This is a genomic window from Chryseobacterium metallicongregator, from assembly GCF_031324065.1.
GTDB lineage: Bacteria > Bacteroidota > Bacteroidia > Flavobacteriales > Weeksellaceae > Chryseobacterium > Chryseobacterium metallicongregator.
Window position 1 is genome coordinate 173,014 of record NZ_JAVIXS010000016.1, and the last position, 46,596, is coordinate 219,609.

The following is a 46,596-nucleotide window of genomic DNA, read 5'->3' on the forward strand; positions in this document are numbered from 1 at the left end:
ACTACAAAAGTACAGTTCTGAATTCTATTGAAGGAGTCATTAACTTTGTGGAAGCAGGGTTGGGAGTCAGCATATTGCCGGAAGAAGTGGTCACTAAATATTATGCCGGAAGAGGAATTAAAACCTATGGACTGAATAAGCAGCTGGGAACAATGAATACCATTCTTGTTTTTAGAAAAGACGGACCACAGTCGAAAGCTTTACAGTGTTTTATTGATATGCATTTAGAAGTATAAATTATAAAGGCTATGGCAAAAGCTACTGAGACACTTGATGAGTTTTACAGGAATAAATACGGAGCATTATCAGGAGATTTTCCCCAAAATGACGGACAGTTTAATGTCTTTAGAATTGAAGACAGAATAAGCACCCATACTTCCTAAGAATGTCATTTTTTACCAAATGGTAAATACACCCAAAAGACAATTGCTAACTTTGTTATCATGAAAGAGTTTATAGAATATATTCTGCAGTTTGGTCATTTGAACCAACAGCAAATAGATCTTATCACGAGCAAAGCAAAAGAGATTGAGCTGAGCAAGGAGGAATATTTTGCAGAAGCAGGAAAAGTCCTCAGGCAGGTAGGTTTTATTCTTGACGGGATCATTCGTATCTGCTATTATAACAACAAAGGGGAAGAAATTACCAAGATCTTTATTGAAGAAAAACATTTGCTCTTCAATCTGAAAAATGTACCTTCCACAGAATATATTCAGGCCGCAACAGACTGTACATTGCTGGTATTTTCTAATCAGGATTGGAAAGAAATTTCAGATACCATTATCGACTGGGAAAATATTATTCAAAAAGTGACGAATAAAGCCCTTGCCCAAAAGCTGGAAAGGATAAGTCCGTTAGTATCACAGGATGCTACCACGCGCTATCTGGAATTTATGGAAAAATATCCCACATTGGTCAATCGTATCCCTTTATCTTATATTGCCTCTTATCTGGGAATTACTCAGCAGTCATTAAGCAGAATCAGGAAAAATATCCGGTAATATGCTTTTTACCAAATGGTAAACAGGTTCTTTTTTTATCGGTGCACCTTTGCTGTGTCAATATAAAAGAATAAAAAATGAACCCAACAATTTTCATTACAGGCGCTTCATCAGGATTAGGAAAAGCCGCCGCTAAACTGTTTGCATCAAAAGGCTGGATTGTAATTGCCACCATGAGGCATCCCGAAAAAGAAACTGAACTTACAGAATGGTCTAACATTCGTCTCCTGAAATTAGATATCAACGATCCGAAACAGATTTCCGGAATTGCTTCAGAAGCAGAAAAAATAAGTCCGGTGGATGTAGTCCTGAATAATGCTGCTTACGGACTTATGGGACCTTTTGAAGGAATTTCAGATGAACAGCTTGCCCGTCAGATCAATACCAATTTTTTAGGAACTCTATTGGTGACAAAGGCATTTCTTCCTTATTTAAGAGCTAGAAAAAACGGAACAATTATTACGGTAACTTCATCTACTGCCAATATTCCTTACCCGTTTGTTTCCGTATATGCTGCCACAAAATCTGCATTGGAGAAATGGACAGAAGGAATGCGCTACGAACTGAAAGATTGGGATATTAAGATTAAAACAGTAGTTCCTGCTTACATGCAGACTGATTTTGGAAGCAATGCACAAATGGTTTCCCATCCCGATTATCAGCATATTTTTAATCAATATATAGCAGCCATGAGAGCGGATTCATCTGCAAAACGGGATGCTCCTGAAACCATTGCTGATATTGTTTACGAAGCCGCTACAGACAATAGAGAGCAGCTTCATTATATTGCTGGTGAACTGGCAACCTCTGAATATGAATGGCTGAGAAAAGAAGGAATAGAAACGATAATTAATCAGATGAATGAACGCTTTTTTGGTTAATATGCATTCGCAATTATTGTAGTGTAAATTTTTAGGTGGTATCTATCATTTTTGCTGTTTCAAAGTTGAATGGATAATGGGCAGTTAAAAATGGATGTTTTTTATATTACTTCCTTACAGAGAATAGTTTATGGCCACCTGATTATGAGTCAGGTACTCTGAAAAATGGAAATATTTTGTGAAGGAGATCTGGTGATCTGCTAAGGGTTTGAATCCCTTCTTCCAGGAAAGTTCAGAAGAAGGGGCGATTCCCTCCAACTCCCCGAAAAGAGAAGTCTGGAGTTTGATTTTTAATTACAGTCATGGACAGTTAATCCTCAGCAGTAAGATTATAATGGTGTACTATACTTTAGATATTGCCTGGTAGAATCCTGAGGCATTAACGAATATTCCGCCTTGAGGTTTCCAGCCACGGAGAATGTAATCATTAACTTCCTGTTCTAAATTTTCTAAAATAAAATTGGAGAGTACTTTGTAATTCATGATGATAGATTTTAGTTTTATCGAAGATACAAATAATTCATTCATAGCCTATGCAGACGAATATCGTTTTTTCTTAATCATCAAGTCTGTAAATAAACTCCTCAATCTCCGTTTGTCTGGCATTGGCAAACCCTTTATCGGTGCCGATTTTTACAAAGGCGCATTTTTCCAGAACCTTTTGTGAACCCAGATTATCAAAGGCAACCCGTCCAAAAATGGGCCTTGTGGTCTCAATTGTGAGAAAATCTTTCAAAGCATTTGTAGCAATACCTTTTCCCCAGAAATTCTTATCAATCCAATAGGTGATTTCTGCGTCTCCTTCCATGATAAATTTGGCAATACTTCCAACGATCACTGTACCGGCAATGATCGTTTGGTTATTGATGGTAGGATCAGCCAGTAGTTTTGTGAACTTGGCGATATAGGCTTCTTTATTCGCAGAATCTTTTGATGTAAATGCTGCCAGATGATTGGCTTCATCATCAAGCTGAAACTGAAAAAGAGTTTCTAAATCTTCCACTACAGTCGGCCTGAGTTTGATGTCATATTGAGTATCTTTCATGGTGTGAGACAGGTGTTGGTTGATTTTCAAATATAGAATTTATTTAAGCTATTTAGATAACGGTTAACCTTTAAAAATAAAATTGATCAGGATTTATTTAAAAACACTTTAGACACTTAAGCAGATTTAAAAATAGCAGCCATAAAAATAGCACTTAAGATAAAAATCAAAGATTTTTTAAACTTATGTGGACTTATTATGCAAAATAAAATACTCTAAAGTTTACTTAAGTGTTTAAAAATTTGTGGTTTATATTTTCCCACGGATGACACAGATTTTCACAGATGCTTATGATTAAAATAATGCGTTGTTTTTTATACGTAAAAATGCCTATCGTCTACAGTACAAATACTTGGCTTCAAAATCGGAAATTTATACCCTAAAATCTGCCTTTTTTTCGCCGTTACTTTGGTATGTTCAAAAGAAGCTTCAAAACCCTGAACAACGGCAGCATCCGAAAAGCCAAGAAAAGAGTAGGAACCATACCAATATTATTATCATGAAAAATCCAGAAAATGTTGCTCCCTTTGTAGAAGCATCACAAATTATTACAGAACTGAAAGACAGAGCTAATGATATTCTTTCCAGTGTTTTAAGTACAGACCTGTCTGCGATCACCATCAATGGTAAAGGAAATTTTCCTTATTACTGGCAGGATCCTTCTAATCTGAAGTTTAATAAGAAAACTTATGACTGGATCTCTTCCAACCTTAGAGCTAATACTGAACCAGTACAGCTGGATCAGGTGTTTACCAATTATTTTATTGATGCTTTTTCAAAAGTCAATTATTCTTTATCTGTAGAAGATACCGCTGTACTGAATGATGCGCATACAAGAGCTACAGATCAGCAGATGGCTTTGCTTAATGCCTGGGTAGCGGCTTATAATACGCTTCCTCCAGCTACCGATACCATGCAGCCTATTGATATCATTATGGATAAAATTGCTACTGAATGGGCGAATCCTTCCACTACTTTATACCAGATTCAGAAGAGTGATAACCTTGATGCGTTACTGAATAAGACCCCGGCAAGCGGTAAACCTATTCTCCCTGTCTTAGCCAATTATCTGGACGCACTGGGCGCTACGATATCATTACAGAACAATGTAACGATGAATAACGGTTACCTGTCCAAAGCATTGAAGAATGTACAGAATCCTAAAAAAGAGAATGGCGGACTGCTGCTGAATGATGACAGTATTTTACCGGCTTTTGAAGTGACCACTCCGCTCAACGAAATTTTAAACGGGCTTAAAAATACTTCTCAGACTGCTCAGATCGATATGGAAGTGACCCGTGAATCTGAAAGTCGTTTCAGTGTTTCCGTAGAAGGGAAGACTGGTTTTTCTATTCCTATCTTTGATTTCTTTACCTTAGGAATTGGGGGAAATGCCAATTATTTCAGTGAAGATATTGCAATAAGCAAAAATTCCATCCAAATCTCGATGATGTTTACAGGGGTTACACTTGTGAACTTTGGCCCCAAAGACTTTAATATTGCCAGCAATATGTATTGGGCATGGTTTGACCCAATTCGTAAAGCACAGATCAACAGCAGAGATAAAGAAGAAGAAAAACATATTTCAGGGTATAAGTTTTCTCCGGATCCGGGGATGAAATTCGGACCGGAAGGACCTTTCGGATTACTGAACGGGGTGGCTATTTCCAATTATCCTACGGTAGAGATCACAGTAACGGGTGAAGATTATAAAAGCATTCAGAAAACCTTTGAACAGTCTACTTCTGCCACGCTTTCTTTCTTAGGAATTCCGTTGGCAAGCGTTAAAGAATCTACCTATTCTTCTTCCTACTCTGTAGATCATTCTAAATCTTCCATCAAGATTACACTCAGTCCTCCGCCAAGTTTGGTGGCTGGTAACAACAGAGATTCCATAGCATGGGTTCTGGGTGCAGTTGTGGATTATCCGGCTGAAGTGAGTGATGATGTTGAACTTCTTAACAATGAAGAGTTAGTAGCGAAGGGCGCTTATCCTAACTATCAGCTGTATAAAGATAACTTCGGAACTACTTATTGTTCTGTAAAAAAAGTGAAATCTCACGCCGTAGGTGCTACATGGGTAAGCGAATGTCTTGCCGCCCATCCGGGAACAAGCCCTGCAGGAAAACCATGGACAAGCCCAAAACAATCCGGGGTGATCTGGCCATAATCAACAACAATAAGTATAACAAAATAGACTGTCTCAACAAGGCAGTCTATTTTTATTAGGTTGCTTTCAAAGTATTCTTATTGTGTCAATTTTCAGACTTTTTGCTGGTTCGAAACATGGAAACTATGAAGGATATGAATGTTTAAAAAACTATTTGACCAGAAGGTAAATTCCGACTCCAATGGCTGCATAAGCCGTAACGGTAAGGATATCAGCGATAGGCTGCGAAAACCGTTTTTCTGCAATTCTCTCGCTATTGATCTGGTTCTTATGGAATTTCAGGCTTTTTTTAGCATTACGAACAGGGTGTGCTACCAGACTGTCTCCTTCCCAACGGTCAACAATGACTTTATAACTCTTGTTGTCTACCTCAATTTTAACATTTTTACCGGCAGCCAGTTTCTCCTGAACATTGACCGGTACAGGGGCTGGCTGTGCATTCATGTTTGGAGCGGCAGTGGTTGTCCCCATCATTTGAGAAGAAGTATTATTCGCTATATCGGTATTCTTTTTAGGGCCCTGATTATTGTTGGTTGCCACAGCCGGATCTGCAGGCTTTTTTACCTGATAGGTATAGCAGCTGGTAAGCGTAGATAATATAAGGATGAAATAAAGATTCTTTCGCATAAGCCAAATTTAAGAATTAAACGGAATATTTGGGAGTTTCTTTTGAAAGATGATATTTTTTTATAAAATTCTTACTGTTTTTCATGCAAAAAGTTTCCAGATATTAGTTGGGATAAAGTAAAAAGCAAAATGTTGTTTTTGTTGTGTAAGTTTTATACAAAGGGACTTCAGTTGATTTCCTTGTCAAGGTTTTAAATCTTGATAAGGGGATGTTTGCTATGGATGTAGCAGTACCATAGATTATGCTGATGAAAAAGGACTTTTAGATCATATTGTTGTTTTTAGAATGTTTGATTTATGAGTTTAAGAACCACACGAAAGGATTCGTGCGGTAGCGGAGAGATTCTTCCTTCGTCAGAATGACAGAAGTACAATTATTTGCTTGGGGTTATAGCAAGTGACGGAGAACATTACTTCCTTCTTCCAGCTCCCTGCATCCCAACTCTCACATCCAACAGATAAAAAATCCAGCCAGTATCAATCAAATTTTTATATTTGCATGGGTTGGGCAGGACTCTCAGAAGATCGCCGGAATACCCATCAAAACTTAAAATATAATAACCCAAAACAAAGAAAAATAAGGAATGGATAAGAGTAATTTATTAATTATTATAGCTTCGGTTTCTATATTCATTTCTATACTTCTTGCTGTTTTCCTCGTTACCGTAAAGACGAAACATAAGGTAAGTAATGTTTTATTTGCTGTTTTTCTCATCCTGAATGCTATAGATATTTGTGATCCTTTGTTTTATATGATGGTGGATGGGCCGTCTAACCTCGGAATGTTCAAAAACATGTTTGTTTTCCTGCAAATTCCGGTTTTTTATCTCTATGTATTATCTGTCTGTTATTCGGATTTCAAACTGAAACCTCAGCATTTGCTGCATGCGCTTCCGTTTATTATTACTAATCTTGCTTTAGTGCCTCGTTTCTATGGCGTAGATACTGCCTCCAAAATTTTCTTTATTGAAAACCGCCAGAACATGATGGAACTGAAGTTTAATCATATTCTGTTGCATGTTCAGATGATTATCTATTTTGTTTTGGTTTTCAGGGTGTTAAAGAAATCGAAGACGCTTTATCTTGAAAATTATGCAGGGAAAAATATAAACTCCTATAACTGGTTGTTTCAGTTTACGGTTGTATTGTGCATTGTATATGGCATAGCCCTTTTAAAAAACATCCTTAAGTTTTCGGATTATGCTTATATTTCAGAGGGGATAAAGGCCGGACTTTTATTATTATCCCTTTTCATTATCTGCTGGTATCTTTTCAAAGCACTGAATCATCCTGAACTTTTCAGAAATGTGGATTCAAAATTGAAGCTGGTATCTGAGATGGTTTCGGAAGAGAAAAACAGTGAAGAACCCGTGACAAGTGAGAGTGAGTATAATGAAGAACTTTTGAGATTAAAAAATTATATGGTGGAGAAAAAGCCGTTTCTAAATTCTTCTCTCACCATTCAGGAGGTGTCCAGTGAAATTGAAATTCCAGTGCGCGAATTATCTCTTTTGATCAATCACCAATTAGGGCAACATTTCTATGATTTTGTAAATACTTATCGTATAGAAAATGCAATGGACATCCTAAAAGATGTTACAAAAAATAAGGTAACAGTTCTTGAAATTCTCTATGAAGTGGGATTCAATTCAAAATCTTCTTTTAATACAGCCTTCAAAAAACATACGGGAACTACGCCTACGTTGTATCGTAAAAACCTGTAATATAGTGTTTTGTAATTACTCGTACGCTTTTTTGGGATGATTCGTACGTATTTTTTCTGATCAATGGGGACGATTACTTTTATTCGGTCGCCTACCTTGAGGAGCTTCCACATCTTTGTATCGAAATTAATATTTAACATTAAAAAACGATACAATGAAAACTTCATTACCATTCTTAGCAGGTCTTTTATTTTTAAGCAGCTTTACTTTCGGACAAAAATTTTCTACAAAGATTGATTCTATTATTCAGGATAATTATAAGAAAAATCCATCGGTAGGAATCAGTGTTGGTTTTATCCATAATAACGAAGAACATTATACTTCTTATGGTAATCTGAATGCTGAAAATAAAAATAAGATTGACAAAAACTCTCTGTTCGAAATTGCCTCTATCACCAAAATCTTAACTACCAATTTAATTGCTCAGGCAGTGATAGACCGCAAAATAAAACTGGATGATTATATAGATAATTTCCTTCCCAAAGAATATGTTTTGCATCAAAATCTTAAAAACAAAATCAGAATTTCAGATCTTGCCTCTCACCAATCCGGATTGCCTGATATCGACTTTCCAAAATTAATAGAACTGAATCCTCAGCAGCCTATAAGCAGTGTTACCCAAAATACCTTGACCACTTTAATCAATACCTGTACTGCGCTGAAAGATTATGGTAAATACCGATATTCTACCATTGGTTATACTTTATTGGGACAGATTCTGGAAAAGGCGTATGGTAAGAGCTATGATGCTATTGTTAGAGAAAAATTAACGGATCCCCTGAAAATGACTACTACATTAACGAAAGATTTTAATGTAAAAAACAGAACAACTGGTCACAATCAGGATGGAGGAACTCAGGAATTTTTCAATTGGAATGTTACAGCGCCTGCCGGATTAGTGAAATCTAATTCAGCCGATATGATCAGGTTTTTAAAGGCTGTATTAAATGAAAAAACCAAAGTAGGAAAGGCTTCCATAATAGGAGAGAAAATCTTTTACAAGGATGAAAAAAGAGAAATGGGATTAGGTTTGAATATCTCAACGGATGATCAAAATACACTGTATATAAAATCCGGAGATTCTATGGGACAGTCTTCCATTATATGTTACAACAGAGCTAAAAAGTGGGGGATTATTATCCTTCTTGATCAGAGAAATTCAAAGATGAGACAGGATCTTCTGAATAAAATTTATGATACTGTTCTGCAATAAGTATAGTTAAATAGTGCAGTTTTAATACATAAAGTAATACCATGAAAACTTTTATATACTTACTGGTTCTTGCTATAATAATGACGGGTTGCAAGGCAGGGCATACAACAATGTCTCAAAAAAAAGACTATAGCTTTCTTACAGATAGTTTACATGTTGAAAAACAATTGGACAAGTATAAACTTCCGGGATTTAGTCTTGTAGTTTTTGAAAATTATAAGATTGTCTACTCAAATCAAGCCGGAGTAAAATCAATGAATTCTAAAGAAAAACTGGATGTAAATACTGCTTTTTCTACGGCTTCTATTACAAAACCCATAACAGCGCTTCTTTGTCATATCCTTGAAGAAAAAGGGTTGATTAATTTGAATGATCCGATAGATAAATACTTAAAACGCTGGCATCTGCCAAAAAGTAAGTTTACTGAAAATAACAGCCCAACCTGGAAACAGTTTTTTAACCATACTTCTGGAACAAGCCAAGGTGGATTTTCAGATTATTATGAAGGAGATAAAATTCCCACGATCAAAGAAAGTCTTTTAGGGCAGATCCCGGGATACAGCAAGGAAATTGAATTTCTGTTCACGCCAGGAACTGATTTTGTCTATAGCGGAGGCGGCTATGTGATTGTTCAAATGGCACTAGAAGATACTTTAAATAAATCTATTGCTGAACTTGCTCAGGAATATATCTTTTCACCCCTTAGTATGAAGAATACCACCATGATACAACCTAATGAAAAAGGATTTCCAACGAATGTAGCTTCTGTGCACGATAAAGAGGCAAAAGTTATTAAAACAGGCTTGCCCATTACCCCACAAGTTGGAGCATCAGGAATGTGGTCTACACCTACGGATCTGGCCAAGCTTTCTATTGAGATACAAAATGCTTTGCGCAATAAAAATAACAAAGTAATTTCTCATCAGGTTGCCCAAAAAGTAGCAGAAGTAACGGCTTTGAAAAATGCTGTTGGCGGATGGGGCAATGGATGGCAGAGATCTGTAGCGTATAACAATTATGATTGGCTGATGTGCAGTGGTTCCAATACCGGAGTTGGAGGCAGTATTTTTGCCAGTATGAAAGATGGGAATGGTTTTGTAGTTCTTGCGAATGGTGAAAAGCCCAACCGTATCCCGGTGATCAACCAAACCCGGATCAGGATTCTGAAATTAATGGATTGGAACAATAAACTGGCTGATAAAAGAACTCAGGAGATACCAGTAAGCTTAAAAAAACAACTCATCGGTACCTACAATGACTTTCTTTACGGACAAGGAGCGGATACAAAAATTGTAGAAAGAAACAACCGTCTCTATGTTGAAAATCAATTTTTAGAATATTTTAAAGGAAGTAATGATAATGAATTGGTATATCTGAAAAACGGACTTTTTGCCATTGTAGATTATCCAAATCTATTAAAATTCGATTTCAGTAATGGAAAGCCAGGTGCTGTCATCTTAACAAGAGATGCCCTGGAGACAAAGATTGATATTACCAGCAAAAATAAATAAATACCTATTTCCCATGAAAAAATTAGTGACCGGAATTGTTCTCTTTCATTCTCTGCTGGCTTATGCACAGAAGGATGATAAAACAATGATTCTTTCTGAAATTACCGAAAAAGTGAAGCGCTATTATGTAGATAAAGAAGCTTACAAAAAAGTAGAATCTTCATTTCAAAGTGATCTTAAAAAAGGAACATTTAATACATTGAATAAAAATGATTTTGCATTGCTTATTGGCCAGAAACTGAGATCGGATATTAAAGACTACCATTTTTCTTTCAGATATCTGGAAAATTATAGCCCCGAAAAGGTAGTGGATGAGAAAGAAAAAGAAAAATTGCACGATTTTCACAACAGTCTTGAGAATTTTGGTTTTGAAAGTGTCCGGCGGTTGGAAGGAAATATAGGGTATATTAATTTTAAAGGATTTGCTTCCCCAAAATCCAGTGCCAATACACTAGCTGCTGCCATGAATTTTGTTGCCAATACGAACGCTTTAATTATTGATCTTAGAGAAAATCAAGGGGGAGATAATGGGATGCTTCTGCTATTCTGTAGCTATTTTTTTGATAAGAAAACAGATCTGTATACAACTTATTTCAGGCACAAAGAAAAGACAGTGGTCAACAGTACACAGAAAGATGTGTCAGGAGCAAAATATCTTCATAAGAAAATTTATATCCTGACCAGTACAAGTACTTTTTCAGCAGCAGAAGCGCTTGCTTACTTTCTGCAGCAACATAAACTGGCTGAAGTAATAGGGGAGAAAACTCCGGGTGCGGCCAATCCTGTAGATCATTTTGTTATTCAAAATCAATATTTATTGCTTGTTCCGACAGGAAAAGTAAGTTCATCAATAGATTATAAAAACTGGGAACATATTGGAGTGATCCCTGATCAGGAAGTGAAAGCTAAAGACGCTTTGAAAGCAGCCCATATCACAATTTTAAAACATATTTTAACAACAGAAACAAAAACAGAGCTAACTCGATCCGAAATAAAAAATCTTGTTCATCAACTGGAGCAATAAATGGATAGAAGTTCTTTGCCAAGATCTGCTACAATGGAGCCAGATGTTTTTGAAAGTAAAGTAATAAAAAGGGACAAATCTAAATACAGATTTGTCCCTTTTATTATTTTCAGAACCTTTTTGAAGATTATTTTAAAACCTGCTGGTCATAAAGAATGTTGTCGTCTTCATCAAAGCTTATAATCAGCACTTTAAATTGTTTGGCACTGTCATTATTAAAGAATTTAATTCTTGGAGGAACATAGTCACTGTCAAATAAATTAGGATTCCAGTACAGTGTTTCACGTGTATCATTTTCAATTTTTTCCGGAGCATCATTATCTATCATTTCAATAGGGAATTCTGAAGGTTTATCATATCCTTTGATGATGGATGAATTGTTCTTTTTTACTTCTTTTTCGTTGCTTTTAGCCTGCATATTGCCTTTCATTGTGTAGATGGCTACGGCATCGCCTACCAATCCTGATCCTTTGATGATTTTTACCATTGCAATATTGTTGATGGGAAGAGTGGAAATCATGGTAGGATCGGTAGCTATTTCATCTAAAAAGAGTTTGGCTTGCTGTCCTCGGATATAAGGTACGTTGGCTCCTGAATTATTTCTCTGAAATGTCAGGCCTGCAGCTTTTCCCTGCAGCCAGTCCAAAATATTGGTGTATCCTGACGTATGCTGGTCTTCATTCACGAAATCAAATACAGTAGAATTGACAGAACTGAACATTCCGCTGGAAAGTTGTTTATCAAGATCTGCCTTCGCATCTTTCTTTTTTCCTACCAAAGCAACTTCCTGAATTTGTATATCATTACTCTCTTTCTTTTTTATATTTTTTTGAGTATTGATGGCTCTTGAAATAGTTAAAGGAAGAGCTTTATTTTTATCAGCTTTTACCAATGTGTATTTTGTAGCCGGGAAATTGCCCTTAAATGGGGAAGGTATGACTAACGGTTCTATGGTGACAAACAAATCCTCATTTCCTGATTCCTTATTTTCTGAATTGACAAAGGCTGAAACTTCCAGAGGTTCATCATTGTTGAGGTTCATTAAATAGATATACCCGTTCTGATCTGTTTTGAATTGGCTGAATGCAGGCTGGCTTTGACCAGATTTTGATAATAAATTGATGTTCGTGTTGGGTAGCAGAGCATTATTTTTAATAGGTTTTACTCTGTAAGAAAGGTATTTTTGAGACTGGTTCTTAATGGTAGGTGAAACTCCGCTGAGTACAGCATTCCAATCGAATCTTTTCCATTTTTCAGAAATAAGCAAGGCGTCCAGTGCTTCAGTATTGGCATTTTTAGACAAATATTGTGCAGGACTGTCTATTCTTGTGGTAAAATCTCCCGTTAGCCAAAGACCGCTCAGGATATTTTCTTCTTCCGGTGTCTCAGTACCATTATCTTCGCTTACCACAACCGTATAATTTTTGAAATAAGATTCCGGAGAAAGATCAATACTATTAAAAGCTCTTGGGGTTGGTTTTAAGCTCTGGCCTACTATTTCTGCTTTCTCAACCTTTAAATTACCAGGTTTTATAAAGCAAAGCCTTTGTGCCACCACATTGTCCTGATCATCAAGAATAACCAATTGCAAGATACCGTTAGCACCACTACTGATTTTTGTAGGAATAAGGCTGGATGCTTCATTGGTCAAATGGTTGATGTTGGCTCTGTAAGCAAGATGGTTATTGATGAGCCCAATAATTTTATAACCCTGCAGTTGCTGTTTTAGGTTAACGCCTTTCAACGTGTATTTGATTCCTTCTTTAGAACTGGAAACGTCTATATTGAGACCGCTGTCTGCAGCTTGTGGCAGATCTATAGTTTGGCTCTTTCCTGCATTATCATGAATAATAGCCTGATATTTTTTTCCTGGCGCGGGAGTTATTTTAAAAGACGCAACATTTTTATCAAAAGATTTAAATGTAGTGACAGGAGTGTTGGGATTTTGAGAGTCTATTATTTTTCCGGACCAGTTTTCCGGCAGAGAAGAATGGGAAGATAATCTTACAGCAAATTTTGTAGGCATGCCGTTAATAAAAGTTCCGCCTTCCGGAAATACCTTGGCAGACCAATCGGAACTCTTGGCGATCACCAATGATTCTGTAGAGTTTGGATTGTAAACCGGAATTGTTTTGACAATTTGGAAGTCTTCATTAAAATTGGTCATGTATGGCGTGTAAGCTCTTACAAAATAAACCTGTTCAGGAAGATCTTCTTTCAGTTGAAAATCCCCGCTGCCTTCACCATTCGTAAGAAGTACTGTTTTCCAGTCTATTAATTTTTTATCAGAATTATACAGCTCAACAAATAGAGTAGTGGATAATGCAGAGCGGTTATATCCGTCAAATACAAAACTTTTGAACCAGATTTTATCACCAGCTGCATATTGTGATTTGTCGGTAAGTACATATACTTTTTCCTGCTCGTAATTATCCTCAAGATTGGTAATTGCTTTTTCTAATTTGGTTTGTGCCAGTACAGGCTGTACCATTGAAAGGAGCAATACACAGAACATATTTTTCATAGAAATCTCAGCACATTTTAATTCTTTGCTAATGTAATCATTTAAAGGTTTCTGGAGTTGATATTTAACATGTTATTTCACAAGAGTAAAAAGAATTTAAGGATGTTTTTAAGTCAAAAATCTTGAGATGCAGTGCATGATGAAGTATTGGTGAATGACAATAGGGAATTGTGAATTAAATAGGAACTTGCTGTAAATTAAAATTTTAGAGATGAAAATTTAATCAACATTTAGTGATAAAAAATATTTTGAATGAATATTTTTATTATTTTTATGAAATAAACTAAAACATGAAAATATATGAAATTTATTCACATTCCCAAATTCAACCTGACATAGTACCTTAAAAAAATCCTTTTTAATTTAAATTACAAATAAGCCTCATCTGATGAGAGGCCTGTATTTCTATATATATCAAGATAAAGCATAATTAAAAATCGATACAAACAAAATTAAGCTTAAACAAATCCTTAAATCCAAGTATTCCTATGGAAAAATCACACAATCACATGCATGGCTGCACGCATTGCTCTTGCCACAATCCTGTTTTGGATGTTCTTAAAGAAGAACTTTTCAGTGCAGAAAATATGACAAAACTCAATCCGGGTTCCGGAAAAGCTATCCACGAAAAACCACAAACTCTCATGGTAAGCGGAGGAATCATCCGCCCTATGATTGGAGGATCAACAGCTACCGTTGAATCTGTTGGGATCGCTGATGGAAAAATAGTGGTAACCGGTACAAAAGATCAGGTAGAAGAGTATATGAAACAGCACTATCAAGGGTTTCAAAGAAAAGAATTAACCGGTACCCAAACTTTACTTCCGGGTCTTATAGAACCCCATGTTCATATGGTTCCAACTGCAATGATGCAGGGCTGGCTGGATCTAAGTCCTTTTGAAGGACAGAATTTAAAGGCCATATATGACCTTGCCTCTGTGGGAACCATCATCAACAATCATATTCCTAAAATTCCGGGAGCTGTTATTTTAGGTAGAGGACTGGATCCTTCATTAATGCCTTTTAAGGAAAAAGACGGTAAAAAAGAGTTAATAACCATCGATAATATATTACTTGACAGTATTAATCATACTACACCGATGATGTTGTTAAGTGCTTCCATGCACACCCTTTATCTGAATACCAAGGCGCTGGAATATGTATTTAAACATAACTCTGATATCAGTGACGAATATAAAACCGTTGAAAATTATATTGCTGAGACTAAAGGTCAGCTGCAGGAAGGCTTACAGATGACTCCTGCATTGAAGACGGTAAAGCTGCAGATCATTGCGATGAGCATAGAGATTAACAGATATCTTACCAATCTTTTCAATACAGCCAATTCAAGAGGGGTTACTTTTATGTATGATGCCGGACTGAATAAAGGTTCTGAAACACTTTTAACCAAATATTTTGAGACTCACCCTGAGCTGGTAAGAACAGGAGGTGCTTATCTATGTTCCAGCCAGGAAGATGTGGATAAACTGGAACCTTATAAAGAGCCGGAGCACTATAAACCTGTATATAATGGACATATTAAAGTGGTTTCAGATGGTTCCAACCAAGGTTTGACGGGTTATCAGAGTGCTCCTTATCTGTGTAATCCTGCCAATAATACAGGAGTGTTTAATTTCCCGCAGACAGGTATTCCTGCCCATACGATTCCCCCAAGCTATAATACATTAATCAACAGTGTGGTAGCAGTAAAAGGCTGGCCGCTGATGGTTCATGCTAATGGAGATCAGGCGGTAACATTTGCTATCAATGCTTATCAACGTACACTTGCTCAATATAGAGGCCCGGAGCTTCGTAACCGTATTGAACACTGTTCACTGCTGACGTCAGAGCAAATTACCAATATGCTTCAAATGGGAGTTTCTCCAAGCTTCCTTATCGGCCACGTAGGTTACTGGGGCTATGCTTTTAAAGAAGTCATATTCGGGGAAAAGGCGCAAATGCTTGATCTTTGTGGTTCAACGCTTGCTGCCGGTATGAGAATTACCCTTCATAGCGATAATGAGGTAAGTCCATTGGGTCCTTTAAGAATGATGGAACAATCCATTACCAGAATCATGGAAAAAAATCCTAACGATATTGAAGTTTTAAACAGTGCGGAACGTCTTACCCCTGAACAGGCTTTAATTGCTGTTACTTACGATGCTGCCTGGCAATGTTATGCAGATAAATGGGTGGGATCGTTAGATACAGGCTACTTTGCTGATTTTGTTATTTTGGAACAGGATCCTCTTTCACTAAATACCCCTTCACTGCAGTATATGAAAATGAGAGACATTCCGGTATTGGAGACCTGGGTAGGTGGTATATCTGTGTATCCGAAAAGTAAAAATGTAAAAACAGTAACTGAAGAAGATATTCTTTTTTCAGATAAATCATAAAAGGTTCTGAAAAGGACTTAAATAATTGCTAATCAAATAACCATCAGAGCAGATCATTTCTGCTCTGATTTTGTTTTAAAGATAATTCATCAGAAAAATAAAGGGATACAGGCGGGAATGTTTTAGCCTTAAAAACAAAAAAAGAAAGAGAACGCAATTCTCTTTCTTATTGTATGACTTAGCTAGCTGTAAGGGTTTTCTTTATCTTAAGATTTTGATCCTGATCAGTCAGGCTATAAAGGAGTATAGATGATAGACATAATCGCATTTTCTTCATAAAAAGTGTCGGCACCTCCAGTGATGATGTTGCATTTAACGGTATCTCCCGCATTGAGTTTAAGGGATAAAACCTGATTCACAGAATATTTATTTCCAGCTAATGTAAGACCTCCGGCATTTTGAATATACGCGGTTGTTACAATGGAAAAATTGGCACTTGCGTTACTGAAATCAGATAGCTGGATACTTCCTGAAATCTGATATACTCCAGCTGTATTAACTGTGAAGGTGTTGGTCGCTGCATTCCAGCTGCCTATACTTGCCTGCGGAACGATATCAATCGTATCATAGTTCACTACATTTATTGCATTCCCTCCCGGCAATAGAGTAGTACCGGGTGTTGCAAGTCTCACACTTAAAACCGTAGTTGGGATTTTAAGCTGTGCCGTGACAGCATTGGGCGCAATTTGATAGATGTCACCATTGGCTTGAGAAATTAACAGGTTAGAAGTACCAAGAGTAGATGCTGCCGGGGTTTGTCTGACTCTTGCAGCTCCATTAACATCCAAAGTTTGGGTAGGGGAAGGAGTATTAATTCCTACTTGAGCGAAGAAGATTGATGAAGCCAACACTGTTGTCAGCAAAAGAAGGTTTTTTTTCATTGTAGTCAAGTTTATTTTAAATATTAGGATGCAAAATTATATAATGTAATTGTAAATATTTATAGAATTATTACTATGTCTTTAATTTGGTTAAAGTCTTTATTTTTAGTATATGTTGTGATTATTTAATTATAATGATTGCTTTTAGGAAGTTATTTAAAATTTTTAGCATTATAATTTATTGATTCATTCAATTTGGTTTAAAATGATAATTATGGTAAATTTATTAAAAAGACGGTATGTTTGTGTAATGTATAATATTAAATTGAATTAATATTGAAAAGCAAAATTTGAAATAGATTTATTTTAGAAAACTGTATATTTCAATGTACCTCATCAAAAGAATAAAATAGTATTTGTTGTATAAACAATCTGGGTTATGAGGATAAGAAATAGAATTAACATTTTTGTAAAATATAAGCGGACACATCCAGGTATAGAATGCCATAATTTTTTCTATATTTATAATAAGTAAGTATATGTTTTACTAATGGTTAGAAAAATGGCTTGTGTTTGTATTGTACACTCTAAAGCATGCCTGTAAATAATATAAAAAAAGACAATGCCAATAAACTCGATACCTCCGGACGGAGGCCTTTTATATAAGGAAACAGATATGACTCAGTTTTTCCCTGAGCCTTTAAATGCAATAACTGCCCTATTATTTTTAGCCATCGCCATTTTCTGGACCCTCAAAATGAAAGGTAATTTTAAAAAATATCCTTTTTTAACCTACTGCCTGGTTTTATTATATATTGGTGCCATTGGGGGAACGGTTTACCATTCTTTCAGACAATGGCCGGTATTTATTATGATGGATTGGCTGCCCATTATGCTACTCTGTCTGTCTGCCGGATTTTATTTTGTGGCGCAGAGTACTCGATGGTACTATGCCGTTGCAATGGTTCTGGGATGTCTGGTACTTATGGTGGGTTTGAGAAACTGGATTTTGATTGATAACCCTTCTCTTTTTATTAACGTCAATTATGCAATCATGGCTTCATTGGTAGTTTTCTCGGTACTAAGGTATCTGATCTATACCCAATGGAAAGCTGGCAAATGGGTAGGCTTTGCTGTATTGTCATTTGTGTTTGCACTCACCTTCCGTATCGCTGATAAATGGGAGTGGTTCAGTTTCGGGACACACTTTTTATGGCATACTTTCGGGGCAGTGGCGACGTTTTGTATGTTTAATTATATTTATCTTACACGGGATATCATCAGGAAGGCGTAAGTTTTTATATCTTTCATCAGATCATGACTGGAATTCTTTTTTAATGCAAAGTTCATTGATAATTTCGTTGTATTGTAAGTGAGTTAATTGCTTCGACTTCGTCGCTCATGAAGCGGTGGGTTTATCCATACGCTTCGAGGAATCAACAAAGTTGATTCTACACTTTACTTTCTTAAAAATCATCACTTTCAAAAATAAAAATCTCTGCGTCAAAAATATCATCAGTATATTATCTTTATTCACTAAACTCCTTAAAATTAGGGATTTCCTATCCTTATTTTTATTTGTAAGTTAGTGCCGCAAAATAGTACAGGATAAAAATATACAGAACGATTCTGATGAAGAAGGATTCATATTGTTTTATTCTTCACTGTTTTAAAAAAATGATACACCCAAAAACTAAATTTATTACAATGAAGAAGACACTGATTATTCTATCAATGGGCGCTTTGCTTGCTGCCTGCAACAAAAAGGCCGAACAGAAAACAGAGGCAACTAAGGATACTGTCGCCATAGGAAATACTACAGCCTCAGAAAAATCTCCGGGAGTAACTACTCAATTTGACTTCAACTCTGTGCCGGTTTCCACCGCTGAAGTGGGTGATTTTCCCTTTTTCAGTTTTCCCAAAGGACTGGACTTTCAAAACAAACCGGTACAAAGAAGCTTTGACATGCTGTATTTTCCACTTAACGGCGTAATGACACCCATAGAAGGAAAAGTATGGAAAACATATGTAGTCAATGGGAAAGATAATACAGAAGAATGGTCATTGCCCTATTTTTTGAAAAGTTATGATGAGGCTATTACAAAAGTTGGCGGTGTGAAAATATTTGATGGTAAAGTTTCTCAGCCAGAGCTTGACAGAATAAAAGAAGATGCCAAATACTTTGGCGAGGAAGGTTCTATAGATTATTGGAATGAACCCGTAAAAGTATATGTCATCAGAAGAACAAATGGCGATGATATTTATATTCAGTTCTATGGAAATACAGCTACCGGAGCCATACAGATTCTACAGAAAGCCCCGGTTGAGCAAGGCACAAAATCGTAGAGTAGAGTGATGAAAAAATAAGGTAAAGATATTAGATATCTTTTGCTTAAAAATCCCAACGAAAGCTGGGATTATTTATTTTCAGCTATGAAAATACTCCTGATTTTAAGCTGATGAAATAAGGTTTTTTCTTTGAACTTGCTCCGAAGTCAGGAGACTTCGGAGAGCGGGGTAAGGGCTTTGCAATATATTATATAAGATGAATATTTTGTTCTTTAAAATCCTTTATATCAATTTTTAGAGTTCTATGAAATTCTAAAAGTTTTTTATATGATCCTTTCTCTTTAATTTCTGTGTAGTAGTTATTTTTTCTCAAAATATTTTTAATTATAAAATCAAAAAATATTATAGGGGATATAATTTTATCAATTGGTATTCTGATATCATTAATTGCACCAATTTGAATTTCACATTTGTTATGTGTATCTACTTTACTATCATAATCTATTCTTAAATGCGAGGTGTTTGTATGCTCATACTTATGATCAAATTTAGCTAAAAGCAAATTTTCAATTGATTCATTATTTCCAAGACTTTGTGATTTTTCAAATATTTTTCTCAATTCAGTATCATTGATATTCAATTCAAATTCGTGGTTGAATATTTCCCAAATATCATAATAATAATCTAAAAGAGTCTCATCATATACTTCGTCTAAATAGCTTTCAATATCATCCCCTGTCTCTTTTAATTTAATTGGATAGGGGTAGTAGGCCATTTTTATTTTGGAAATTTCTTGATCTTTAAATTCGTAATAAAACTGAATACAGCCAAGGTTATCTTTTAATAAGTAGCTATATTGCCTATTTTTAATGATATTTTCGTATTCTTTACTGTATAAATTTTTGTAAATTCCAGATTTATAATTTTTCCAGCTAATAATATCTTCAGATATTCTTTCAAAGTTGTTTGTAATAATTATATCTTTATGTAAGTCTTTGATAACATCCAATAATTTAAGAATTTCATCAATTTTCATTACTAGTTTTGTTTCTTAATTTCGCTATTAGTTTAGGGTCATTCAATAGCTTTTCAATCAATAAAGCATTTAAATCATCATTTTTTAGAATTTCATCTATTTGACTATCGTACTTTTCTAAGTTTTTATTACTGGTTAAAATAGAATACCTCCTTTCAATAGATTCTATTGAAGGAAATTTGAAATCAAATTTAGGATAATCTTCTAGTATATCATTAATCTCTTTTTTTACTTTCTGATCTTCATCATTTGTTGAGTATATATAACACCATCCTCTGGTTCTTGTTATTGAGACAAACATAGAATTCCTAAGTCTAAATGTACTATCATTTAGTATTTTTTGTGAATTAATAATAAATACAACATTTGTTTCATTACCTTTTGCACGAAAAGGAGTGGTTAGAGTAACAAATCCTTTTTCTTTAAATGAATCATTACGTTCAATGTATCCAGGAGTAATACACTTTATATCTTTATAATCTAAAGCTTGTCGAATATATTGAAAATTAGCTTTTGAGTTTTTTGTATCTATATCAATAATTAAAATCTCTTCTGGTTCAACCGATTGATTTTTAACTATCCACTCAACTCTATGAATGACATTATCTAATTGTTCTTGTGAATTATTACTAGAAATAATTTGAATGAGTTTTTCTTCATTATCCCTATCCTGTAATAATTTTTCTAAATTATTTTTGCTATTAGATTCTGGTCGCTCTAGAATCACATCATCTCCCTCACTAAATGCTACTTTATCTGGTGATAATAGGTTGTAGCCCCTCGCTTCCCAATCAACTTTATATAACATAGGTACTTTGTTATCAGTATATAGTCCCAAGGCTAAGCCATGTGCTACCATTAAAGATATTCTAGGATTTCTATATGAATTTGGTAAGACAAAATCTTTTTTTATATTACCTTTATAAGTTCCATTTAAAATTTCATTCGGCATATTGGGTGAGCTCATATGATTAAGACCAAACAATTCTTCTGGTTCTTTTATTTTAATATCAGTAAGAGATTGAAATTCATCGTATGCCCATACAATTCTTTTTTGGTTAGAGTCTTCCGCATATTTTGTTAAATAGAAAATTGTTTCAAAGAAAGATGGTGAAAAATCTTGGGCCTCATCCACTAATACCATGTCGTATACTGGTTTTATATTTGCCTTATAATTCTTAATTATATCAGTAAATATTGCACCTAAAGGATCACTAGATGTTCGGACATTCATAAAATTTAAAGGTTGAATCCCTATAGATTTTGCTGTATTGTAATAAAGACCAGGTTTATTACTCCCCCCCCAAGCATGTAAAATATGAAGTTTACTGAAATCTGGCATCTTTCCAGTTTCATTAAAGTAATATTTACTAATCAATTCTTCGACTTGATTATACATACTTTGAGTATTAAATACAAATAGAATATTAAATTCTGGGAAAAATTTATGAGCGAGAGCAGCTTTCATGCATAGAATGATAGTCTTTCCTGTACCAGCTAAACCTCTAATTCTTTGTGGGCCATTTGGGATCTGTAAGGCAATTTGCCTTTGTGTTGAATCAAGTTTAAAAGTTAGATCTAATGATTTTTTTATAAAATCATTCATATTCTTTAATTCAGGTTCAAATTTCTTTTTATTTTTTTTACTAAAAATATCTGAGCCATCAAATATTGAATCAATAATATCAATAAATTTATTTTCTATTTCTACATTTTTAGAGAATAGTAAATCTTTATATTCATACCAACTATCACTACAAAGAAAATCATTAACGAGAGGCATTTCATGACTAGAGTTAAGCTTGTCAATTTCTGCTTGTGTATTTTGAGAAAATATGATAAGTTTATTAATTGTAAGATCAAAATTGAATATATCCTTCCTTATATTATAAAGAATTTTATTATTTTTTAATTTATTTTTTAATTCTTTTTCAAATAAATCAATAATTATATCTTTTGAAGAAATGTAATCCCCATTTATATTTTTCCAGTATTCATTTTCTTCATCAAATTCAACGATGTTAGTATTGACAAAGTCTAACAAAACTATACCATATTCCTTACTTCTTATTATTATTGAAGGTGTTTCATCAAGCTCTTTTCCAAATGAAGGAGTTTTATAACCCATTATTAAATCTAAATCTTCAAAGTTTGTTGATATGTCATTCCAAATATCAAGTAAAATTTGATCTTTTTCATTTTCAATATTTCCAGCGATGAATTCCATAATTTTAAAATATACAAATGTATTAATGTGTCTTACATTCCAAATATAATCAATTATTTTAGTAACTATAAAAAAATCCCAACTCTCGTCAGGATTATTCATTTATAAGTTTAAAGAAATCAGATAAACTAATTTTTCTTGCTTCACATATTTTAAAAAGTGTTTCAACGGGTATTCTGTAAGTTTCTTCACTTTTAATTTTTCTAATGGTGCTTTCTTCTACACCATGATTTTTGGCAAAAGAATTTTGTGACTTGCCTTCTTGGAGCCAAGGTATCAACCATTTCTTTGTAATGTATGAACAAATCTTTTCGTTTATATCTGTCATAGAACAAATGAAATAATTAAATAATAAAAAATTACGGTCGATCGACCGTAATTAAATTTCTTTTCCTACATTTATAAAAAAATACAAACATGAAAAAAAGCAGAACAAACTTCGATTCCCGGTTTCGGGCAGATAAGAAACACTCCGGACTACAGCTGATGGAAAATTTCTTTCAATTCAACGAGCTGGATGTTTCCAAAGAAAGGCTCAGCAACATTATGAATTATGCGGTAAAGAGAAATAGTTGGATCAATGAAGATCCTGCGGTGATTTTTGAGTTTCATCAGTCGGTGAGGTCGTTAATCAGGGCAGGCTATCTCATGATGCTGAAGGAAAGGAAATGGACGGTCGATACGCAGCCGGAAAAGATTTCCCCTTGGGTTCTTGGTCTGCTTTCGGAGAAGGAATACCGGAATCCTCTGTTGGTTTTCAAAAAAGCCTTCAGCGCCTACACCCTCAAAGAATTTGATTATTTTATGTCCGGAATCGTCTATTTTTCAATGGGCGTCTATGAAAATCTGCCGGAAAGGAATATCGTGATGCCGTACATCCATACGGTGAAAATGCTGGATGCTGCACACCTTATTCTTCGGAGAAAGAGAGAAAAGAAAATGGCTGACACCCATTCAGGATAAGTGGGTTGTATATAAATTATTGATTCAGATAGATAATGTTTTGGTGAGGTGTTTTTTTAAACGCAAAGATTATATTTTTGAAACTCTTGATTGTAAGAGAGCAAAGGAAGGAATCAACGAAGTTGATTCATTGAAGCGTATGGATAAGCATGCTGCTTCATCAGCGACAAAGTCGCATTGCTTGCCCACTTACATAAAATGGAATTATTCATAAACTTTGCGCTGATCTTTTTTCAAAAAATAACTTCAAATATTGTGTCTGCTGTGCAAAGCCCAACTTTAAGCTTATTCCAAAGTCAGGAGACATCGGAGAGCAGAGAAAAGAAAATGCTTGATACCTATTAAAAATAAAAATGCCCCTTTTTCAGGGGCATTATATTATTGAGCTTTTACCTGCTCCAGCTTGATGAATATTTTAGAAAGGTTGGGCTGGGCACTGCCGTTAGTGGGCGCTCCTGCCATAATGGTTGCGGTATAAGCGGTTTTCGAAGAAGAATTACTGTCTATCCACGTATATCTTCTATGCTCAGGTCCGCCGCCGGCTCCATCTATAATTCCTACATTCCCCCAGTAAGCATTTCCAACTGCCCCTGTGCCTTGAGGAAACCAGGTGGCAGATGAGTCTGCCATACCACCCCATACTCCTGAAGTAATATTGTTGGTGGTTACCGCAGAGCCAATATAACCGCCATATTCGGTATTATAATTCCAGTATAGATTAACGGTAGCACCTGTATTATTAAATAATTGCACATTAGGAACTGCAGCGGTTGTACCACTTGTCGTATCAAATATTACCCTGATCGAATATTTACCATCCGGGGTAGCAAGAGGGAAAGTATAGGCTTGTTTCCCGTTGGGATCGGTTGTCAGGGTAGGATATCCCATCACAGCTACCGATGCAATATCTGCACGGCTGGTATTTCCCACGGTAGCAGTACAGTTTTGTGCTGCTGTTAAGAAAGGGACGGCAGCACTGGTCATAGGAAGAGTCATATCATTAGCCGTGGTAGGAGTTCCGCTTACCGAGAATACCAGTTCGCCATCCCCAAACTCCAAAGTTCCGGGTCTAAGCTGGAAGGTTAATCCGTTCGCTATAAAAGGAGTTCCTGAATTATATGAACCTCCGTTTCCTCCACTGTAAGTCATTCTCAGGTTTCCGCTGTACGGAGTACCGGCAGTATAAGTAGAAGGATTTAAGTACGCTGTAGTACATTGTAATGCAGAAATAGCCGGAGCCACAGCATTGGTTGCCTGCGTAAGTCTTTGCCAGACAGACCCGTCAAAATAATAATAGCCCATTGCAGTAACATTCACACGTTGTCCTGCCGTATCTCCACCGGTAACGTCTGTAATATAAATTAATGCTCCGCTCTGGTTGCTGCCATACGTGGCCGTATTGGCTGTAAGCTCTGCTCTTGTAAGCCTCGGAGCCTGTAATCCGTATGTTTGGGTATTATCCGTAATCAGCCCTGAAGTATCTCTTTTAGCAGATACATCCACCGTTGTTTTGGGTGAAGTGGTATTGAACCCTACTTGGGCAAATGAGAATCCGGAAATGAAGAGAGCATAGACTTGTGTAAATTTTGTTTTCATATTAAAGTGATTTATGTTGCATGTCAAATATAACTCTTTTTTATGAAAAATAAAATAAAATACCTTTGTGATTGTGAAAAATTAACTAATTTGTAATATTCTATTTGATTTAAATGGTAAATACGGGGTTGGAACTATTGATGTCAAATTCTGTTTTTTGGCTGTATCACATTATTTGATTGAAAAAGATGCGATGTTGATTATGATTTTTATGATGTAAACTTTTCATTTTTGAACCCGTTATTTAGAGTAGAAGCCAGCTTGCATTAAAGTGGAATTATTAATGAGCTTTGTATTGGTTGTTTTTATATTTATTCTGTTATTTTGAGAAAAATTTAATACATTGTTTGAAATTTTTAGGTTGTTTTTCTTTTAATGTTGAAAGAAAGATGATTTACTTATATTTGCCCCGCAAAGCAAATTCATATGTTCAAAAAAGTAATTACTGTATGTGTCCTTAGCTTTTATACGGTTTTTTGTTCGGCTCAACAGGTTCGGCCTTCAAAATCATCTGAAATTTACCGTGAACTCAAAACCCTTAAACACCTGCCTAAAGTTTTATACCTTGCGGCCCATCCCGATGATGAAAATACAGGATTACTTTCCTGGCTGATCAACGATCAAAATGTAGAAACGGGCTATCTGTCTTTAACCAGAGGAGATGGCGGGCAGAACTTATTAGGCACAGAGCAGGGTGCTGCATTGGGTTTAATCAGGACACATGAGCTTTTAGAGGCAAGAAAGTTAGACGGCGCTCAACAGTTTTTTACCCGTGCAATTGATTTCGGGTTTTCTAAAAATACTACCGACACTTTTAAACAATGGGATGAAAATAGCATCATAGCGGATGTAGTCTGGGTAATCCGTAAATTTCGTCCGGACGTTATCATTTGTCGTTTTCCTCCTACTGCTGCGGCAGGACACGGACAACATGCGGCTTCGGCTGTGGTGGCGGAAAAAGCTTTTAAGCTGGCAGGCAATAAAACGGCTTTTCCGGATCAATTGAAATATGTCAATGCGTGGCAGCCAAAACGTGTATTGTGGAATACTTTCCGCTTTGGTGGGGTGAATACAACCGCTGAAAATCAACTGAAAGTGACCGTTGGGCAATATGATGCACAACTGGGAATGGGCTATGGTGAATTGGCCGGATTAAGCAGAAGTTTGCATAAAAGCCAGGGTGCAGGAACGCAGTCTGTAGCCGGGATCAGAACAGAATATTTTTCCCATGTGATCGGTGAGCCCGCAAAAACAACACTTTTCGATGGTGTAGTTAAAACCTGGACTTCACAAGGAAACGCTGATATTGACCAATCATTAGATCAGATTATTTCTGCTTTCAATTTCAATAATCCAGACCTCAGCTTACCTGCTTTGCTTGCTTTACGAAAAAAGGTCATGGCACTCAAAGATGGAGATCTGAAAAACGATAAAATTAAATCTCTTGACCATATCATTTTAAGCTGTGCCGGGTTTATGGGTGAGGTTGTTACCAATCAGGCTGAAGCGGTTGCCGGAGATCATTACAATTTCAGGTTAAATCTGATATCAAGAGCTGCAAATCCTGTTATTTTAGAAGATGTACAATGGTTAACTCAATCAGAAAATTTCAATAGAAAACTCTCAAAAGATTCTTTAATTACCATTCAGCATGATATTCAGATTCCTGCAGATGCAGCACTCACAGAACCTTACTGGTTGGCAAAACCTCCCGTGAATGCAGCCACTTTTTCCGTTCCCAATGATACTTTAATCGGTTTACCGGAGGCAGAATCACCGCTGAATGTTTTACTGGGTTTAAAAATCGGTTCGGAAAAGTTTCAGGTTAAACTTCCTTTATCTTTCAAGAAATTAGATCCGGTGCGTGGTGATGTAGTTGAAGCCTTGCGCATTGTTCCTGCATTGGAACTGAAATTTACACAGTCGCTTTACTGGGTTAAAGAAAATGAAGATTTACATTTGAGTTTAAATTTTAAAGTGAATTCCAACAAACCGTTCAATAAAGGTGTTTTGAATCTTATGTATAGCGGAGAACGATTAGGGAGCGCTGATGTAAATTCGCTCAATGGGAAAGATTTTATCGTCGATTACCTTATTCCTAAAACGAAGCTTGCCTCAATACATTCATCTCGTTTGCCATTGGATGCCAGTTTTGTTGCAGATGGAGTAGTTTACAATAAAAAGCAAGTATTAATTCAGTATCCGCATTTACCTTCTTTACAATATTTTGCGCCTGCAACTGCAATCGTAATGAAAGCTGATATTCAGACGAAGATTAAAAAAATTGGTTACATAGAAGGAGCTGGTGATTTCATTCCTGAGTTTCTGCGCATTGCCGGTATTCAGGTAGATGTTCTGAAAGACGAAGATTTTTATGGAAACATAGATGAATCCGATGGAAGCAGTAATCAAAACAAACTATCACAATATGATGCCATCGTATTGGGTGTTCGTGCTAATAACACTGAGAAAAAGCTGGGTCGCTGGATGCCTTTTTTATGGTCCTATACCAAAGCCGGAGGTAATCTGGTGATGCAGTATAATACCAACCAGGATACCACTGTTGACAAATTGGGAATGTACAATTTCAATATTGCCAATAAGCGTGTTACAGAAGAAAATGCTGCAGTTACGTTTTTAAATCCCAATCATAAATTACTGAACTTTCCAAATAAAATTACTGCGGATGATTTTAAAGGCTGGGTACAGGAAAGGGGTGCCTATTTTCCTGCTCAATGGGATGCAGCGTATGAACCGCTTTTTGAAATGCATGATACGGATGAAGAGCCTCTTCAGGGATCAACTTTATATGCTAAATACGGGAAAGGTAATTTTATTTATACACCGTTGGCATTTTTCAGACAGTTGCCTGCAGGAAATGTGGGAGCTGCACGTTTATTTTTAAACTTTTTATCTGCACAGAAAAACTGATGAACAAACAACTTAAAAACTGGAATATCTGGTACATATTATTAGCAGTTGCATTAGTAGTACAGATTGTATTTTATTATGGGTTTACTAAATTCTGGGCATGAGTAATATAGATTGGACCGTTCTTATTGTTACACTTGTGGCGGTGGTCGTTTACGGCGTATTCATCGGCCGTGGCCAAAAAAGCAACGAATCATACCTGAAAGCAGATAACAAAATGCCCTGGTATATTGTCCTTTTAGGGATTATGGCCACGCAGGCAAGTGCCATTACATTTCTTTCAGCACCAGGCCAGGCGTATACGGATGGTATGCGTTTCGTTCAGTATTATTTTGGTTTGCCTTTGGCGATGATTGTGATCTGTATCACCTTCATCCCGATTTTTCAGCGCTTAAATGTTTATACTGCTTATGAATATTTAGAGAACCGTTTTGATAAAAAAACAAGGGTACTCACTTCACTACTTTTTCTTTTTTCCAGAGGTTTATCAACGGGAATTAGTATTTACGCCCCGAGTATCATCTTATCAAGCGTTTTAAACTGGAATATTTATTTAACGAATGTTTTAACAGGCGGTATTCTGTTGATTTACACTTATATTGGAGGAGCAAAAGCGATCGCTCACACCCAGAAATTACAGTTTCTTATTATTCTTGGAACAATGGCTTTTGCAGGGTATTTACTTATTCAAAATATGCCAAATGGAATTGGCTTTAATGATGCCCTCTATCTGGCAGGGAAATCAGGGAAGCTTAATGTGATCACAACAGAATTCGACTGGAAAGATAAATACAATATCTGGAGTGGAATAATTGGTGGTTTTTTTCTGGCGCTTTCTTACTTCGGTACAGACCAAAGCCAGGTCGGGAGGTATATTACCGCCAAAGATAATACCAATGCAAAAATGGGTCTGCTATTGAACGGATTGGTCAAAATTCCGATGCAGTTTGCTATTCTTTTGATTGGTGCTTTGCTTTTCGCTTTCTTTTCTCTAAAACCTGCTCCGATTTATTTTAATGAACGTTCTTATCAACATCTAAAGGAGGCAAAACCTGAACAGGCTGCCATTTTTGAAAAAGAGCATCAGGATTTACAAATAAAATTTAATGCAGAATCGAAAGAAATTTTAAAGCTGAAAGAAACTCATTCTCCACAACTTCAAAAAACAATTCAGGATTTTAAAAATACTCAAACCCAAGTAAAAGAACTTCACGGCAGGGTAGAGGAAGCTATCAATCATTCAAACTATACTACAGAGAAAACGGATACGAATTACATTTTCCTTTATTTCGTAAAAAATACTTTGCCTGTAGGAATGATCGGTTTACTGTTTGCTGTCATTTTTCTGGCCAGCTGGGGTTCCATTTCGGCCGCACTGAATTCCCTTGCTGCCTGCTCATTAAAAGATGTTCATTTACTATTTAAAAAAGAACTTCCTGATGAAAAAACCGAATTGAAGTACAGCCGCCTGCACACTTTAGCCTGGGGTATTTTCTCCATCGGTGTAGCTATGTTTGCTACGCAGATGGGTTCACTTATTGAAGCGGTTAATGTATTGGGCTCTCTTTTCTACGGTCCGATATTGGGAATTTTCCTGGTTGCATTTTATTACAAAAAGATCAATGGCCCGAATGTATTTATTGCTGCCATTTTATCGGAAATTGCTGTGATTACCGTTTATCAGTTTGATATTGTTTCTTTTCTTTGGCTTAATGTAATCGGGGCAGCAGCGGTGATTGTATTTTCAGCAATCGGATTGCTGTTTTATAAGCAGAAAACAGTAAATTCGTAAGCAAATAATAACAAAAACAAACAAATAAAATATTATGAAAACAATGATTAAATCTGCTACTGTACTTTTTGCAGCAGTGACGCTTTCAGTAAACGCCTTTGCACAGGAAACTAAAAAACCTGCAAGCCCTCCGGCAACTGCTACAGGAAAAGTGAAAGATGCAAATATTACAATTGCCTATAGCAGTCCTTCTGTAAAAGGACGTACAATCTGGGGTGGTTTGGAAGCTTATGATAAAGTTTGGCGTGCAGGTGCTAATGAAGCCACTACTTTCGAAACGGATAAAGATATTACCGTTCAGGGTAAAAAACTGCCTGCAGGTAAATACAGCTTTTTCTTAATCCCTAAACAAAGCGGAATCTGGACAGCGATTTTTAACAAAGAGCCGAAACAATGGGGTGCTTATAAATATGAACAAGCTAAAGATGCTTTACGTGTGGATGTAAAAACAAAGGCTTTACCAGCAACACAGGAAGCTTTAGTTTATAAAGTAAATAATAATGGATTTACAATGGATTGGGATAAAATCTCAGTTCCTGTAGAGATCAAATAAATGTAAATATAAGAAATGAAAATCCCGGTTAATCCGGGATTTTTTGTTTGTCATTTTGATATTGTATCAAAGATTACTGTCATTACATCGTAAAAAGTGTAATTCATTTTTGGATAGTCAAAAGTTGGTTGATTTTCAAAATCATTTCCTTTGCATTCTGATTGGTAGGATCAAGTTCCAATGATTTCTGATAATCGCTTTTTGATAAGGTATATTCTTTTTTGTTAAAATAAGCTTCACCACGGCTGTCATACACATTTCCTGACGTTGGAAACTCATTGACATTTAAGTTAAAAATCTTAAGAGCTGCCTCTGATTGGTTGTCTCTTAGAAATTCATAGCCAAGCTCGTTGAGTTCGTTTTCATTGGAGAAGTTGTAGGCATTGGGATTTTTCTTTTTTAGTTCGTGGTACAACGCAATTCCTTTGTCAATATTTTTTAAACATTCCTTTCTGATGGTTAAGGCAATGGATTCTTTTTGAGGCTCTATGGGATAATTTTTCCATTGGTTCAAACTGGCAATACTTAAAAGAATTTCATCGATGAGTTTAAAATTATTACCGTTGGTCATTACAACCAGACCGTTTCCGTCTTCAACACTTCCAATATAATAACACACAAAACCTTCATTCCCACCACTGTGTCCGAAATATTTTGTGCCTTTGAAATCATTCAGAAACACACCGTAATTATTTTCAATTCTCTTTACAGACATTTGCTTTGATAAAACTTTATTCGATTTGCCTGCTAATGACAATTGTGTTTCGATGATATATTTTGCCAGATCATTGGGGTTTGTCCATAAACCGGCTGCTGCTTTTTCAGGATAAATATGATATTTACCTTTTACCTCATTTCCGTTATTATAAGCTGTTGCAAGTAATTTTTCTTTATCTGAAGAAGGCGGTTGATTGTAAGAACTTTCGTTCATCCCTAACGGAGTCAAAACATTTTTCAACATATAATCTTCATATTTTTCTCCTGTAGTATTTTCAAGAATTAATTGTGAAATGGTTGTTCCCCCTCCTGAATATTGAAATTTAAGGTCGGGCTCAAACGCAGACCGCACCGCAGGAGAATTGGCTGGTTTTTGTCCATCGAGAATTTGTAGTAGAGAAGGTAATTCTTTCCCTTTTTGATACCCTCCGAAACCATGAACAGATAAACCCGCTTTATGGCTCAACAGATTGGCAAGAGAAATTTTTTTACCTTTTGAAACCGAATCGTATGGAAATTTCCAGGTTTTTAAGTAATTATTGATGTCATTGTCCAAGCCTAATTTTCCTTGTTCAACCAATTTTAAAAGACCGAGACTGTTGATAGACTTGCTGATAGATGCGGCCTGAAACAGTGTTTGCTGGGTTGTTTTTCGGTTTTCAGCAACGTCTGCATAGCCATAAGCTTTTGTCCATTCTATCTTATAATCTTTTATGACCGCAATGCTTACTGCATTCATATTGTAGAAAGCCATTCTTTCTTTGAGCGTCCATTTTTTTGTTTTCGATGTATCCCAGCTGAGCAGATTGTCTTCGAATGATTTTATTTTATCCTTCACACTTTGCGCGAAAACATTCAACGATAAAGAAAGCAGTAGGATGAGGTGTATTTTTTTCATTTAGAAATATTTAATTGATTGTGTATGTAATAAGACAATTCAAAAGAGGATGTTATTACATTTTGTACCTGTTTTACTTCCCGTTTCCTTCTCCATTTTTTCTATCATTTTTTAGTTCCACCAAGACTTATTGCTTTTTTATAATTATATAATGCTAAATCATATTCTGATTGGTATAGTAAAGTTCTCCCAGACTATCCAATAGATTATTTTGTCTCGTATAAAAAAGGGGAATCGAAAATGATTCCCCTTTTTTATATTATATATTAAGCCTCAATAAATTCCAAAAGATCTTTATTAATGGTTTCATGCTCTGTAGTAGGCATTCCGTGAGGGAAACCCGGATACGTAATCAGTTTTCCGTTTTTCAATAGTTTTGCGGATTTAATGGCAGAGTTTTCGATGGGAACAATTTGGTCATCTTCTCCGTGAAGAACCAAAACAGGAATATCTACAGCTTTTAAATCTTCAGTAAAGTCAGTCTCGGAAAACGCTTTGATTCCGTCATAATGTGCCACAATTCCACCCATCATTCCTTGTCTCCACCAGTTTCTCTGTATCCCGTCTTTTACATTAGCTCCTTCTCTGTTGTATCCGTAGAAAGGGAAAGTCAAATCAAAATAAAACTGGTTTCTGTTATTCAAAGTCTGTTCTCTGATTCCATCAAAAACTTCCATCGGAACACCGTCAGGATTGTTTTCACTTTTTACCATTATCGGTGGAACGGCACTAATTAAAACTGCTTTTTTTGCTCTTCCGTTAGAATATTTGTGAACGTAACGGATCACTTCACCACCTCCTGTAGAGTGACCAATGTGAACGACATCTTTCAAGTCAAGGAATTCAACCAATTCTGCAGCGTCAGATGCATATTGCTCGATGGTGTGATTGTAAATATTCTGGCTGGAACGACCGTGGCCTCTTCTGTCATGTGAAATCACTCTGTACCCTCTCTGAAGGAAGAAAATTACCTGTGCATCCCAATCGTCTGACGATAATGGCCATCCGTGATGAAACATTAATACAGGTCCTTCTCCCTGGTCTTTATAAAAAATCTCTGTTCCGTCTTTTAATTGTAATGTGCTCATTGTTTTGAATTTTTAATGTTTGGTTAATTTATTTGATAAGTATTTGTTTTCTTATTTCTTCAGCAAATGTAGGGTGGATAAAGCAGGTAGAAATTAATCTAGTTTAATTTCGTACATTTTGATAAATTTTTTTTATTCTGATAGCTATTTCTATCTTCCATTCGCTACACTTATAATGCTGCTTTCAAAATCCGTATCGACCTTCTCTTAAAAAGAGATGCTGTTTTCCAATAAATCAAAACGGTTTCTGAAAATAAATAGTTGCTGATTAAATAAAAAATCAGAGCAGAAATGATCTGCTCTGATTGTATTTTTTACTTACTGATAAATGCCTTCTAAAAACAGCATATACCTTCCGGGCTGAAATTCTCCATATGAAAACAGATAGATCACACCATTCTTTTTCAGATAATGAACTTCTAATCCCTCTTCAGATACATATTTTTCAATAAAAGTATTTTTTACATTGAATTGACTTTCTCTGACGATGGTTTCAAAGCTTTCATCATCTATTTCTTTTTTTAAATCTCTTAACGGACTGTTATAAAAATCAATCAATTTAATTTTTTGATTTTCAATTTCAAAGATTTCTTTTAGGCATTCTTGTTCATCGCCATCAAATAATTTTTGCCTGGTTATTTCGTTTTTTCTGATCATATTTTTTTAGTTTAGATCTAATATATTAATTTACTAAAGGATATGTTCTTTAAGCTTGATTTTAAAATTATTGTGCTTCTGAAATCAATTTTTCTATTAACTTCCAATCTACATTTTCATCAAAATGATCCCAATCTGAAATTTGGTTTGGTCTGTTTTCAGGGGGTAAAGGAGATACATAAAATATACATCGGTAAGCAGTTTCCCTAATATTAACTTCAGTATTTTTATTTTCGAGAATTGAATAAAGTGTTTTCATAACTGATGCTTTATTCTGTTTACGATATGTGTTTGCCCAACTTATCAGGGCATCTGATCGTACGTCGTCATCTTTATCATAAGAAAACATTTCCCATGCTTTATCTCTAAATTCATCCATTCCCCAATAAAAGCACAAAACTCTGATGGATGCACTGCGTGCTTGTTCGTTGGGATCGTCACATATTTTTACAATAGTATTCTTTAACTGATTTTTTTCCTGAGGTGTCCAAGAATATTTTTTTCCGCAATCTATTAACAAATCATATAATTCGTTTCCGTCTGATTCATTTTCAAGTAATTGCTGCATTTCTTTTACATTCATGATATTTGTAATTAATTTTTTATTGTTTTATTTATTTCTTCTTTTAATTTACTTAAATCTTTTAGTAAATCTTCAAATTCTTGATAGTTTAATGGATTTTTAGACATTTGGCTTTTTAAAGCTTTCGTAGCATTTATAATACTGTTCATTGCTTGTTCATTTTCAGCCAGATGATCATAAGGAATTCCATTTGAATCTAAAATTTGCTCTCCTCTTTTCTCCTTAATTACAGCAGCTAAATCATCTGGTGTTAGATTTTTTTTAATACTGTTCCGAGCTTTTTCAAGCTTTCTCTTTAAATCCTGTAAATGATGAGAAAAATCCAAATCCCTCCATTTCTTTAAGAAATTATTTCTATAGTTCTGCCAATCAATTAATCTTTGCAGTTCTTCGGGAGTAAGCGGAGGCTTGTTTTTTCCTGTTGAAGTTAATTGGTCCTCTGGATATCCTGTGGTTTTTACTTTTTCAACCTGAACTACTTCTTCCTTGCTATTGATTGGTGTATTTTCTTCTCCTAAGTCTTTAATTCCTGATGTATGTTCACCTTCTGTAATAACTTTTGACTCAGCTAAAGTAGTGTTTTTTGATGTTTTAGCGATAGGTTTTATATATCCTTCTTTTATTAAATCATTGATAGATACCGGCAGTTCATACTGAATACCTCCACCTTTTTCTCCAAACCAAGGAATGATTTCTCCTTCACTGACTAGAGGTATGTCTTTCAATACTTTATATCTTGTATATGGTTTACTATCTGTGCCTTTAGATAAAGCTCTGTCTGTATAAGGAGTACCGTCTTTTCCTGCAAAGGTTCCTCTATCCTGGAAAACTCCATTTTCATCAATCCATCCGCCGTATCTGTCAAAAATGCTTCCTTCTTTTAAGGTAACCTCTATGGTGCCTGTTGCCCCACGGTTCGGAGGCCAGTTTCCATTGAGATTCTTATCCGTAAACAATTGTTCTAATTGTTTCCAGTTTTTATTTTTAAATAAATCATAAGCCTGTTTTGCAATTTCATCAGATGGGAAACCGGTTTCAACGGATTTTAGGAACTGATTAAAATCGGGTTGTTTGTAAGTATTCTCCAGAGCGTGTACTGCTGGTTTATTACTGATCGTATTTTTAGGAACTTTCCCGCCCGTTAAATTCTCAGGCGTATCAATAAATTCACTATGCTGCTCCGGATTGTAAGGTTTTTTTGAGGTTTGTCTTTTTACCTTTGGCAGTTTCTCCAATTCTCCTCCTTTTAAGTTTTTACTGCTTAGTATTACCAATCCTGCAGTTAATGTTAACTGCCCTAAAATTCCAACAATACCCTCTATTTTTTCCGCTGTAGTCAGGTTTTTATTATCATGAATATCTTGTATGCTTTCTAAACCTTTAGAGGTAATCATCACTGCAGCAGTACCATTAAGGGCAAAATCAGTTAAAATGATATACTGAATCCCTGTTGATGATATTTTTATAATAGAGGATGCCTTAGCGATGCTGGATAATGTGCCTGCCATCCCTAAAAAGCTGGAAGCTATCATAATAACATCTAAAGTCAGGGTTTCGTTGGTTAATGTTCCTTTTTGTACTTTATCAATAATGCTGGCGGTTCCGGAAGTAGCACCTGTGGTACCTGCAGCTATAAATAAGTAAGGAGCAATAGGTGCCATCGGCGTAAATGTGGCTACCAATCCTGCTACTGCAAAACCTAAAGAAGCCCAGCCAGCTCCGGTGGAAAGCGATTCCCAAAATGATGCTCCATCAGTAGTGAAATTCCCTTTTAGAGTAGGATAGCCTAATGTATTGGATGGAATTTCATAAGCCAGAATACCATCCGGATAGGTATTTTTGCTGTCAAATTCTTCAAATAAATCTTTTAAATTATTTCCTTCATAAGTACGCTGATGCTGTACACCTGGAGTAAGATCTGTTAATACATAATTGCTTGGATTCTTTTTGCTTTTTCCTATAAATAAATTGAGTGAAAGGGTTTCTGTAGTTTCCTCGTTGATGGCTACGGCATTAATAGCTAATGCTGTTTGGGGAGCAAGGGTATTAAAGCTTTTGTCAATGTTTTTCTTATATTCTCGGATGTTTTTTAGAGCCTGATAATCATCCTTTGGTAGGATAACCTGTCGGTAAGATGCTTCCTGACCTGTCAGATTATTATTTTTGTCTAATACCAGACAATGAATGGTATAAACTCCTGTAAGTGATCCTAAAAAAGCAGCTGTTGTCTGAGAAGAATTCATACTCCAGCCATCTCTACCGAAATATACTCCTCTTTTATAACCATGTACATTGGCATTTTTAGCATATTCTACACCTAGTAATGCACTTGTCCCATCAAACATTTCTTTAGGGGTATTGATTTCTGCAAACCAGAAATAATGATGATCTTTAGGGATAGGCTTTCCTTTAATTGAATAATAAGACTGCGGAATATGATTAATATCTGCAGAACTTACTCTCGCAGGATTTTCACTATATGTTGCAGATTCAATATAGAAATTCGGATCGCTTTTCTGTTCCTTGAATGCTCCTTTTGAAAGATTGAACTCAATAAAGGCTGCCTGTTGTCTGAAATCTGAATAATTTTGAATTTTATTCTTTTTCAAATCACCAGCTGCCGCCTCTTCAAGGGTCTTAACCTGATATTCTTTGGTATGAGCTCTGAATTCTTTTGTTAGAGTATTTTCTATGATGAAGACAAATGTAAAGTTCCCTGATTGATGGGTATTAATAGAAAACTGGCTGATTACTGTTCCATCCTGTCTGAAAGTTTTAGTATCCTTTCTAAAAGGGTATTCAAACAGATTGTACACTCTGCCGTCATTCCGGATCAATACTTTTCGTACAACTTCTGGTTTTTTACTTCCTTCGGTGGTTATAACAGGTGTTTCATATTGATACGTACAATCAAACTCTATAGGTTGTCCTTCTATGGCATACTTTGTTTTAGGCTTAATCCATGATCCTTTACCTGTGACCACAACTTCCTGCAACAGCTCACCTTCGGGATTTGCTGGCTCTGGCACCAGCTGTGATTGCGGCTCCTCATAGTTTGCATATAATAACCGTATCGCTTTAAATAAGTCTTTGTTGCCTAATTCTTCATATAAATCCTGTACTAATCCTACTTTTCGTTTAGGTTTGTATGTTACATCATAATACTGAATAAGCTCGTATCTTTCTTCATAGGAAAGTTTTTCTAAAGCCATAAAAACTTTATCTTCATCAGTTCCTGAAAAAATTCCCAGTGTTCTGTGCTCAAAGGCTTCGTACAGCATTTTTGCGCGTTCAGAAACAGGAAGACCAACTTCTTTCCGACTGTTTAAGAAATTCAATGCTTCATTCATTTTCAGCAAGGTTTCCCTATTAAGAGTACCGGAAGTATTGATATTATTCTTACGTTGAAAATTGATGATTCCGGTCTTTGTTTCGTTCCAGAAAAGATTCTTATTTTCAGGGGTTTTATGCCCTAATTTATTTAGGGCGTTATGAAGGGTTGAAACATGCTGCCCTTTGTCAAATAATTGAATAACAGATACATTTTTTTCTATTTTATTGAATGCCCTGTTTTTAAATGGGTCGTATGTTATCTGGGTAGCTTCCGTTTTGGCGAGAGATATTTTGCTGTCCTGATCAGTGATTTGCTCGTGCTTATCTTTATCCTCTTTACTATTGGTGTTTTGCTTCCCGGACCTGCCAGCCCTGGGTGCAAATGTTTTTTTATGTCTGCTCATGTTATTGGTTATTAGATGAGTTTTTTATTCTTGTTTTTGTACAAATGGGCTGAGACGGGATTGATTTTTTCCAAAGGCCTTTTCGTTTTCTATCATTAAATAAGTGCTTATTAATGAGTAAGTAATGCTGGTTTCATTACGGTCATGTAATGCCATCGCTACATTTTTCATAATGTTTCGGATATTCGCTCCCGTATAGTTATATTCTTTGGTTAAATATTGTAAAAGATCATTACTTTCAAAAGTTATGTTTTTAGGCAAGTAATGCTCCCAAAGGGCTTTTCTGGTAGTCTCTGTAGGACGTATTACATTCACGGAAACATCTATACGACGCTTGAAAGCATCATCCATATTATTTTCAAAATTGGAAGCAAGGATTGTTAATCCGTCAAATTTTTCTATTCGCTGCAATAGATAGGAGACCTCCTGGTTGGCGTAGCGGTCATGGGCATCTTTTACGTCAGAACGTTTTCCAAACAAAGCGTCAGCTTCATCAAAAAACAGCATACAGTTTTTACCCTGCAGTCTGTTGAATAACACTTCAAGATTTTTCTCCGTTTCACCAATGTATTTGCTCACTACCTGTGAGAGATCTACATGGTACATATCAATACCATAGGTGTTGGCAAGAATTCCTGCAAGCATCGTTTTCCCCGTTCCCGGTGCACCGTAGAATAAAGCAATGAAGCCTGGTTTGAAACTATGCTCATTGGTTTTGAAAAAGCCGTTTTCCAATGCACTGATATAATGTCCGATGGGTTTTATCTGATCTCTCACATTATCTTCCAAAATAATATCTTGCATGGTGAGATCAGATTTGTAAAGCCTGCCGGGAAAGTAAGAACCATGATCCAGCTGTGGTTTCTGCCCTGATAAGAAATAATTGAGATAAGCGGTATCCAATTCAATTTTTCCATGAATAAATTCTGTTGAAGAACGATTGTAAATAATATCATTTTTTAATAGTACACTACCGTTGATGAGTTGTGCACCATACTGTGACCACAGTGATAAATCTTTACCTGCCAGCAAAAAAAGTGCGGTTTGAAAAGTGGGCTTTAAACTGCGGCTGATTCTATCATATTCACCACCTGCTTCAATGGCAAATGCATTGCTGTTTTCTTCTATCTGCACAAATGTTTTCAGGATGGATGGATAATGAGCCGAAGCAATGCCCAGCGCTAAGATGATTCTGTCCAGAACAGTAAGCTGGTGGGCATTTATTGTAATAGAATAAGGAGATTGATCATCTGATTCCGGAGTTTCAGGTATTTCATAGCCAATATTCAACTCTTTCTCATCTTCCAGAAATAATTCTTTGCATCGTTTTTCAATAAGCGATTGCAACCATTTCATTTCTTCATTTAAAGAGTTATGATTGACAGGATTGGCTTGAAATAAAGGATTGGTTACTTCTGTTTTTTCATTAATATTTGTTTTTATTAATGGTGAGTGTTCATGGTTATTAGGAGATTTCATAATCTTATTTTGAATTAATAGGGTTGCAGTGAGGGTATTGTTGATGTAAAATCAGCAACTTCAGAGTATTTGGAAAGCTGTAGAGTATTTAGAAAATGTAACCTGTTATTACCAGTTTACGAATATGAATTTTTTCTGCCAGGGGAGTTTTACGAGGCCAATTCCCCAGGAAAGTTTTTCAAGAAGAATATCCTGTGTCTTTCGTTCTACAATAAGGGTATTATCAGAATCAGTGATAGTTAATTTCCCCGGGCGCTGGAAAAACTCATTTTGTAGTAATGCAGCAGATGATTTTTTCATGGGAGCCCAGTTGTACTGTACACTTTCTATGACATTTTTAGCCTGCGATTTATGCTTGCGTGAAAGTTTAATATGCCTGTTAATGGTTTGATGCATTGGAATATTGCACAGGAATTTTTCAAAAATCATATCATATTCAGGAGCATTTGTTTTTCCGGTGGCGATATAATGCAGTAGATGGGCACACAATTCCGGATCAATGAGCTGCTGGGTTTTAGGATCCAGAAGTTCGCAATGCTCAAACAGGGGTTTGATGAATGGATGGATCAAAATAAGCCCTGCATTTTGAATGTATTGTCCCTCGTTCGGATTTACATCCTCCTGAATGATTACATTTTTTTCCTGAATAGGTTCTATTGAGGTTTCTGCATTTTCAGGTTGATCTGCTGCATTCGTTCTGATGTTTTCAGAAATTTCATTTTCTGTAATAAAGGGGAATATCTTAACTATTGTTTTCCTGTTCTGATGATTGTTTTTTGTTATTGATAAACCAATCTGTTCTATTGTTGAAATTTCTTGTAAAAGATACTCCCGGGGATGATTATTGGATGTATTCAGATACTCTGATATGACATTGAAAACCAAATGCCATATTGCAATTCGATCTGTATGACTCAGTTTCGATAAATGACGTATTGTATCAGTCTTCAGGTTGATGATCAGTTTCTTATTTTTCAAAACTGCCATGCATAATTGTGCAATTTGTTCATTGGAAAACTGATTGATAAGCCGGTTTCGGACATTTTCTTTTGACAAAGCAGAGATGATCCTTTTCTGAAAGCCAGTGGCCGAAATAAGGCGATCAAAAACGGCTGGTTCCAAAATAGACATCGTATTGCTCTCCGAACTCCACCAGGGCATAGTTCCTTTTTCTAAAAAATAGATCAATGTTTTGAGCATTTTTTCCTGATTATCCATCAGATAGGATTTAATATCACTTTCTGTTTCCTGATGGGAAGTTTTAACGGGTTTAGTAATTTCTGACAATTCATCTTTAAAGAGTTCGGCTATTTGATCCTTTAACTCCGTATTTAATGCGCTGCTTTTTACTTCCACACTTAATGCTAAACGGGGAATCTGCAGGGTATGATCAGCCAACTTATATTCTAAAGCCTTGATATGCTTTTCTATTTCCGGGAAAACATCAATAGACAAAAAGCTGTTAATATCGTCTTTTATACGAAGTGCCTTTTCCTTGTTGTTGACGGTAATTTCAAGAAAAACTTTCTGAATGATATGATTTTGTTTCACATTAAATAGGTTTAAATGATACAATATTGGGAATCGTCAAACTGTTCTACTTTTTGTCAAATTCTCCGCCCCAGAAACCTGCAGGACAAAGGCTGAATTTTGATCTCTGCTTGGCACTCAATCTGCATCCGCAGCCTCTTACAAATCCATCTTTTGGACCATCTGTCACTTCCAGAGTCTCTGGATTGAGCCATTTCATTGCGTTGCAATTGTTGCCGTTTTTTAAAGGACATGCATTACAAATTTCTTCCCTTAAAGAGAAAATAGCTTCTTCGTTTTGATCGGCTACACCCAATTTTGAACGTAGTTCATTAAAATGACCGCCAATGATTTCATTGCGTTTACTGAAAAGATTTTTAATGTTCATATGATTAATGTTTTTAAAATTATTGGGTCAAAATTAGAAAGAAGAGATCCTATTTTTCGAATTATAAGGCCGCTCTATTCTGTCTTTGCAGTAAAAGACAAAATCATATCCTAAGGATGCAGATTTATATTTTCTGGAAATTACCGGATGTAAAAAAGCTTATCTTTTTCATCAGGAAAGCCTATGTTTTTTTTGAGAACTTATGCTTTAGACAATCAACCAACCTATTCGGTGATGTACCATTCAAAAAATTTAGGACCACTAAAAACAGCCATTTGATTGAGGAATAATCATAAGTTGAAATACAATGATTTTTTTTCAGAATAAAGCTCAGTTGGCAGACTGAAAATTTGATCATCATGGGAGGCGAAAAATCTTCAGGTTAAAATTTTATTTTTTAATATCGTTTTTAACGTATTTATCTTCAGTGTATTAATGGTGTTGTTTTTAGTTTTCTTTGATAAGAATTAAAATCCTATTTACTGCAAAGACTGTATTGAGCGCCCAAAATATTTGTCTTTTGAGGAGGTGTGATTGTATGTTTGCACCATAATAATTAAGAACAGAAATTATGATTAATAAAGTATTAACAGTTTTAAAAAATCAGCTAAATGCTCCGGATGGTTTGTGGGATCCTAACGTTCCTAACGAAATTGAAATTGCTGTTGTTGATGACATTGCAAAACATGATGACAACACTGAAGGACTTAGTAATAAAGTAGTAATTAGTCTGCTCAATATTGAGGAAGAATCAACATTGAAAAACAGATCAAGGTATCAGCCGGTTGTGGTGGAAAATAATCCGGTCCGATATGATAAGGAAAGTACTCCTGCTTACTTAAATCTATATGTAATGATCGCTGCCAACAGAAGTACGTACAGCAAATCTTTACTGAGTATTTCAAAAGTTATTGAAGTATTTCAAGCCAAGAATGTTCTGGAGTATGTTGACCTTGAGCCTGAAAATAATTTCAGTTTCAGAATTGAACTGCATTCCATTCCTTTTGAACAGCTAAGTTACGTCTGGGGTTTATTAGGCGGAAAAATAATGCCTTCTGCTTTATATAAAATAAGTGTGATAAAAATTGCAGCTAAGGAAGTAGTTCCTGTTAAATTAATTAATGACATTAATATACAGAGTATTAAAGTTGATTAATCATAAAAGCAAAAAACTAAAAAACTAAAAACTAATAACCCTTTAAACTTTTAAACATGTTAAATCCAGCAACACCAGGTGTTTCTGTTGAAGAAATTACGAAACTTCCATACTCAGTTGCCTACATAGAAACGGCTATGCCAGCATTTATCGGGTATACCGAACTACTCCCTGTTGGGTATAATGAGCCCTTCATCATCCGTTCTCTTTTAGAATATGAGCAATATTTTGGAAAAGCAAAAGAAGAAAATATCCAGCTACAGGATGTAGAAGGCAAAGGAGCAACTATTGTAGCACCTCAGGTACAATTTTTAATGTATTATTCACTGCAAATGTATTTTGCCAATGGCGGTGGACCGTGTTATATCATTTCTGTAGGGGATTATACATCAGCACAAGTACAATTATCCTCATTGGAAACGGGACTGGCTAAAATCGATCATAAAAAAATTAAAGAACCGATTCTTATTATTTTCCCTGATGCTATTTCGCTTACCAATGAATCTGAATTTTATAGTATTTACAATCAGGCTATTGATAAAGCTAAAGATGAGACTAAAAACAGATTTGTTATACTGGATACCTATTACGGAAATTCTGTTATCCAATCAAACAATTTTACCACGATTGAATCTTTTAGAAGTGAAGTAAACCCGACTAATCATGCTGCAGCTTACTTTCCTCACTTAAAAACCATTTTGAATTATACTTTTGATGAGACTAAAACACCTATAGTACATGCCGGTTTACAAAAAGCAGGACAAGGAAGTGCTCTTTTTTATGCTGGGGAGACTGCTGCTTTAGATGAATTAAAAAGTTTGGCGAGTGCCGAAATCTCAACCGGGTCTGCGGATGCTTACGTCCTTGCCGATTTATTAGGTCAGGCTATTGCGATAGCAGAAGAAGTGAATGAAAATGCTGATGCGGGTGATAAAAAAAATGCTTTAACCGTAGCAATTTCTGAAGCACAGATTGTATTAGAAGCCATTTATGACGGAACAATAGATGATTTTATGATCCCTGATGGCTCAGATGAAAATGCACCTGGTTTCACTGAAGAGTTTACTGATTTAAAAACGGCAATTCTCGAGGTAAAAGACGAAAAAGGAGATGCAGACGGGATTACACTTAAAAATCTGGAATCATCCAATTCGGCATTATACAATCAGGTGAAAAAAGAAATGCAGTCGTTAAAAGTTGTTTTACCGCCATCATCAGCAATAGCAGGAGCATACGGCAGAATAGACAGTACAAGAGGAGTGTGGAAAGCTCCGGCAAATATCAATATCAGCCATGTCATTACCCCGACAGAAAAAATTTCAGATCAGGAACAGGCTACTTTAAACATAGATGCTTTAGGGAAATCAATCAATGCGATCAGAACTTTTACAGGAAAAGGTACTTTAATCTGGGGAGCCAGAACCCTTGAAGGAAAAGATAAAAATGATGAAGGGAAAGATAACGAATGGAAGTATGTACATGTACGCCGCTATTATAATATGATCAGACAATCGGTCAACGATGCCCTCAATAAGTTTATGAATGAGCCCAATATTCCTCACACATGGTTACGGGCAAAAACAATGCTGGAAAATTTTCTTAATCAGCAATGGATGGAGGGTGCATTGGCAGGAAGTACACCGAAAGAAGCTTATGAAGTAACCGTGAAAGGAGTAGAAGGAACTACTATAATGAATGTAGACCTTAAAATAGCATTAGTGCGTCCTGCAGAGTTTATTGTACTCAATTTTTCGCACAAATTGCAACAGTTCTAGAAAGATAAAATCAATAAATCAATCACGAATAAATACCCGAAGTTTTACTTCGAGGAATAATTAATATTAACGTAAAATTTTTTAAAATGAATTACAAAACCCCTGGAGTTTACGTGGAGGAACAAGGAAAATTTCCCCCTTCCGTAGCGCAAGTTGAAACGGCTATCCCTGCTTTTATTGGGTATACAGCGGATGGACCGAAAAATAAACCAACAAGAATTGCTTCGATGTTGGAGTATGAAGAAATTTTTGGAAAAGCAAATCCGGAAATCTTCGCTGTAGCTTTCAAAGATGGTGTTGCAACAGCAATTCCAACCAAGGTAAGCGACTTTAAAATGTATTATGCCATGCAGATGTATTTTGCCAATGGTGGTGGTCCTTGTTATATTGTTTCTGTAGGAGATTATAAAAGTCCAGAGGCTGTAGGTGCTCCTACACCGGCAGAAGCTTTTTTATCCGGTCTTGAATTATTAAAAAAAGAAGACGAACCTACTCTGATCGTTTTTCCGGATCTTCAAAGTTTAGCTCCTTCTGCTGCTGATATTGCTGCTGCTTCTGCTGTTGTTACAACTGTAGTATATGCTAAGAATGTTGCTTCTGCTGCTAAAGGAATTGCAGGTGTTGTTGCAGACGCTGTTGCAGGCGCTAATGTAGATGCTGCTGTTGCTGCTGCCGTTGCTAAGGCAGCTGAGTTTAATGTTGCTAATCCTAACGACTTACAGGTTGCTGGTGCTAAGGGAGGTCAGGCTGTTGTCGCCGCAGTTAAGGTGGCTGCTGCTGTTGCTAATGCTACGGTTGCTACTGTTAAGGCTGCTGCTCAGGCTGTTGCTACTGCTCTTGAAACAGATTTTACTACAGCTTCTACTATGGAGACTGATGCTCTTGCTGCCAGCAGTCTTGTTACTTCCAGAGCTGGTAATTCTGTTGCTATCGGCAAAATCTATGCTTTGTACAATAAAGCTTTAGATCAGGCAGAATTATTAAAAGACAGGTTCGTCATTATGGATATTCTTCAAGACGCTGCTGCTTTTAGAGATAAAGTAACTTCTACAGGTCTGAAATATGGTGCGGCTTATTATCCAAAACTGAAGACTGTTTTAAGCTATGATTTCAAAGATGCCGATGTTTTAGTTACCGGTGCATCTGGTATCACAACTTTAGCCGCATTGAAGATTGCTAATTCTGAAATGTATAATCAGGCTAAACAAGCAATCGAGTCTGCATCAGTAGTACTGGCACCGTCATCAGCAATTGCCGGAGTTTACGCCAAAGCAGACAGTAATTCGGGAGTATGGAAATCACCCGCTAATGTAGGGCTTAGTCTGGTAGATGTACCGGCTGTAAAAATTTCCAATAAAGAACAGGATCTGCTTAATGTAGATGCTACCTCAGGAAAATCAATCAACGCGATCAGAACTTTTGCAGGAAAAGGAACATTAGTTTGGGGAGCAAGAACATTAGACGGAAACAGCAACGAATGGAGATATGTATCTGTACGTAGATTCTTCAACATGGTAGAAGAATCTGTGAAGAAAGCTACAGAACGTTTTGTCTTTGAACCGAATACTGCCAATACATGGACTCGTGTACAGGCTATGATCGAGAATTTCCTTGATCAGCAGTGGAGAGACGGTGCCTTAGCAGGAAGCAAGCCGGAAGAAGCGTATTACGTAAGCGTTGGTCTGCACAAAACAATGTCGGCTCAGGATATTTTAGAAGGAAGAATGAACATCGAAATCGGTATGGCTGCAGTTCGTCCTGCTGAATTTATCGTACTCAATTTTTCACACAAATTACAGGAAGCATAAAATCAATTAAATAACAATTAAAATTAAAAATAAATTATGAGTACATATCCATTAGTAAAGTTTGCCTTTGAAGTAGATTGGGGCGGAACAAAAGTAGGATTTCAGGAAGTCAGCGGTTTAAATGTTGAAGCAGCTTTAATTGAATACAGACATGGCGCAAGTCCTGATTTCAGTAAGATTAAGATGCCTGGAATGAAAACTTTCAGTAACATCACTTTAAAAAGAGGAACTTTTAAAACTGATAACGAATATTTCGACTGGTTCCAAAGTATTCAGCTAAGTACAGTAGAACGCAGATCTATCACGATTTCCCTTTTAGATGAAACAGGAGCTCCTGCAGTAACGTGGAAAGTGAAAAATGCATTCCCGCTTAAATTACAATCAACAGATCTGAAAGCTGAAGGTAATGAGGTGGCTATTGAAACACTGGAAATTGCCCACGAAGGATTAACT

37 protein-coding genes (1 of these 37 only partly in view) are annotated in these 46,596 nt (G+C 35.9%); 20 read left to right on the plus strand and 17 right to left on the minus strand.

The features are described from left to right. The 4 genes from REB14_RS17375 to REB14_RS17390 all read left to right on the plus strand — a co-directional run. Positions 1–236, plus strand: partial view of a LysR family transcriptional regulator gene (locus REB14_RS17375; protein ID WP_079242358.1) — the final stretch only. It extends 628 nt beyond the left edge of the window; only the last 236 of its 864 coding nucleotides appear in the window; the start codon falls outside the window, past its left edge; its stop codon occupies positions 234–236. Positions 237–248: 12 nt separating this feature from the next. Further along, the gene (locus REB14_RS17380) at positions 249–383 is read left to right on the plus strand and encodes a hypothetical protein (protein ID WP_309522827.1); all 135 of its coding nucleotides are present in this window, start codon (positions 249–251) and stop codon (positions 381–383) included. 60 nt (positions 384–443) lie between these two features. Then, positions 444–1,001, plus strand: coding sequence for a Crp/Fnr family transcriptional regulator (locus REB14_RS17385; protein WP_079242357.1), 558 nt, complete (start codon positions 444–446; stop codon positions 999–1,001). 77 nt (positions 1,002–1,078) lie between these two features. Further along, a complete protein-coding gene (locus tag REB14_RS17390; RefSeq protein ID WP_079242356.1) occupies positions 1,079–1,882 on the plus strand; it encodes an SDR family oxidoreductase in 804 nt (267 codons plus the stop codon). A gap of 342 nt (positions 1,883–2,224) precedes the next feature. On the opposite strand, the gene REB14_RS17395 is transcribed toward REB14_RS17390, so the two are convergent. Together REB14_RS17395 and REB14_RS17400 are read right to left on the minus strand one after the other, a co-directional pair. Further along, positions 2,225–2,365 (minus strand): hypothetical protein, encoded by a 141-nt coding sequence (locus REB14_RS17395; protein ID WP_158521371.1) that lies wholly within the window; start codon positions 2,363–2,365, stop codon positions 2,225–2,227. A 73-nt stretch (positions 2,366–2,438) separates the two neighbouring features. Further along, positions 2,439–2,957: a GNAT family N-acetyltransferase gene (locus REB14_RS17400; RefSeq protein ID WP_309522828.1), complete on the minus strand. Its 519-nt coding sequence runs from the start codon at positions 2,955–2,957 to the stop codon at positions 2,439–2,441. Positions 2,958–3,426: 469 nt separating this feature from the next. Between REB14_RS17400 and REB14_RS17405 the strand changes: the two genes are divergently transcribed. Continuing rightward, positions 3,427–5,097 (plus strand): hypothetical protein, encoded by a 1,671-nt coding sequence (locus tag REB14_RS17405; protein WP_079242354.1) that lies wholly within the window; start codon positions 3,427–3,429, stop codon positions 5,095–5,097. Between the two features lie 150 nt (positions 5,098–5,247). Here the strand turns inward: REB14_RS17405 and REB14_RS17410 are convergent, their stop codons facing one another. After that, entirely contained in the window at positions 5,248–5,724 is a 477-nt protein-coding gene (locus tag REB14_RS17410) for a hypothetical protein (RefSeq protein WP_079242353.1), read from the minus strand. Between the two features lie 584 nt (positions 5,725–6,308). On the opposite strand from REB14_RS17410, the gene REB14_RS17415 reads away from it, so the two are divergent. The 4 genes from REB14_RS17415 (at position 6,309) to REB14_RS17430 (ending at position 11,196) form a co-directional block, all read left to right on the plus strand. After that, entirely contained in the window at positions 6,309–7,448 is a 1,140-nt protein-coding gene (locus tag REB14_RS17415; RefSeq protein WP_309522829.1) for a helix-turn-helix domain-containing protein, read from the plus strand. Between the two features lie 154 nt (positions 7,449–7,602). Further along, positions 7,603–8,661 (plus strand): serine hydrolase domain-containing protein, encoded by a 1,059-nt coding sequence (locus tag REB14_RS17420; RefSeq protein WP_309522830.1) that lies wholly within the window; start codon positions 7,603–7,605, stop codon positions 8,659–8,661. A 41-nt stretch (positions 8,662–8,702) separates the two neighbouring features. Further along, positions 8,703–10,172 carry a serine hydrolase domain-containing protein gene (locus tag REB14_RS17425; RefSeq protein WP_309522831.1) on the plus strand — a complete coding sequence of 490 codons (1,470 nt, stop codon included), beginning with the start codon at positions 8,703–8,705 and terminating at the stop codon, positions 10,170–10,172. Positions 10,173–10,185: 13 nt separating this feature from the next. After that, complete coding sequence (locus tag REB14_RS17430; protein WP_309522832.1) at positions 10,186–11,196, plus strand: S41 family peptidase; 1,011 nt, start codon at positions 10,186–10,188, stop codon at positions 11,194–11,196. Positions 11,197–11,323: 127 nt separating this feature from the next. Here the strand turns inward: REB14_RS17430 and REB14_RS17435 are convergent, their stop codons facing one another. Next, entirely contained in the window at positions 11,324–13,720 is a 2,397-nt protein-coding gene (locus tag REB14_RS17435; protein WP_309522833.1) for a hypothetical protein, read from the minus strand. Between the two features lie 488 nt (positions 13,721–14,208). Between REB14_RS17435 and REB14_RS17440 the strand changes: the two genes are divergently transcribed. Further along, the gene (locus tag REB14_RS17440; protein ID WP_309522834.1) at positions 14,209–16,119 is read left to right on the plus strand and encodes an amidohydrolase; all 1,911 of its coding nucleotides are present in this window, start codon (positions 14,209–14,211) and stop codon (positions 16,117–16,119) included. A gap of 233 nt (positions 16,120–16,352) precedes the next feature. Here REB14_RS17440 and REB14_RS17445 read toward each other — a convergent pair whose 3' ends face one another. Continuing rightward, complete coding sequence (locus REB14_RS17445) at positions 16,353–17,000, minus strand: hypothetical protein (RefSeq protein WP_309522835.1); 648 nt, start codon at positions 16,998–17,000, stop codon at positions 16,353–16,355. 562 nt (positions 17,001–17,562) lie between these two features. Here REB14_RS17445 and REB14_RS17450 point away from each other — a divergent pair. After that, positions 17,563–18,234, plus strand: coding sequence for a hypothetical protein (locus REB14_RS17450; protein WP_309522836.1), 672 nt, complete (start codon positions 17,563–17,565; stop codon positions 18,232–18,234). A 413-nt stretch (positions 18,235–18,647) separates the two neighbouring features. Next, positions 18,648–19,286 (plus strand): hypothetical protein, encoded by a 639-nt coding sequence (locus REB14_RS17455; RefSeq protein WP_309522837.1) that lies wholly within the window; start codon positions 18,648–18,650, stop codon positions 19,284–19,286. A 190-nt stretch (positions 19,287–19,476) separates the two neighbouring features. Here REB14_RS17455 and REB14_RS17460 read toward each other — a convergent pair whose 3' ends face one another. The 3 genes from REB14_RS17460 to REB14_RS17470 are packed head-to-tail and all read right to left on the minus strand — an operon-like array spanning position 19,477 to position 22,820. Next, positions 19,477–20,265, minus strand: a complete 789-nt coding sequence (locus REB14_RS17460) for a DUF2290 domain-containing protein (protein WP_309522838.1) — start codon at positions 20,263–20,265, stop codon at positions 19,477–19,479. Beyond that, the gene (locus REB14_RS17465) at positions 20,255–22,594 is read right to left on the minus strand and encodes a DEAD/DEAH box helicase (protein ID WP_309522839.1); all 2,340 of its coding nucleotides are present in this window, start codon (positions 22,592–22,594) and stop codon (positions 20,255–20,257) included. The genes REB14_RS17460 and REB14_RS17465 overlap by 11 nt, the downstream gene beginning before the upstream one ends. After that, positions 22,587–22,820 (minus strand): helix-turn-helix domain-containing protein, encoded by a 234-nt coding sequence (locus REB14_RS17470; protein WP_002977873.1) that lies wholly within the window; start codon positions 22,818–22,820, stop codon positions 22,587–22,589. The genes REB14_RS17465 and REB14_RS17470 overlap by 8 nt, the downstream gene beginning before the upstream one ends. A gap of 89 nt (positions 22,821–22,909) precedes the next feature. On the opposite strand from REB14_RS17470, the gene REB14_RS17475 reads away from it, so the two are divergent. Beyond that, positions 22,910–23,455, plus strand: coding sequence for a hypothetical protein (locus tag REB14_RS17475; RefSeq protein ID WP_309522840.1), 546 nt, complete (start codon positions 22,910–22,912; stop codon positions 23,453–23,455). A gap of 378 nt (positions 23,456–23,833) precedes the next feature. Here the strand turns inward: REB14_RS17475 and REB14_RS17480 are convergent, their stop codons facing one another. Continuing rightward, the gene (locus tag REB14_RS17480; RefSeq protein WP_309522841.1) at positions 23,834–25,051 is read right to left on the minus strand and encodes a hypothetical protein; all 1,218 of its coding nucleotides are present in this window, start codon (positions 25,049–25,051) and stop codon (positions 23,834–23,836) included. Between the two features lie 426 nt (positions 25,052–25,477). Between REB14_RS17480 and REB14_RS17485 the strand changes: the two genes are divergently transcribed. The 3 genes from REB14_RS17485 (at position 25,478) to REB14_RS17495 (ending at position 30,327) form a co-directional block, all read left to right on the plus strand. Then, positions 25,478–27,982 (plus strand): PIG-L family deacetylase, encoded by a 2,505-nt coding sequence (locus tag REB14_RS17485; RefSeq protein WP_309522842.1) that lies wholly within the window; start codon positions 25,478–25,480, stop codon positions 27,980–27,982. Between the two features lie 100 nt (positions 27,983–28,082). Next, positions 28,083–29,774 (plus strand): sodium:solute symporter family protein, encoded by a 1,692-nt coding sequence (locus REB14_RS17490; RefSeq protein WP_079242325.1) that lies wholly within the window; start codon positions 28,083–28,085, stop codon positions 29,772–29,774. Between the two features lie 34 nt (positions 29,775–29,808). After that, positions 29,809–30,327 carry a DUF2911 domain-containing protein gene (locus REB14_RS17495; RefSeq protein ID WP_079242323.1) on the plus strand — a complete coding sequence of 173 codons (519 nt, stop codon included), beginning with the start codon at positions 29,809–29,811 and terminating at the stop codon, positions 30,325–30,327. Between the two features lie 103 nt (positions 30,328–30,430). Here REB14_RS17495 and REB14_RS17500 read toward each other — a convergent pair whose 3' ends face one another. From REB14_RS17500 to REB14_RS17535, 8 genes are all read right to left on the minus strand, one after another. Then, on the minus strand, positions 30,431–31,942 hold the full coding sequence (locus REB14_RS17500; protein ID WP_309522843.1) for a serine hydrolase: 1,512 nt from the start codon (positions 31,940–31,942) through the stop codon (positions 30,431–30,433). A gap of 266 nt (positions 31,943–32,208) precedes the next feature. Further along, complete coding sequence (locus REB14_RS17505; RefSeq protein WP_309522844.1) at positions 32,209–33,030, minus strand: alpha/beta fold hydrolase; 822 nt, start codon at positions 33,028–33,030, stop codon at positions 32,209–32,211. A gap of 318 nt (positions 33,031–33,348) precedes the next feature. Next, the gene (locus tag REB14_RS17510) at positions 33,349–33,687 is read right to left on the minus strand and encodes a hypothetical protein (protein WP_309522845.1); all 339 of its coding nucleotides are present in this window, start codon (positions 33,685–33,687) and stop codon (positions 33,349–33,351) included. A gap of 67 nt (positions 33,688–33,754) precedes the next feature. Further along, positions 33,755–34,270, minus strand: a complete 516-nt coding sequence (locus tag REB14_RS17515) for a hypothetical protein (RefSeq protein WP_062671639.1) — start codon at positions 34,268–34,270, stop codon at positions 33,755–33,757. An 11-nt stretch (positions 34,271–34,281) separates the two neighbouring features. After that, entirely contained in the window at positions 34,282–38,007 is a 3,726-nt protein-coding gene (locus tag REB14_RS17520; RefSeq protein WP_309522846.1) for a glycohydrolase toxin TNT-related protein, read from the minus strand. Between the two features lie 24 nt (positions 38,008–38,031). Next, entirely contained in the window at positions 38,032–39,486 is a 1,455-nt protein-coding gene (locus REB14_RS17525; protein WP_309522847.1) for an ATP-binding protein, read from the minus strand. A gap of 108 nt (positions 39,487–39,594) precedes the next feature. Continuing rightward, positions 39,595–41,037 carry a contractile injection system tape measure protein gene (locus REB14_RS17530; protein WP_309522848.1) on the minus strand — a complete coding sequence of 481 codons (1,443 nt, stop codon included), beginning with the start codon at positions 41,035–41,037 and terminating at the stop codon, positions 39,595–39,597. Positions 41,038–41,083: 46 nt separating this feature from the next. Next, positions 41,084–41,404 (minus strand): hypothetical protein, encoded by a 321-nt coding sequence (locus REB14_RS17535; RefSeq protein WP_309522849.1) that lies wholly within the window; start codon positions 41,402–41,404, stop codon positions 41,084–41,086. Positions 41,405–41,975: 571 nt separating this feature from the next. On the opposite strand from REB14_RS17535, the gene REB14_RS17540 reads away from it, so the two are divergent. The 4 genes from REB14_RS17540 to REB14_RS17555 form a co-directional block, all read left to right on the plus strand. After that, positions 41,976–42,560 carry a Pvc16 family protein gene (locus REB14_RS17540; protein ID WP_079242312.1) on the plus strand — a complete coding sequence of 195 codons (585 nt, stop codon included), beginning with the start codon at positions 41,976–41,978 and terminating at the stop codon, positions 42,558–42,560. Between the two features lie 56 nt (positions 42,561–42,616). After that, on the plus strand, positions 42,617–44,335 hold the full coding sequence (locus tag REB14_RS17545) for a phage tail sheath family protein (RefSeq protein ID WP_079242311.1): 1,719 nt from the start codon (positions 42,617–42,619) through the stop codon (positions 44,333–44,335). 86 nt (positions 44,336–44,421) lie between these two features. Further along, positions 44,422–46,143 carry a phage tail sheath family protein gene (locus REB14_RS17550; protein ID WP_309522850.1) on the plus strand — a complete coding sequence of 574 codons (1,722 nt, stop codon included), beginning with the start codon at positions 44,422–44,424 and terminating at the stop codon, positions 46,141–46,143. A 36-nt stretch (positions 46,144–46,179) separates the two neighbouring features. After that, positions 46,180–46,596 (plus strand): phage tail protein (locus REB14_RS17555; protein ID WP_309522851.1); only part of this gene is annotated, 417 nt, incomplete at its 3' end.

Excerpts from the sequence above, each read along its gene's own strand:
- REB14_RS17450 (WP_309522836.1), top strand. The coding sequence starts at position 17,563 with ATGCCAATAAACTCGATACCTCCGGACGGAGGCCTTTTATATAAGGAA.
- REB14_RS17505 (WP_309522844.1), bottom strand. The coding sequence starts at position 33,030 with ATGAGCACATTACAATTAAAAGACGGAACAGAGATTTTTTATAAAGAC.
- REB14_RS17390 (WP_079242356.1), top strand. The coding sequence starts at position 1,079 with ATGAACCCAACAATTTTCATTACAGGCGCTTCATCAGGATTAGGAAAA.
- REB14_RS17415 (WP_309522829.1), top strand. The coding sequence starts at position 6,309 with ATGGATAAGAGTAATTTATTAATTATTATAGCTTCGGTTTCTATATTC.
- REB14_RS17470 (WP_002977873.1), bottom strand. The coding sequence starts at position 22,820 with ATGACAGATATAAACGAAAAGATTTGTTCATACATTACAAAGAAATGG.
- REB14_RS17510 (WP_309522845.1), bottom strand. The coding sequence starts at position 33,687 with ATGATCAGAAAAAACGAAATAACCAGGCAAAAATTATTTGATGGCGAT.
- REB14_RS17420 (WP_309522830.1), top strand. The coding sequence starts at position 7,603 with ATGAAAACTTCATTACCATTCTTAGCAGGTCTTTTATTTTTAAGCAGC.
- REB14_RS17475 (WP_309522840.1), top strand. The coding sequence starts at position 22,910 with ATGAAAAAAAGCAGAACAAACTTCGATTCCCGGTTTCGGGCAGATAAG.
- REB14_RS17485 (WP_309522842.1), top strand. The coding sequence starts at position 25,478 with ATGTTCAAAAAAGTAATTACTGTATGTGTCCTTAGCTTTTATACGGTT.
- REB14_RS17550 (WP_309522850.1), top strand. The coding sequence starts at position 44,422 with ATGAATTACAAAACCCCTGGAGTTTACGTGGAGGAACAAGGAAAATTT.
- REB14_RS17490 (WP_079242325.1), top strand. The coding sequence starts at position 28,083 with ATGAGTAATATAGATTGGACCGTTCTTATTGTTACACTTGTGGCGGTG.
- REB14_RS17430 (WP_309522832.1), top strand. The coding sequence starts at position 10,186 with ATGAAAAAATTAGTGACCGGAATTGTTCTCTTTCATTCTCTGCTGGCT.
- REB14_RS17405 (WP_079242354.1), top strand. The coding sequence starts at position 3,427 with ATGAAAAATCCAGAAAATGTTGCTCCCTTTGTAGAAGCATCACAAATT.
- REB14_RS17540 (WP_079242312.1), top strand. The coding sequence starts at position 41,976 with ATGATTAATAAAGTATTAACAGTTTTAAAAAATCAGCTAAATGCTCCG.
- REB14_RS17455 (WP_309522837.1), top strand. The coding sequence starts at position 18,648 with ATGAAGAAGACACTGATTATTCTATCAATGGGCGCTTTGCTTGCTGCC.
- REB14_RS17440 (WP_309522834.1), top strand. The coding sequence starts at position 14,209 with ATGGAAAAATCACACAATCACATGCATGGCTGCACGCATTGCTCTTGC.
- REB14_RS17480 (WP_309522841.1), bottom strand. The coding sequence starts at position 25,051 with ATGAAAACAAAATTTACACAAGTCTATGCTCTCTTCATTTCCGGATTC.
- REB14_RS17380 (WP_309522827.1), top strand. The coding sequence starts at position 249 with ATGGCAAAAGCTACTGAGACACTTGATGAGTTTTACAGGAATAAATAC.
- REB14_RS17495 (WP_079242323.1), top strand. The coding sequence starts at position 29,809 with ATGAAAACAATGATTAAATCTGCTACTGTACTTTTTGCAGCAGTGACG.
- REB14_RS17385 (WP_079242357.1), top strand. The coding sequence starts at position 444 with ATGAAAGAGTTTATAGAATATATTCTGCAGTTTGGTCATTTGAACCAA.
- REB14_RS17435 (WP_309522833.1), bottom strand. The coding sequence starts at position 13,720 with ATGAAAAATATGTTCTGTGTATTGCTCCTTTCAATGGTACAGCCTGTA.
- REB14_RS17465 (WP_309522839.1), bottom strand. The coding sequence starts at position 22,594 with ATGAATAATCCTGACGAGAGTTGGGATTTTTTTATAGTTACTAAAATA.
- REB14_RS17535 (WP_309522849.1), bottom strand. The coding sequence starts at position 41,404 with ATGAACATTAAAAATCTTTTCAGTAAACGCAATGAAATCATTGGCGGT.
- REB14_RS17460 (WP_309522838.1), bottom strand. The coding sequence starts at position 20,265 with ATGAAAATTGATGAAATTCTTAAATTATTGGATGTTATCAAAGACTTA.
- REB14_RS17520 (WP_309522846.1), bottom strand. The coding sequence starts at position 38,007 with ATGAGCAGACATAAAAAAACATTTGCACCCAGGGCTGGCAGGTCCGGG.
- REB14_RS17410 (WP_079242353.1), bottom strand. The coding sequence starts at position 5,724 with ATGCGAAAGAATCTTTATTTCATCCTTATATTATCTACGCTTACCAGC.
- REB14_RS17445 (WP_309522835.1), bottom strand. The coding sequence starts at position 17,000 with ATGAAAAAAAACCTTCTTTTGCTGACAACAGTGTTGGCTTCATCAATC.
- REB14_RS17425 (WP_309522831.1), top strand. The coding sequence starts at position 8,703 with ATGAAAACTTTTATATACTTACTGGTTCTTGCTATAATAATGACGGGT.
- REB14_RS17525 (WP_309522847.1), bottom strand. The coding sequence starts at position 39,486 with ATGAAATCTCCTAATAACCATGAACACTCACCATTAATAAAAACAAAT.
- REB14_RS17500 (WP_309522843.1), bottom strand. The coding sequence starts at position 31,942 with ATGAAAAAAATACACCTCATCCTACTGCTTTCTTTATCGTTGAATGTT.
- REB14_RS17395 (WP_158521371.1), bottom strand. The coding sequence starts at position 2,365 with ATGAATTACAAAGTACTCTCCAATTTTATTTTAGAAAATTTAGAACAG.
- REB14_RS17515 (WP_062671639.1), bottom strand. The coding sequence starts at position 34,270 with ATGAATGTAAAAGAAATGCAGCAATTACTTGAAAATGAATCAGACGGA.
- REB14_RS17545 (WP_079242311.1), top strand. The coding sequence starts at position 42,617 with ATGTTAAATCCAGCAACACCAGGTGTTTCTGTTGAAGAAATTACGAAA.